The following is a 47,362-nucleotide window of genomic DNA, read 5'->3' as shown; positions in this document are numbered from 1 at the left end:
ACCTCCCTAATGCTCCAACTAAGGAGCAGCTAAAGGAGGCGTATGAGGAGTGCTATAAAGAAAATCAGATAGATAAAAATTTCTATAAACACTACGAATATAATAAAAAAAGATTAGATGAAATTACAATAAGTCAAGGCGAAACTCCTACAAAAGTAAATCCCGTATTTTTTAACTTTAGGAAAAAACTAAGAATTAATCATTATGAAAAACATTGTCCAGACGAAAATTCTACTTTTACAATTAGAGAATTTATCAGCTGGGCAAATGATAATAAAAAAATGGGCTCTATATCAAGTTTTACAAATAGTTTTGAAAACGACCCGACCAAGGTGATTTACGTAGATAGTAACCGAAGTAAATCTAGCCCTGGCTCGAATTTGAAGTAAATAATCTCGGCGCAAAGACGAAGCTAAAATATAAATTTGACCGAATAAAATTTGAGCTCGCGGCGGCGCAAATTTAAAATTTAAGCAGGCGAAATTTGACGAGAACGGACGTAAATTTGCCCGTCAAATTTCAAATTTGACCAAATCTTGCTAGCTTCTAAAAATGCGCCGCTTAGAGTGGTTAAAATTTAGCGCTATGCGGTGGTTAGGCTCTAAACTACAGCATTTGAAGCGACTGCGAAAACCGCCCGAGATAAAAAGGCAAATTTAAAAAGCGGTGCGCTAGAGTAAATTTGCGCTTACCGCTCGTCTCGCGCCAAAAGCTTTGCCGTGCGTCCGTTTTTTCGCACTTCTTTGAAAAATATCCGCAGCGCCTTTTGCTCCTTTGCGCCGATTTCGTAGCTGATAAATTTGAGATACCATTTGATATCGTCCGCGCTGATGCCCCTAGTTTGGGCGTATTTGGCGAGGATATAGTTTGGGATTTTGACATTTGCTCGCAAAAACTCGCGCGCCAATCGCTCATACGCGCCGCGCCCCTTCACGCAGGAAAATCGCCCGAAAACAAACGGCAAGCCCGTCCGCTCGCGCCACGCCCGCCCCATATCGTAAAACGCATCCTCGCCCTCCCGCAGATACGCCTTTAGCGCGCGGTCGCCGATGAGCACCTCGCCCTCAAGCCCCAGCACTGCTGCTAGCGCGTTTGAGCTAGCAGACGCGGGGTCGAGACGCGCGGCAGTGCCCTTTCGCACGAGCACGCTTTTGACGTCGCCTTTTGCGATGATGCCCAGGCTCACCTTTTTATAGCGTTTTTTGCCGCTTTCGATGCTTGAAATCACGGCTGCGTCGATCCTACGGCAGCACAGATCGCGGTTTAGTTTGCTTGGCACGCCCTTTTTAAATTCGATGATTTTTTTGTCCTGAGAGCTTAGGCGCGAGCGCTTTAAAAATACGTGAAAAGGAAGCAAATTTAGATAATCAATCTTGCCAAAAATCATAAAAACTCCGAATTTATAAGGATTTGCGCCGTTTTAAAACGAGCCAAATTTAAAGCCGAATCCTAATGCGTAAAATTTCTAAAACCAAAATCGTCGCTCGCGGCAAAAGATACGGTCGCGAGCTTTGGTGCGATACCGCAAATTTAACCGATTCGCGCCGCAAAATACGCCCGAACTAAAGTTAAACGAAAATGGCGCAGGTCTAGGCCGCCCAGCAAAAGCTCGCCCCAATAGGCAACGATGAAAAACCGCCAAAACGCGCCGAACCGCTCGCTAAAACCAAAGCGGGCACTTTGCGCGGTTAAATTTGAAAAAGCGGCGACTCCGCACGGGAAATCGCCGCTAGCGGTGCAAATTTGGGCTCAAGGCCGAGCTATTTTGCATCGTTAAATTTGATATTCGTGCTCTTCAAGCTCGTCGTTCAAGAGCTTCGTAAATCTCGCTGCATGCGCCTCTATCGCGCTATCAGGAACGCCCGGCTCCACGCCGCAGCTAGCAAAGATGCGCCCGTAAACGAGCTCGCAAAAGTCCGCGCAGCACTGAAGCGGCAGCAAAATCTCGTTTAGGGTAAATTTGATCGCGCCGTGCTTGGAGTATTCGCCTAGCCCGCCGCCCGCGCTCACGGCGATTTGTAGCTGTTTGCCCGCGATCTTCGCGCCCTCGCCGTAGGCAAAGCCGCGGCTGAGCACGTAGTCGATGTAGGCCTTTAGCATGGAGGGCACGTTAAAGCCCATCATCGGGAACAAAAACACGATGCGATCGGCGCGCAAAAACGCCTCTTGCTCTGCTTCGACGTCGATTTTTAGGGCGTCGGTGCCATATAGCCCCTCTAGGTGGCGAACCTCGGCGCCTGCGCTTTTAGCGGCGTTTACCAGCGCCTTGTTTAGGCGAGAGGCGGCGAAATTTGGGTGAGATAAAACTACTAGCGTTTTCATTTTGGCTCCTTTTTTGATAAATTTTAGAGCATTTGCGCTTTTGGGACGTTAAATTTAAGCTGATTAAATTTGCTGATTTTTAAACTCTCCTCAAACCGCAAAAGTCTTATTTTTGAGAAATTATATCATCAAAAGCCTAAAAACGGGTTAAGGCGAGCGGCTAAATTTTAACTAGTAAGACACTAGATGGTACGGCCGTAAATTCTCGCTCAAATTTATCTGCAAAATCCCCAATCATCTAAGCCGTCAAATTTGCCCTCACTTAAAAATATCAAGGTTCAAATTTAATTCGTCTATGATAGATAAAAGCTCTGAAATTTCCTTTTTTATCTGCTTTACCTCATAAAGGCTAGGCGGTAGCGAAAAGAGAGTTGTTTCAAATCTATTTTCCGCTCCGTTTAAAAATAGGTAAAATTTGTCGTCCATAAATGCCGCGCTCACCCCCATATCTCCCGCAAATTTTTCCTTTAGCTCGTACAAACGTCTCATAAACGTAGGCGTCAAAAGATATCTCGCCCCTACTTTGTCATCCGTAAAAACTCTAAATTCATCGTTAAAAAGAGTATCGTCCATCTGCTCTTTTTCGCCTAAAAATTTAGTATTTAGCGTACGGCTCGCCACTATCGTTTGACCGTTAAATTTCTTGTAAAACTCACAGACCAAGACCGAGCCGCTAAAAGGTTGTGTGTATTTCATTGCTTCCCACATAAAACTATCACTCAGAAAGTGAAAGCCTATCGTAGCTTATGGTATCCATGACTTCGTGAGATTAAATTTGATATCGTTTGGAGATAAATTTATGCCGTAAAGGTGCGGGTCTTGGCGAGTAAGCAACTAAATTTAAAAAATCGGTCAAATTTGACTAAAAATAAAAGGATTTAAGCCGAATCAAATCGGCTTAAATTTGCGCTCAAATTTGAGTTTATCGTAGATATTTGACGTTGGCTTTGGCGCGGAGTTTGTTGAAATATTCGCCGATGACGCGGTCTTGCTCGAGTTTATAAAGCGCGTTCATCGCCTCGTCTCTGACCTCGTCAAATTCAGGCATCGTTTGTCCCTTTTTAGACGCTACGTAAAACATCTCAAAGCCCTCTGGAGTCTGAAAAATCTGCGTGAAAGTGCCATCCGGGGTCTGCTGAAATATCGTTCGTAGTTGAGGCGGGATCTGCTCGCTTTTTAGATCCAGGACGTCCATGTGCACGCTGTGGTTGGTATTCATCGGGGAGCTGTGTCTAGCTGCTTCTAAAAGCTGCATCGTAGGCGCCACGTATCTAGTCACGCTCACGTCGGTAAAGTGCGCGAAAAGGTCGCGATTTTGCTCGAAATACGCTCTCGCTGCGTTTTCCGAGATGTTGATTTTAGCGTCGGCAAATATGCTTTGATATAGCTTTTCTTGTTTTATACTTTTTGCGACGTCGTCTTTAAACTGCGCGTAGTCGCCGCCCTTTGATAGCACGGCCGAGCGCAGATCTGAGGCGCTCATACCGCTCTCGCTTGCTATCTTTTGCAGCCTTTGATTTAGCTCGTAGTCGCTAGCTTCGATTTTTAGGTTTTTGATCTGTGCGGTTTCGAGTCTATCGCGGATCAGTAAATTTAGCGCGTTTGCTTCGCTTGTTTGTAGCTGCGCGGCGGCTTTGCGCACTTCGTTTACGGTGATGGGTTCGTTTTCGATGATGACGGCGATGCCGTTTGAGATCTGGCTCGCGTTAGCCATACAAAAACCGAGAAAAAACGCGGCGAATGAGATCTTTTTTAACATATAAAACCTTTGTTTAAGTCTAAAGTAAATATAATTTGAGCATTATAACATTTTAAATTTAAGCGCAAGCTATAAAGGTAAAATTTAATGCAAAATTCACAAATAGTAACTAGATTTGCCCCCTCTCCGACCGGATATCTACACATCGGCGGGCTTAGGACGGCGCTTTATAACTACTTATACGCTAGAGCAAACGGCGGCAAATTTCTGCTGCGTATCGAAGATACCGACCTAAAACGCAACTCCGAAGAAGCCACGCAAGCGATAAAAGAGGCCTTTGCATGGTGCGGGCTGGATCACGACGGCGAGGTGACCTATCAGTCTCGTAGATTTGACGTATATAAAGAGTACGTACAAAAGCTGCTAGCCGAGGGCAAAGCCTACAAATGCTACATGAGCAAAGACGAGCTAGACGCTCTGCGCGCCGAGCAAGAAGCGCGAAAAGAGAGGCCCAAATACGACAATCGCTACCGCGAATTTACCGGTACTCCGCCCGCGGGAGTCGAGCCCGTCATCCGTATCAAAGCGCCTCTAAGCGGCGAGATCGTGATCGACGACGGTATCAAAGGTGAGGTCAAATTTAGAGTCGAGGATATCCTGGATGATTTTATCATCGCACGCTCTGACGGCACTCCGACCTATAACTTTACAGTTGTGATCGACGACGCGCTAATGGGCGTAACCGACGTCATCCGCGGCGACGATCATCTATCAAATACCCCAAAACAAATCGTACTTTACGATGCGCTTGGTTTTAAGGCGCCGAAATTTTATCACGTCGCGATGATAAACGGCGAAGACGGTAGCAAACTAAGCAAACGCCACGGCGCGACCGACGTGATGGAGTATAAGCGCATGGGTTATCTACCTGAGGCTCTTTTAAATTTCCTCGTTCGCCTAGGCTGGAGCCACGGAAACGACGAAATTTTCGGCATGGACGATATGCTAAAGTACTTCGATCCGCACGATATAAACAAGAGCTCAAGCACCTATAACGCAAGCAAGCTAGAGTGGCTAAACGCCCACTACATCAAGACTTTGCCGTACGAGAGGCTGGCAAGCGAGATGCTTGAATTTGAGATAGATTTTAAAGCGATGCCAAAGGGTGAGGTGCTGTTAAATTCATTGCGAGAACGCTCAAAAACGCTAGTTGAAATGAGCCAGAGCGCAAGAACGATCATAAACGCTCCAAGCGCATACGACGAGAAAGCCTATGCTAAATTTATCACGCCCGAAAGCAAGGAAAATTTGGCTAAATTTGCCGAAATTTTGGACGGAAATTTAGACGCCAAGGGCTACGAAGAGACGACGGGTAAATTTTTAGAAGCAAACGGCTTAAAGCTAAAAGACTTAGCTCAGGCGCTGCGCGTCGCGCTAACGGGAAATAGCGTAAGCCCAGGGATATTTGAGGTGCTCGAGGTTTTAGGCGCGGACGAGACGAAAAAACGAATAAAAAATATTTTAAAGGAGAATAAATGACACACGTAACTAACGAAGAGGCGCTCGCGTATCACGAGGGCGGCAAGATAGAGATAAAAGTAAAAACCCCATGCGTGACGGCTAGAGACCTATCTATGGCGTACACGCCGGGCGTTGCGGTACCTTGTAAAGAGATCGAGGCCGACAACGAGCTAGCCTACAAATACACCAACAAAGCAAATTTAGTAGCCGTCATCACCGACGGTACGGCTGTGCTAGGCCTAGGCGACATCGGCGCGGTAGCCGGCAAACCCGTGATGGAAGGCAAGGCGGTTTTGTTTAAAAAATTTGCAAACGTAGACGCCTTTGACATCGAGCTAGATGAGCATAATCCTGATAAGATCGTAGAGATCTGCAAGGCTCTAGCTCCGACTTTCGGCGGTATAAATTTAGAAGATATCCGCGCTCCAAAGTGCTTTGAGATCGAGCGCAAACTACAAGAAGCAGTCGATATCCCGGTCATGCACGACGATCAGCACGGCACGGCGATGATAACAAGCGCTGGCATAATAAACGCGATGGAGATTTCGGGCAAAGATATCTCAAAAATCAAAATCGTAGTTAGCGGAGCGGGCGCAGCGGGCATCGCATGCGCGAAGATGTATAAAGCGCTTGGCGCAAAACACATCGTGATGGTAGATAGCAAAGGCGTGATCCACAAAGGCCGCACCGATCTAACTCCGGAAAAGGTCGAATTCGCCCTTGAAACCGCAGATAGGACGCTAGCGGACGCGATGAAGGGCGCGGATATGTTCCTAGGCCTTAGCAAACCCGGCGTCGTAACCAAAGAAATGGTCGCGTCGATGAACGACGAGCCGATTATTTTCGCGCTTGCTAACCCGACTCCGGAAATCTTCCCTGAAGACGTCGCTAGCGTGCGAAACGACGTGATGATGGGAACCGGCCGTAGCGACTATCCAAACCAGGTAAATAACGTTCTTGGCTTTCCGTTTATATTCCGCGGCGCGTTAGACGTCAGAGCTAAAAAAATCACCGAAAATATGAAAATGGCTGCGGCGCGCGCGCTTGCAAATTTGGCTAAAGAGCCCGTGCCTGCGGAGGTTTGCGAGGCATTTGGCGTAAAAGAGCTAAAATTCGGCAAAGACTACATCATACCAAAACCGTTTGACAAACGCGTCCTAACGGCGGTAGCTCCTGCCGTAGCGCAAGCTGCGGTCGACGACGGTGTAGCTAGAGTGAAGGATTTTGACGTAAAAGCCTATACCGAAAAGCTCGCAAAGGGTCTGTAAATGAAAAACGTCAGGCTCATCTCTCACCCGCTCATCGAGCACAAACTAGCGATTTTAAGGGATAAAAACACCGAGCCGTTTCAGTTTAGGATGCTCGTGGACGAGATCAGCCATCTGATGATATTTGAGGCGACTAGGGATCTGGCGCTGCGCGACGTGAGCGTGCAGACTCCTGTCGCCCAGGCCCAGGCCAAAAAGCTCGCGACAAAGGTGATGATTTGCCCGATTTTGCGAGCAGCTCTGGGTATGCTTGATAGCGTATTTACGATCATTCCAGATGCTAGCGTTGGCTTTTTGGGCTTTCAGCGAAACGAAAAGACCGCAGAGGCGGAGTTTTTCTACGCCAAGCTGCCTCGCGACGCCAAAAACCGCCTAGCCATCATCATCGATCCGATGTTTGCTACCGGCGGTACGGCTATCGACGCGGTTAAATTTCTGCGCGAAAACGGCATAAAGCAGATCAAATTTATCTCTATCATCGCCGCTCCAGAAGGGCTAAAGCGCTTTAGCGAGATTTACCCGGACGTAGAGGTCTATACGGCTGCGATCGACGAGCGACTAAACGAGAAAAACTACATCGTGCCGGGCCTTGGCGACGCTGGCGATAGGGTGTTTAATACGCTTTAAATTTGACGAACTCGGACGAGCAAATTTAGCTTAATTGTGCCGTAAATTTAGCCGAATTTGACTGCGATTTATGCGGTTAGATTCGGCTTTTGTCTAGTCAAATTTAGCGTAAATTTACTCTCGTCTTTACGGCGCGACATTATCAAATTTGGATTTAACTCGTAAAATTTGACGTTAAATTTAACCCCGAAGCGAGCGCTTCAAATTTATTCCAAAAGGTCTTTTTTGAACAAACAACTACTTAGAAACGTTATCTTGCCGCTGGCTGTTTTGCTACTCGCGGCGCTGTTTAAATTTATCATCCCGGATAACTCGGCCGCCCCGAAACAAAATCAACCGCAAAGCGAATTTAGAGGAAGCGGCACAGGCAAAAACGTAGTCGCCGTACCGAGCGTAAACGTCGTAAAAGACGGCACTTACACCTCAAAAGACGAGGTTGCTGCGTATATTTATAAATTTGGCGGATTGCCGCGAAACTTTATCACCAAAAAAGATGCGCTCGCGCTCGGATGGGACGCTAAAAGCGGCAATCTATGGCAAGTCACGGATAAAAAAAGTATCGGCGGCGACCGCTTTTCAAACAGAGAAAAAAGGTTACCCGAAGCTAGCGGGCGCAAGTGGTTTGAGTGCGATATCGGATACCGCGGAGGGCGACGCGGAGCCGAGCGTATCGTGTTTTCTAGCGACGGGCTGATCTACTACACGCCCGATCATTATGAGAACTTTTATCTACTTTATGAGCGGAGACAGCAGTGAAAACTATAACTCTAAACGGAGCGAAAATGCGCGAGAAAACGGCGGCCTTTGAGTATCTAGCGCGAAAATTCGGCCTTGATCCCGATGTAAAAAACCTTGACGCGCTTTACGACGCTCTGGGCGAGATAAACGAACCAACGCAGATAAATCTAAAAAATCGCGCCGCTCTTAGCGCACTTGGCGACTATGCAGACGATCTAATCGCCGTTTTTACCGATCTAGCGGAGGAAAACGAGCGCGTAAAATTTGAGATTTTGTCTTGATTTGGTTGTTACTCGTGATATGCGGTAAAATTTAAATTTTTACCGATACCGGATGTGTGACAAATTTACTCGCATTTTTATATAAATAGTCGATAAAATTTGATTCCAAACTCGTTTTTGTCCCTTAAGCAAAATCATCAGAAATGAAGCCGAATTTTATTGTCCAAAATTCGGCTTCAAATCCAAAAATTAAAGCTAAATTTTTGATAACTAATGCGACCTTAAAAGCCATATCTGACACCACCACACACATTACCTGATCCGTTTGATGAGGAGATATTTTACCGTGAAGGGCTGCGTGCATCTTATGCTTGGATGCTCTGCTGAGCCGACCCGCAGCCAATACCAAACCATTATGCGGTGCGATAAAAATAGCCAAAGAGAGAAAACCATCGCCTAATGCTGATAAAATCATCTAGCACCGAGCTTCGTCGCACCTTGCGTGCGCAGAAATACTGCGTGCATACAAAAAGCTCTTTAGGCAAGCGCGTGACGCTACACGGTTTAACAGTTAAGAAATCTGTATTTCAGCTGGCTATATTGGCATAGCAGGCGCGCAAATGACCATGATGCAAAAAGCGTGACAAAGTGCAGAGAAAGTCAAAAAGCGAGGCTAAATTTAAAAATGCGCCTTGATTTAGACAAAAAGTCGCTAATTTTTATAGACCAAAATAGAAAGCCAGCACTGTTTTCGTCGAGCAACAAGCAAAGTGCAAGGGCTTTTTGGGAGCGAAATTTACACTTGGTAACCCAAGCCCGCATAGCATCGTAGCGTAGCGAATTTTAAAATATATATCCGACGAATTCGATTTTAACTTTACGTTATTTTTAACTACGAAAAACTTATCCGCATTACTCGCCTAAAATCCAAAATACATTTCAAAAATCAATCATTTATGTAAATTTGAATATCGCAAGCAAAGACGCAAGATTTGCGGTTTAAATGCGCAAATTTAAAAGATGCTACCGCAATCACAGCAAACAAATGTAGTAATTTTAGCAGAAGCAAACAAAACTTACGGACAAGTTTTAAAATAACGCAAAAGACAAATGTCGCGGCTACCGATAAAATCACTCGTCAAAAAGCTTTGAGTAAAATTTTATCGCCATAGTAATAAATTTAAAGTTAGATCGCCTTGCTTGCAGCCGATTAAAAGCCGCGAGCAAGGCAAACCGCGCCGCAAATTTAGCGGCGGGATAGGTAGTTAGTATCGTAGTTGTTGTCGATAAAGTCTTGATTCTCCATCATCGCGATGTGAAAATCGCGCGTGGTCTTGATGCCGCCGATGATGAGCTGCTCGAGCGTCACCTTCATCTTGTGGATGGCTCTATTTCTATCGGTGTCCCAGACGATGAGTTTGCCGATCATACTGTCGTAGTACGGCGGGATCGAGTAGTCCTGATAGATGTGGCTATCCATGCGCACGTTTCGGCCGCCGGGGCAGACGTATTTTGTTATCTTGCCTGGACTTGGCGTAAACGTATTTGGATCCTCGGCCGTGATGCGGCACTCGATGGCGTGGCCTTTTAGCGTGATGCTCTCTTGCGGCGGTAGCGCCTCGCCCTGGGCTACTTTTATCATTAGCTCGATGATGTCTAGGCCGCTCACCATCTCGCTCACGCAGTGCTCGACTTGCAGGCGCGTGTTCATCTCGATGAAGTAAAAATCCAAATTTTTATCGACTAAAAACTCAAACGTTCCCGCACCCTCGTAACCGATAGCTTTTGCCGCTTTTATCGCGGTTTCGTGTAGCCTCTCTCGCGTCGCTTCGTCTAGTAGTATTGCAGGGCTTTCTTCGATCAGTTTTTGGTGGCGACGCTGCATAGAGCAGTCGCGCTCGCCGATATGCAGGACGTTGCCGTGGCTGTCGCCGATGATCTGAACCTCGATGTGGCGCGGGTTTAGGATGTATTTTTCCATGTACATCGTTCCGTCGCCAAACGCGCTCATCGCCTCGCTCTCGGCCGACCAAAACGCCTTTTCGATATCCTCTTCGCGCTCGACCACGCGCATGCCGCGTCCGCCGCCGCCGGCTGCTGCTTTTAGGATGACCGGATAGCCGATTTTTTTAGCTAGCTCTTTGGCCGCTTTGGTGTCGGCTACCGCGCCGTCAGAGCCAGGGATCACGGGAACGCCCGCGCGCTGCATCACTTGCTTTGCTTTGCTTTTATCGCTCATCAGCGCCATCGCGGCCACGCTAGGACCGATAAATTTTAGCTTGTGGTGCGAGCAAATTTCGACGAAATTTTGATTTTCGCTTAAAAATCCGTAGCCCGGAAATATCGCGTCGGCTTCGCTGATCTCGGCTGCGCTGATTATGGCCGGGATATTTAGGTAGCTGTCGCTTGAGCGCTCCTTGCCGATACAGATCGCCACATCGGCGTATTTGACGTAGAGCGCGTCTTTATCGGCCGTGGAGTAGACTACGACTGCTTCTTTGCCCATTTCCTTTATCGTTCGCAAGGTTCGCAGCGCGATTTCGCCGCGATTTGCGATTAAAATTCTTTTTATTTCCATCAAATTTTCTCCACGCCAAATAGCGGCAAGCCAAACTCGACCGGCTGACCGTCTGATACGAGCAGTTCGCTGATCTGGCAGTCAAATTCAGCCTCGATCTCGTTCATTATCTTCATCGCTTCTATGATGCCCACGACGTCGCCTTTTCTCACGCGTTGACCTACTTTGACAAACGGCGCCGCGCCAGGGCTTGGAGCAGCGTAGAAAGTACCGACCATAGGCGATTTTATGCTGTCTTTTGGAGAATTAGCAGGAGCTTTGACCTCCGAGCTTACCACGACGTTTACCGGAGTCGGAGTCGGGACGGGAGCCTGGATGACGGGCTTTGGCAGCTCGCAGCAGTCGGCGAATTTTTCAAGCTCGACCTCAAAATCCCCGCTTTTTATCTTTATGCGGTTCATATCCATGTCGTTAAAAAACTCGATCAGCTCTTTTATGTCTTCTTTTTTCATAGAAATTTCTCCTAAATAGTTAAAGTTCAAAACTTCTTATTGTAGCAAAAAAATAATGAATTTATACTCGCAAAGCCGTATTTTGTTTTTACGCTCGGGCTAAATTCGGAGCCTTCGTCGCTTTATGCGTTTAAAATAGCAAATTTATTTTTTAGCTCGCTCGAGAAAATTTATAAACCCGAAAAGCACCAAGCTAAGCACGACCAAAATAACGCTCAAAATGAGCGCGTGGCCGTTTTCGCCGTCGTAAACCGCGTTATAAATCGCTAGCGAAACGGTGTCGGTTTTGCCCACGATATTTCCACCTAACATCAGCGTGATGCCAACCTCGCCAAGGCCGCGAGCCAGAGCCAAAACCAGCGCCGAAACGACGCTTTTAAAGACGTTTGGGATGAGGATAAAAACGGCAATCTCAAAGCGATTTTTGCCTAGACTCTGACCCGCTTCGATTAGACTTTTGGGCAGGCTTTCAAGCGCGCTTTGAACGGGCTTTACAAATAGCGGCAAGCCCGCCAAAAACGAAGCTATAACAAGCGCCGAAAAGCTAAAAACGATCTGTAAATTTAACGCCTTGCCGATCACGCCGTTTCGCCCCAAGACGTAAAGTAGCAAAAATCCCGTAGCAATCGGCGGAAAAATGAGCGGAAACATCACGGCCGCTTCCAAAACGGCCTTAAATTTGCCGCGGTAAAACGCCAAAAAATAAGCCGCACCAAGCCCCAAAAATAGAAGTAGCACAAAGGTTACGGCAAGCGTTTTGGCGCTTAAAAGCAGCGGGTGAACGAGCCAGGCAAATTCCTGCAAATCTTTCCTTTTTTCGTTAAATTTTGCTTTTCGTTAGAGTTAAATTTAGCGAGCAAATTTTACGTCAAATTTGAAGGTAATTCGGCTGAGCCAAAAGCCGGCGATTTAAATTATCTTAGCCCAAATTTAGCGAAAATTTCCTTTGAGCGAGAAGTTTTTATCTCGTCTATAAATTTAGCGCACACCTCGCTACCTTCGCACGCCGGAAGTTTGGCCGCCGAGATGAAAACCGGGCTATAAAGCGCCTCGTCGATATATATCACGCTACCAAACTCGCCCTCTCTAGCCACAGCCTCGGTTGAGTTGATAAAGCCAGCGTCCACTTCGCCGTTCGTGACGTAGGCGACTACTTGCGGTACGCCCGCGACCGGTAGCATCTTAGGCGCTAGATCGGCCTCAAGCCCCGAGTTTTTCAAAAACTCGGTAGTTCTAACGCCGTAGATCGCTTTTTTGGCATCGGGCATCGCGATTTTGGCGAGATTTTTTAGCTCGCTGACGTCTTTTATCTGCTTGCCTTTTGGCGTGACTAGCACCAAAGCGCCCTTGCCGATGCGCTCATAGCCCTTTATATCTAGATCCGTTTTCTTTAAAAACGCCTCGTCGCCCACGATCGCAGCCATCTTGCCCTCTTTTGCTTGGATGGTTATCTGGCCCAAATTTGCAAACGCGCCCTCGATCTGAACGCCCTCTTTTTTGAGATTTTCTATCACTTCAGTGACGGGTTTTTTGTATCCGCCGCCAGCTCCTACGAGCAAATTTTCGCCGCCAAAGGCAACCGCGGCCGCGATAGAAATAAGTAGTAATTTTTTCATAAAATTCTCCTTTGAAATAAAATTTATCAATTTTATGAAATATATCATTATACATTGATAAATTTTGCTGTTTTCGGAGATTTTTTTAAAGAAGTATAGATAAGGATATTTTATATCGGCTCTAGTCCGTTTTTGGTTAGGCGGTACATTACGCTTGCTACGTCGCTTATAAATTCCTTGTCGTGAGAGACGATTATCTGCGTGACGTCGAGGGATTTTAAGATAGCGGCTATCCTTCTTTGCATGTCAGCATCAAGCGCGGTCGTAGGCTCGTCAAGTAGTAAAATTTTAGGCTCGGCCACCAGTATCCCAGCTAGCGCGACGAGCTTTTTCTCGCCTCCGGAGAGGTTAAAAACGATCTCGTCTTTTAGATGCCAAATTTCAAGCTCACGTAAAATTTTCTCGGCTTTTGCGCAAGAGCCGTCTTTGTCCTTGCCGCGGCTAAGTAGCGAAAACATCACGTCGTCAAGTACGCTAGGACAGATAAAACAATCATTGCTCTCTTGAAAAAGATAGCCCACGTCGCGGCGAAACGGCTTGTACTCGTCTAAATTTGAAATTTTATAGTGAAAAAGCTCGATATGCCCGCCACAAGGCGCTTTAAGCCCAGCCATTATCTCGAGCAACGTGCTTTTACCGCAGCCGTTTGGGCCTATGAGCGCGATTTTGTCCTTGTGCGTCGCGTTTAAATTTAGATTTTCAAAAAGCGTTCTTTCGCCTATTTTTGCGCAGACGTTTTTTAGGCTTATCGTGCAGCTCATATCGTGACTCCTAAACTAAAAATATAACAACACGCCGTTAAAGCGATTATAGCGGCGTCTTTTGCGCCTATTTTGAGGCTTTTATCTCCGTAAAGTTTGCCGTCAAATCCCCTGCAAACAAAGGTTTTTTCAAGAACGCTCGCCTTATAAAACGCCTCCAAAAAAAGCATAGCGACTAAATTTGCGTAAATTTTATAGGTAAAAAGCGAAGCTTTAGGCTCAAATCCCCGAACTTTTAAAGTCTTTTTTAGCCTTGTAAATATCGTTTTAAGATCGGCCGTAAATTTGGCGCTAAAATAAAAAATCGCCGTCAGCTTGTCACCTAAATTTAGCGACGAAACGGCAAGCGCGATGCTAAAATAATCGCTTCTATAAAAAGCCAGCCGCCCAAAAAGTATGATCAAATTTGACCTTACGAATATCAGCTTTGCAAGCGCGTATTCTCCGTAAAGAACGAGGCTTAAGACGACTAAGATTACAAAAATATTTAGTTTTAAAACGGATTTTAAAATTTCAAAAAGATTTTTAAAATTTAAAATAGCCAAAAAAAGCACGGGCGCGATGAAAACCACGTCCGTGCTGCTTGAAAGCGAGACTCTGAAGCTAAAAAAAGTAAAGCAAACGAGCAAAACGGATAGGTTCATTTGCCTCTTTTTACCAGATAAATTCCGCCGAAAAATAGCCCGATTCCGGCAAACGCAAGGATAAATTTAAGCGCGTAAGCCCCAAAATCCTCCTCGCTTTCGTCAAATTTGGCCTTTGAGGCATCGCTTGACGCGTTACTTTCGGCGCTTTTTAGCTCGGCTTTGTTTGCGGTAAATTTGATCCTTTTTTCGTGCGCTAGTCCGCCGTCGATCAGGATTTCAAATTCATCTGCGGGGATTTTAGCTCTGGCAAAACCGTTTTCATCAGTTTGCGCGCCTCCTATCTGGGTGCCGTCTTTTATAAAAGCTACGGGGCAGTTTTTACAAGGGGAATTCCCGTAAAAATAGCTTTTTATCTCGATAAATTCGCCCTCTTGCTTTGCAAAGCCTTTTAGAGAGTGCGCGTTTAGGAAGCTTGCTAAAAGCATGATCAAAAATATTTTTAGCAAATCAAAAGATCCTTTTTAACCCTGTAAATAAAAGAAAGCGCAAAAAGCGAGATGATCCCCTCAAGCGCCATAAGGGCTAAATTTGAAGTAAAAACAAGCGCGGCCACGGGCGCAAACTCTTTACCGTTTAAAACTAGAACCGAGGATAGCAAAACCGATGAGCAAAGTATAGGCAAAAACCCGATCAAAAACCAAAAAAACGATCTATATCGCTTAAAAGAAAGCTTTAAAAGATATGGGCTAAGAAGCGCCGGAGAAGCGATGATCAGCAAATTTACGCCAAGCGCGCTAAGTCCGCCGTAACCAAAAAGCAAGGCCTGAAAAAATAGCGCGATAAAAATAGCCAAAACGGCATTTGCACCCAAAAACGCCCCCACAAGGCCACTTAGCACGAGATGTATCGACGTGACGCCGATAGGCATATGGATAAAAGACGCCATAAAAAACATCGCGCTGACGGCCGCTACCTTGGGTATCTCGCTCGTTTTTAGCTTGTAAATCAAGCTTGAGACCAAAACGACGCAAAGGGCCGAGCAAGGTACGATGATTTCGGGTTTTAAAACGCCTTCGCTAATGTGCATTATTTATACTCTTTGGTTTGCACCCAGATAACGGCTCCAAGCTCCACGGGATACTCTTTGCCCTCGTGTTTTATCTTTTGGTCGTCGTCTATCAGCGCGGCAAATCCCCACCAGCCCTCAAGCGGCATCGCAAAGCTAAATTCGCCCTGCTCGTTAGTATTTACGACCTGTGTTACGTGGGCGTCGGACGGAGCTTTTAGCCCTTTGGTATTATAGTACTCTACCTCGACGGTTACGTTTTTAGCGGGTTTTCCTTTATAATAAACCACGCCTGAGAACAAATTTCCCTTATAAAGTCCGTACGGTCGCGTTAGCGGCACTATCTCGGCTTTTAGTCCGGCCGGTTTGTCCCAGCCCTCGCCGTAGCCGTAGGCATCGACGACGGTTTTTGTTATATGCCTTATAAATTTATCCTCCGCAGGCTCGAAATACGGCTTTGGATCCATATAAAACTGATAAATGCCGGGCTCCTTTACGTCGTAGCTAGCCGTAAAGTAGCTAAATTTATCCTCTTTTAGCTCTTTTAGGCCTTTTATCGCCTCTTTTTTGCCGTTTACGAAAACGCCCGCCTCGTTTGGAAGGACCAGGTTCATCATATCGCCCTCAAAAGGATGGGTAAATTTATAGGTGATCTGCAAATTTGCCTCTTTCTCGTCGTCCACGGTCGAATTTGACGGTACGACCATACCAAAATGCGCATAAGCGCTAACGCCCAAAAGCATAAGCGCCAAAGACTTGATTTTCATTTTTGCTCCTTTTGAAGGTATTTGTTAAACGAAATTGTACCCCCGCAATGCTTATTATTTATTAAATTTTTTAGATAAATCATATTTAGAGTATAAGAAAAAAATTTTGGTATTATTTATATCCGCATAAAATAATAAACCGAGTTTTTAAATTTATTCGGCAGAATTTAATGCTGATATAAGCGCCGGTAGGTTTCGATGAAAACCGCGTTCCTGTAGGCAAAACGTAGCAAAGTAGTATTTAGATATGATACCGTCGCGGCTAAAATCCGCTTAGTTTACCTCGAGCTAAAATAATTAATAACAATCTAAGCCCAAAAAAGACAAAATACAATTTAAATATTTTATATATAAAGGAGTAGAGATGAAAAGAGTTTTTATTTTACTCGTCATTTTGTTTTCCATTGGATTTTCCAAAAATATTTTTGAGCTAGGGCAAGAAGCCTATGGCAAGGGCGACTACCAAAAAGCGGCCAAATTATGGCAGAAAGCTTGCGACGAGGGAGATGCCGGTGGTTGTAGCGGTTTAGGAGCTTTATATGAATATGGTAAAGGAGTAAGACAAGATTATCAAAAAGCAGTGCAGTTTTATCAAAAAGCTTGCGATGGCGGAGTTGACGTGAGTTGTTTCAGTTTAGGATTTTTATATCAAAACGGTAAAGGCGTAAGGCAGAATTTCTCCACCGCGAAAGAGTACTACGGTAAAGCTTGTGATTTAGGACTTCAGCCAGGGTGCAATAATTATAGAATACTAAATGAAATAGGCTACTAGCATTACCCACCCGGCTGATCCACGTGCCGACGAACGCAACGTTAATTGTGGCTTCCTCGGTAACGTATTATGCCCAATCTGGCTGCGCTTGTAGCTTTTCAAGGTGCAGCTACTAGCGCGGCGAAGCAAGACGATAAGAGGTCTTATAAGTAGAGACTCAATCCAATTAATTTTCTAAGCCGCATTTTAGAGACAAATTTCTATCTCCAAAATGCGGCAAATTTACAAAGTCAAATTTAAACCCGTAGCGAGCTAAGTAAATTTAGCTCGCTCTAGGCAAATTTAAGCTTTTAATCCAAAAGATTAAAACGCCCAACTAAATTTGGCGTTTACGCCGTTTGATTTTACATTGCTGCCGTATGCTCCAACGTAGCTGAGGCCGACTCTAAAATTTCTGGTAAATGCAGCCTCGATACCAAGCTCGGTAGTGGCTAGATCTTTTAGCTTTTCACCCTCTAGTTTAGTTGCACCAAGGCCTGTAACGTTCATATGAGCACTCGGAGTTTTATCGCCTAGGAAGCGGTTGTAGGCTATATCGGCTTTTGCCACTAGGCCTACGCCGTCCATGGTAAATGCGATACTAGGTTTTATGCCCACGCTTGCGACTTGCAAATCTCTATCCTCGTTTCTGATCTGTACCAAAGAATTTGCTACGTCGTCGTTTTTAAAGCGGATATAGGTTAGCCCTGCATAAGGCTCAAGACTAAAGCCGTTTTCATAGCTTAGCCCCGTATAGGCGATCTGAGCAAATGCGCTGATAGCGGACGCATCGGCATCTTTATACTCGTAAGCCAAAGGAGCGTATGAGCTAACGACTCTTTTTTCTTGATCAAATTTCGAGTAGATAGCGCCTAGGCTGATTTTGATAGGATCAAGTCCTATATCTCCGTAGATACCCGCATGCGCGTCTTTGCTTTTGACCGCTTTGCTATCGCCTAGCTTGTGATTTGTTTTGCCAAGGCCTACGAATACGCCTGCTTTTGAGCTATCGCCTACTAGAAAATCGACGCCTACTAAATTCGTAAATGCGTTCGTGCCCAGTCTGCCGCCGACGTTATTGTCAGAAGTCACCCTGCTTGCGCTGCTAAGCAACCAAAGCTCGACTCCCGTGTCGATATCGGCTCTTTTGGCTCCGTTTTTGTTTTTAACAGAATTTGCTAACATAAACGAGTCTACGGCGGAGTTGTTTTGCGATTTGAAGTCTAGATCGTTTGAAAACGCGCCGAAGTATGCCGCCGCTACGCTATGAGTGGCTCCTAGTATAGACGAATAAATAGCGCTGCTAGGATTTGCCTCGACTAATCTCGCAAATGACTTCTCGGCGCTAGTAGAGGCTACCTCCTCCATACTTTTGCCTTTTTGCAAAGAAAGAGCCAAATTTGAGCCGCTAACAGTTTCTTTAGCGGTTTTAAAGAACGCATAGCTATCCTCGACGTTAGCTAAATTTACGCCCGCGAAGTTTCCGCTGGCATTTATGGTTTTCTTTAGAGTCGGATTTGCGGCCAAATTTGCAAGCTCGGCGTTTGATAGCATAGCCGCTTTCAATAAAGAGCCCTCTTTAAAGGTTAAATTTAGATTATGAGCGCCGTCGCTAACTACAAATGCGCCGCCTGCATTTATAACGGCGTTAACTTGCGTAGCGTCGCTTGCCTTGGTCGTGCTCACGAAACCGCCCGCGCTTGGAGTTTGGTAAGTAAGAGCGTTCAAAACCTCAAACTCGCCGCCTTTGTGGACGTTTATACTTCTTGAAGTTGAGATTGATTGATTTAAGGCCGAAATTTTACCGCCGTATATATTTACAGCTCCGGTAAAGCTATTATCTCCAGTAAGAGTCAAAGCGCCGTCTCCTCTTTTAGTTAGCGAGCCTTCATAGCCTTCCGCCGCTCTTGCGGCTCTAGCCTGCTCTCTTGCAGCTTCAAAGGTCATCTCGGCTTTTTCTTCCGCACTCAAATTTGACTTGGCGTTAAGAGCCGCTTTTCTAGCCGCCCAAGCCGCAGCATCGCTATCGTCCTCGGTTTTTCTAAATTTGATGGCGACGTCTGAAATGTTATTTGTCCAGATATCGTTTTGATTCATCGTAACGTCGAAGTTTCCTAAGAACTGCCCAGGACCAAACATCGCTTTACCAAGGTCAAGTATGCCCCAGCCCCAGACGTTACTAGGTACGCCCTCGCCGTCGCTACCCCAACGCTCTAGCATGCCGCCTGCACCGTGACCGGCTCTTAGCGTCCTTTGTCTAGCCGTAGTTAGCATCGTTTCTCTAATCTGAGGCATGCTCATGTATGGATAGCGCTGCATTATGACGCCCAAAGCCCCGCTAACGTGCGGAGCGGCCATAGAAGTACCGCCAGATGATTTATATATAGCCTTGCCGTATGTCGCATTGTCTGTAAGCTCGACGTATGCGGAATAGATCTCTTCGGCCGGCGCAGCGATCGTCCACCACTTCGAGTGGCCGGCAAGGTTAAATTCTTGAATGTCCGAAGACGCCTTATATCCTCTTATATATTCGCTAGAATCATTAGGATAGCCGTCCGCACCCGTTTGGCCGGTAACGTTAACCCAATAATCCTCGGCATCCGGCCTAAAATAAGGCAATGCCGCACGCGTGAAAGACTCAGCCATCAAGCTTCTGTTTCCGGCCGTAAATACCTGGATAATCCCTCTTTTTACCGCTACTTCGTAAGCCGCGTCCAAGAAGCTTTTTTCGCCGCTAGTTACGAACTGATAATAAGCCTTTTTGGCCTCGTTCATATCTTTTAAATTTATATGGTCTTTTGCTGCGGTAGTTTGATTAGCCACCGTTACGTCATAAAATTCCACGTCGTATTCAGGCACGGCTCGCCAGCCATAAGTAGGCTTATATCCCAGTGCGCCCGCAAAGGATGAATTTACGCGCCTATTAGAACCCCAGCTATTGTTTATCACCTTTGCGCCCGCGTCAGCTAAAGCGGTGTAGCCCTTTAGAAAGTAGTTGTAGTCTTGGTTTGGTCCATACGTCATGTTGTCGTTGCCGCCGGTATTTGCGGAGTATAGTTGTGCGCCAAACGCCACGCCGTGCATGCCGCTACCGTCTCTACTAGCCGCCATCGTACCGCCCACGTGGGTGCCGTGAGCGTCGTTTACGCCCCTTACCCAACTACCGTCGTCGTTAAAAGCTTCACCCTTTTTAAACACGCCGTTGTCGTTTTTATTAAAATTTCGCTTGCCGTCTTTTACTGGTTGATTTTTATCTATCGGGCCGTTTCCTAGCGCGGCATCGGGGTATCTCATGCCGTTTTTAGCATAGTTGCCGATAGTTTTTACGATGTGAATCCTACCGTCTTGAAACTCCGGGTGGCTCAAAAGTACGCCAGAGTCCATGACGCCGATCTTCGTTCCGCTACCGTTAAAGCCTAGCGCGTAAGCCGTGGAGGCGTTCATAGAGACTAGCCCCCAATCTTTTTTATACTCCGCACTCTCCCAGCTAGAAGTATTTCCGGATACTCCGGCTTCGGTGTAAGCATAAGCTCCGCTTGCGGCTAGTAGCAGGCAGGTGAGCGCCGAAAGAGGCAAATTTGAGCCCTTGTTACTGCGTAAATTTGCAAATTTACGCGACGTGTTTGAATGCATTGTTTTCCTTTCGTTTAAGAGAATTTAAAATGTGTTATTATACTTTGCTTTAATTTAAAAATTAATTATAAAAAATAAGAAAATTTGCTGATAACGTATTCAAATTTGATAAATTTTGGTGTAAAACGGCACTCAAATTTTACGTAAATTTAAATTATGTTATAATCGCTTAAATTTAAAATAAAGGTAAAAAATGGGGCTAAAATCTGACGCCTGGATACGCAAAATGTCGCACGAAAAGGCGATGATAGTGCCGTTTGCCGAGGAGCAAGTCGGACGCGGCGTGGTTAGCTACGGAGTGTCCAGCTACGGCTACGATATCCGCGTGGGCGACGAGTTTAAAATCTTTACGAATATCGGCGGCACCGTCGTTGATCCAAAAAATTTCGACGAGAAAAACGTGGTAGATTTTAAAGGCGACGTGTGCATCGTCCCGCCAAATTCATTCGCTCTAGCGCGCACAATCGAGTATTTTAACATGCCAGATAACGTGCTAGCCATCTGCCTGGGCAAAAGCACCTACGCTCGTTGCGGTATCATCGTAAACGTCACGCCTTTTGAACCAGGATTTAAAGGGCACATCACGATAGAAATTTCAAACACGACGCCGCTGCCGGCTAAAATTTACGCGAACGAAGGCATCGCGCAGGTGCTATTTATCGAGGGCGACGAGCCGTGCGAAGTGACGTATGCGGACAAAAAGGGCAAATATCAGGCGCAGGAGGGTATTACTCTGCCTAGGATTTTGAAGTAGTTTAGGGGCTTGTCTTTTTTGCTTATGCTTCGTTGTATTTAAATTTTTAAGCCAGACAACCTTTTTGCGGTTAGCCTACGCTTAAAAATTTAAATTCGCCTCGCCTCCTCGTAGCAAAGTCTCATTACGAGCGCAAAGCGTGAAGTAAAAGCGAAAAATACTGCGCCCGCATTAAATTTATGGATAAAATTTTGAATCAAATTTAAGGCACGGTTTTTGCTCCGGCTGAATAAAATTTAAATAAACGGCGAATCGTTTTCGTCAGACGAGACAAATCTAAAAATTTGCGAAGGAGCGTATATGAAATGCGCGATCGAACGAATTTAGTTTGCGACGTACGGCAAAAACGAGCCGCGAAAGGCAAAAATAAATGTTTAACGGAAAATCCATCCTCATCACCGGCGGCACCGGGTCATTCGGCAAGAAATACACCGAAATTTTACTCTCCAAATTTAAGCCAAAAAGGCTAGTCATCTACTCTCGCGACGAGCTAAAACAGTACGAGATGGCGCAGGTTTTTAAAGACCCGGCGATGCGATTTTTTATCGGCGACGTGCGCGACGAAAAGCGCCTGATGACCGCGATGAACGGCATAGACTACGTCATCCACGCAGCAGCCATGAAGCACGTACCAATCGCAGAATACAACCCGATGGAGTGCATAAAAACCAACATCAACGGCGCGCAAAACGTCATCGACGCGGCGCTAGAGTGCGGCGTGAGCAAGGTCATCGCGCTCTCGACCGATAAGGCGTGCAACCCGGTAAATTTATACGGCGCGACCAAGCTTGCCAGCGATAAACTTTTCGTCGCAGCAAACAACATCGCAGGCAGCAAAAAAACGCGCTTTAGCGTCGTTAGATACGGCAACGTCGTGGGCTCGCGCGGCTCGGTAGTGCCGCTGTTTAAAAGACTGATCGCAGAAGGCGCGAAGGAGCTACCTATCACGCATGCTGATATGACGCGGTTTTGGATTACGCTAGAACAGGGCGTAAATTTCGTACTTAAAAACTTTGAGCGCATGAAGGGCGGCGAAATTTTCATCCCAAAAATCCCATCGATGACGATGATAGAGCTTGCTCGCTCCATGGCGCCGCAACTTGGCGTAAAAATAATCGGCATCCGTCCGGGCGAAAAGATGCACGAGGTCATGGTCGGCAAGGACGACGCGCACCTAACCTACGAGTTTGAGGACCACTACGTGATCAGCCCGTCGATCAAATTTACGAGCAAGGACGACGACTTTAGCATAAACGCGCTGGGCGAAAAAGGGCATCTCGTGGAAGAAAATTTCGAGTACAGCTCGGATAAAAATAAAATTTGGCTAGATAAAGACGGACTTTTAGAGATGATCGAGGCAAGTAAATAAATTTGGCGAAATTTACAAAATTTGAGCCGAAATCTAAAATTTTAGAAAAACAAGGCGAAGTATTTTTGCGTTTAGACGAGGTGGAAATGAGCCGAGCGAGGGCGCATACATATAGTATGTAACCGAGCTTCGGCGAAATTTCTAACGAAGTATAAACCAAAAAGACAAGCCGCAATAAAGATAAGCCGAAAAAGGATAAAAATGATACCCTACAGCAGACAACAAATCACCGACTCCGACATCGCCGTCGTCGTGAGCGCACTAAAAGACGATATCCTAACGGGCGGCGACAAGGTCGGCGAATTTGAGCAGGCGATCGCAAAATACGTCGGCGTAAAGCACGTCGTAGCGATGAACTCGGCGACGAGTGCACTTCACGTCGCATATCTGGCGCTAGGCGTGAGAGAAGGAGGCGAGGTCGTAACGACGCCCATCACGTTTGCGGCAACGGCAAACGCGGCGTTAATGGCTGGAGCCGAGGTTAAATTTGCGCCCGTTAAATTTGACGGAAATATCGATGAAAACGCGCTTGCAAGCCTAATCACGCCCAAAACCAAAGTCATAACGGCAGTTGATTTCGGCGGCAATCCCGTAAATTTAGAAGCCATCTTAAAACTAGCCAAACAGCGCGGCATAAAGGTGCTAGACGACGCGTCGCACGCGCTGGGCAGCTCGCAAAACGGCGTAAAAGTCGGCGCAAAAGCGGACGTTAGCATTTTTAGCTTTCACCCGGTTAAGCCGCTAACGACGTTTGAGGGCGGCGCGCTAGCGACAAACGACGACGAGATCGCGCGCCTAGCACGCCTCTACCGCTCGCACGGCATAGCTAAAAAACGCCTCTGGGATAGCGACCAGAGCGTGCTTGGCTACAACTACCGCCTACCCGACGTCGCCTGCGCACTAGGGCTAAATCAGCTAAAAAGGCTAGACGAAACCATCGCGGCGCGCGAGAAAATCGCCAAATTTTACGACGAAAAATTTGAGAAAAACCCGTATTTTAGCACCGTTAAGCTACCTAGCGACGTCGTTAGCTCGCGCCACCTATACCCTATCTTGCTCTTTCGCCAGTTTTGGTGCGCCAAAGAGGACATCTTCGCCGCCCTTCACGAGCGCGGTATCGGCGTACAGGTGCACTATAAGCCGACTTATAAATTTAGCTTTTACCGCGAGCGCTACGGCGATATCTCGGTGCCTAGCGCCGAGGATTTTTACGCGGCAGAGCTTAGCATCCCGTGCCATCAGTGCATGAGTTTAGAGGACGCAAATTTCGTCGCGGACGCGCTTTTTGAGGTATTAAAGAGCTTTGACGCGCCGCAAGGCTGCAGGGTTTAGGCGGTAAATTTGATGATATATAACCAAAACCGCGCCCTTTGCGTCATTCCCGCTCGAGGCGGTAGCAAGCGCATACCGCGCAAAAACGTTAAAGATTTTTTAGGCAAGCCGCTGATAGCCTACAGCATCGAAGCGGCACTAAATTCGGGCGTTTTTGAGCGAGTGATCGTTAGCACCGACGACGCCGATATAGCAGACGTCGCCGTCAAATTCGGCGCTCAAGTTCCGTTTATGAGGGACGCCGCGCTGAGCGACGACTACGCCACGAGTAGCGACGCCGTAGCGGACGCGGCGGCGAGGCTGGGCGGATACCCCCACGTTTGCTGCCTTTACGCGACCGCACCGCTCATCACGGGTGAAATTTTACGCGAGGCTTACGGCAAATTTGAGGAGGCGGAGTGCGAGTTTTTATTTTCCGCGACCGAGTTTTGCTTCCCCATCCAGCGCGCGATCAGGCTTGGCGAGGACGGCACCGTAAATATGTTTTACCCGCAGTTTGCGTTAACTCGTTCGCAGGATTTAGAGCGAGCCTATCACGATGCGGGCGCGTTTTATTTCGGCAAGCGCGAGGCGTGGCTGGAGAAAAAACCGATCTTTGCGCCGCATTCCAGGGCGTTTTTGCTGCCGCGAAATTTAGTCTGTGACATCGACACACCCGAGGATTTTGAGTTTGCGCAGAAGCTCTACCGGATAAATTATTACTGAGGAAAAATGCAAAAAGATTACCTAAAGGCCAAAATATCGGTAGCTAGAACGCTCATGCAGATCTTTGCGGTTGCTGGTATCTTGCACATATTTTATCTGGCGGCCAGCTACCGCAGCTTAAACGAGATTCAGATCCTGTTTTTCGCCGCGGCCGGCGCCGTTTACCTCATCGCTGCCGTATGTTTGACGCTTAGGATTTTAAATTTAGCGGAAAAACTCGATGAATTTTGACAAAATCTCAAATCTAAAAACTCTCATCCGCGCAGATAGCGGCTCGAAAATCGGGCACGGACACGTTAGACGCGACCTTATCTTGGCGCAAAATTTTAAAGACGTTAGCTTTGCCTGCATCGACCTGCCGGGTAGTCTCATAGGCGAGATACCCCACCCAGTTTTTACGCTAAAAAGCGCGGATGTAAATGAGCTGGTAAATTTGATAAAAGAGCATAAATTTGAGCTTCTGGTGATCGATAATTACGGCATTAGCGCGGCGGATGAAAAGCTAATCAAAGAGCAAACGAACGTCAAAATTTTAAGCTTTGACGACAACTATAAAGAGCATTTTTGCGACTACTTGCTAAACGTAAATATCTACGCCCAGCCCCAAAAATACGCAAATCTCGTGCCCACAAACTGCGAACTGATACTTTCGCCGCTAGTTAGGAGCGAGTTTTATGGCGAAGCAAAAATCAAACGCGAGAAAAAATTTAATTACCTCATCGCGCTAGGCGGCACTGACGCACTAAATTTGACCGCCAAAATCGCCTCAAATTTGCTCACGAAAAACAAAAAAGTAGCCGTCGTTACGACGAGCGCAAACGTAAATTTAGCAAATTTGCAAATTTTAGCGGATAGCGAGCCAAATTTTAGCCTTTTTATAAATTCAAACGAGGTCGCGCGACTTATGAACGAGAGCGAAATTTTAGTGATTTCGGCTAGCTCGCTTGTAAACGAAGCGCTGGTTTTAGGCGCCAAATTTAAAGCCGTGCGCGTCGCGGACAATCAAAACGAGATGGCGCAGTGGCTAGCGGCAAACGGATGCGAGATCTACGAGGCGGACGAGATATGCTTGAGCTTATAAATTTCACCGATCTAACGGACGAGCAAATTTTGATGATTTTGCGTTGGCGAAACGACGAGCGAGTCGCGAAATACATGAAAAACAAAAGCGTGAGCGAGCAAGAGCACAGAAAATTTATCGCAAATTTGAAAAACGACGAAACGAAAAGATATTTTTTAGTAAAAGAGGATAGCGACTACATCGGCGTGATCGATTTCGTGGGTATCGCGGCGGACTCGTGCGAATTTGGCATTTACGCAAATCCTGAGCTAAAAGGCAAAGGCAAAGTCTTAATGCAAACAATCGTAGAATACGCCGCCAAAACGCTTAAGGTCGGCGAGCTAAAATCATGCGCCTACAACGAAAACGAAAAAGCCATCGCGCTATACCGCAAATTCGGCTTTGAAATTTACGAGCGCGACGAGCAAATGAGCTATATGTCGTTATCTTTACGCAAACTTGATATAATGGCTAAAAGTTAGGAAAATTTATGAAAATAGCAAATTTCGACACGGACGAAAAGGTCTTTATCATCGCCGAACTCTCGGCAAATCACTCCGGCAGCCTACAAACGGCGCTTGATACGATCAAAGCCGCTAAACGCGCAGGTGCAGACGCCATAAAACTGCAAACATACACGCCAGATAGCCTCACGCTAGATTCGCGCGGCGAGGACTTTATGATAAAAGGCGGGCTGTGGGACGGGGCAAATTTATACGAGCTCTACCGGCAAGCTCTGACGCCTCGCGAGTGGCACGAGCAGCTTTTTGAGGTGGCGCGGGATGAGGGACTAGTCTGCTTTTCAAGCCCATTTTGCAGAGACGACGCGGACTTTTTAGAGAAATTTAACCCGCCCGCTTACAAGATAGCGAGCTTTGAGGTCACGGACTATGATTTCGTGCGGTACGTCGCACTCAAGGGCAAACCGGTCATCATCTCCACAGGCATAGCAACCGAGCAGGAAATCGCCGACGTCGTGCAAATTTGCAAAGATGCGGGAAACGAGCAGATCGCGCTTTTAAAATGCACGTCTAGCTACCCTGCTCCGCTTGATGGGATGAACCTGCGCACGATCGCCGATATGAAACGAAAATTTGGCGTCGAGGTCGGCTTTTCAGACCACACGCTAGGTATCGTAGCGCCAGTTGTCGCCGTGAGTCTTGGCGCTCGTATCGTAGAAAAGCACTTTATCCTAGATAAAAGCGTTCGCAGCGTCGATGAGGCCTTTAGCCTGGACGAGCGGGAATTTAGCGAAATGGTAAAAGCCGTGCGAGATACCGAAGCGCTGCTTGGCAAAGTAAACTACGAACTAGACGATAAGGCCGTGCAAAATCGCCGCTTTTCGCGCTCGCTTTACGCCTGCGCGGACATCAAAGAGGGCGAAATCTTTAGCGAAAAAAACGTAAAAAGCGTACGCCCGGGATATGGCTTGCACCCTAAATTTTTACCCGAATTACTAGGCAAAAAAGCAAAAAGAGATATAAAATTTGGCGAGAGAATCACAAAGGAGGATATATAATGGCTAAGAAAAAAGAGGACGAGTACCTAAAACTAAATAGCTTACAAAAAAAAGGCGCTCGCGAAAATCAAACAAGCGGCAAAGGCGATAAAAATATCGATGAAACCGTCACAAATATTGCAAATCCTATTTTCAAAAAAAATCTTCAAGCGCTTTTTCAACAGGACGAAATTTTAGCCGCGCGCCTTTGGGGAATGAAAGAGACCGAAAAATATGATGTTTTTATAGGAAAAGATCCGATAGATATAAACATCATCGACAATAAAACCCTAAAATACGTCTACGAAAGCCCGGCTAAAGATGTTCTACGCATCCTAGAGTCGACCGAAAAAGAGTATAAAAGATATCCTATTATGTACTTTTACGGTCTTGGCAACGGTATTTTTTATAAAGCCTTGCTAAAAAACGAAACGCATCAAAAAGTTATCGTCGTAGAGCCTGAGATAGAGATTATTTATATAGCATTAAATTTAATCGACTTATCGGATGAACTGATTAGCGAAAGGCTGGTTTTATTTTTCTCGGAATTTGCGACATACTCGCAGTTTTATTTTGCGGTTTCTAGCCAACTTTTCTCTTCATACGCAAAAACTTATAACCTGCATATTCACACGCCGTTTTATGAAAATTTCCATGAAGATATCGTAAGGATAAACAAAGACTTCACCAAGGCTATATCTCAAATGGTCGTCGCTCACGGCAATAGCATAGACGATACTCTAATAGGCATAAAACACCACATAGAGCACATCCCCGAGATGGTTACAAACTATTGCTATACGGATCTGATCAAAAAAAGACACGGGCTCATGGATACCGCCATCATCGTATCTACCGGACCGAGCCTAGATAAACAACTAGAAACTCTTAAAAAATTTACGCCGTATTTTACCGTTATCAGCCTTGACGCGTCGTATCCTATTTTATTAAAGCACGGTATAAAGCCGGACTACGTAACCTCAATCGAGCGCGTAGAGGCTACGTCCAGCTTTTTTAAAAACAAAAACAAAAAAATAGACGAAGATATTTATTTTATAGTAGCGTCGCTAACGCATAAACAAACGGTAGATAATATTTTACCGCGCCGCCTAACTCTTACGATGAGGCCGCAACAAAGCGAAATGGCGTTTAATATGCCAAAATACGGCTATCTCGGCATCGGACACTCTACGGCAAACCAGGCTTATCAGTTAGCTTACGCTCTCGGGCATAAAAATATTATTTTAATAGGCCAAGATTTAGCCTTTGCTCCGGACGGCAAATCTCACGCCAGCGGGCATGCATTTGCTCAGGCTGATGAATACCTATACGTAGAAGCTTACGGCGGAGAAGGCGAAGTAAGAACGACCTATATATGGGACAAATTTAAAAATCAGTTTGAAAAAGATATAGAGCAGGCTAAAAACGAGCAAATCACGACATATAACTGCACGGAAGGCGGCGCCAGAATACAAGGAAGCACCGAAAGACCGTTTTTGGAAACCGCAGAAGAGCTTAGCAAAGATAAAAAGATCAAAAAGCTACCACACATAGAAAAAACCGGCGAAAAAACGGCAAACAAAGACTTGCTCAAAGCCTACAAATTTATCGTAAAAAAAGTACAAACTCAAAATAAAGTAAAACAAAGAATAGAAAAAACATTCCTAGAGCTAGTTCCCAAGATCGATAAGATAATGAAGATCAAAGATGAAGGCAAAGTAGACGAAAGCCTATTTGATCCGCTAGTAAAAATTATCGACAAAATAGATAAGCTAAAAAATTACATTAGCGGACAAAATCTAAAAAAATATATAGAAAACGTCTTGCAAATCGCCGTATATCATCAAGAACTAGAGCTAGCCAAAATTTCGGTCGCACCCAGCGATACTAAAATGGAAAAAGTAAACAAGCTGCTCGAGTGGGCCGAGATGCACAAATACTGGATGTTTTCGGCTGCAGGCGGCATAAATGCAGATATGGAAGTAACCAAAAAAGCGTCCGAAAATTTAGTCAAAGAGCTAAAGAAGCGAGGACTAATAGAAACAAGCGAAATCGGAGAGGTGAAAGAGGAGTTTAAGCTAAGCATTTAAATTTCGATTTTTCTTTATTTTTAGCCTTTATTTGGTAAAATCACGCAAATTTAGCTAATCGGACGAAAGATTGTTTTCAAATATTTATACGTATAGGTTTTTTATCGTAAATTCGGTCAAAAACGAATTTATAACAAAATTTGCAAAAAGCAAGCTGGGCGTAGCGTGGGCGATACTGCATCCGCTAGCCCAGGTGCTCATCTACGCGACCATACTCTCCTCCGTGCTCTCAGCCAAGCTGCCAGGCATTGATAGCAAATACGCCTACGCGATCTACCTAATGAGCGGGATGCTTTGCTGGATGCTTTTTAGCGAGATTTTTTCGCGCTGCATCGGCATTTTTACCGATAACGCCAACATAATCAAAAAAATGTCCTTCCCTAAAATCGTCCTTCCGGCTACCGTGGTTTTAAGCTCGGCGATAAACAATCTCATTTTATTCGTATCTATTGCGGTGGTATTTGCGTTTTTGGGGCATTTTGTGGGTGCAAATTTGATCTTTTTGCCGATCTTTTCCATAGTTACGATGATGCTAGCCGTAGGGTTCGGGCTGTTTTTTGGCGTGATAAACGTCTTTATGCGCGACGTAGGCCAGATCATCGCCATCGTCTTGCAGTTTTTATTTTGGCTAACGCCAATCGTTTATATGACGGGCATTTTGCCGTCAAATTTGCAAGAGCTTATCTACATAAATCCGCTTGTTGGCGTAGTTAGCGGCTATCACGATATTTTGATTTACGACAAGATGCCCGATTTTTCGCTTTTGATTTATCCGGCCTTTATCGGCGCGGCAAGCCTTGGGGCTGCGTTTTTCGTTTATAAACGAGCCGAAGAAGAGATGGCGGACGTTTTATGATTTTATCGGTTCAAAATATCTGCAAAACTTACTTGGATTACGAGAGCAACTTTAAGCGATTTGCCTCGTGGTTTAGTAAAAATAAAGAAGAAAAAAACATAAAAACAGTGCTAAAAGACGTAAGCTTTGACGTGGGAGCCGGCGAGGTAGTCGGGCTAATCGGACAAAACGGAGCGGGCAAAAGCACTCTTTTAAAAATCATCTCGCACACGCTAAAGCCATCAAGCGGCCGAGTAGTTAGCGGGGCTAAAATTTCGTCTATTTTGGAGCTGGGCATGGGCTTTCACGGCGATCTAACCGGTAGGCAAAACGCCTATCAGTCCTGCTCTCTCATGGGCTACTCAAAAGAGCAAATCGACGAAATAATAGCCTATATCGAAGACTTTGCCGAGATAGGCGAGTATTTTGATTATCCGGTGCGAATTTACAGCAGCGGCATGCAGATGCGCCTTGCTTTTTCGGTCGTCACGGCAAATCGCCCAGATATACTCATCATCGACGAGGCGCTATCGGTAGGCGATGTGTATTTCCAGCATAAAAGCTTTGATAAGATAAAAGAATTTAAAAGCCTAGGCACGACGCTCATTATCGTTTCGCACGATAGCGGCGCGATAAAATCCATCTGCGACCGAGTAATCTTGCTGGAAAAAGGGCAAATTTTAAAAGACGGCGAGCCTGAAGCCGTGCTTGATTATTACAACGCCCTAATCTCAAAAAAACAAGACGTACAAATCTCGCAAATAGCCCTAGAAAACGGTAAAACAGCAACCATATCCGGCAACAAAAAAGCCTGTATAAAAAACATTGAAATTTTAGACGCCGCAGGCAAAAAGATACAAAATTTAGAAGTCGGCAGAAAAATCAAGCTAAAAGTAACGGTGCTGGCAAACGAAAATTTGCCCTCGCTGGTACTGGGCTATCAGATCAAAAATCGCTTCTCGCAGGTCGTCTACGGCACAAACACTTACCACCTAAAGCAAGCTTTAAAAAATCTCAAAAAAGGCGAGGAGTACGACTTTAGTTTTGAATTTGACGCAAATTTGGGCGTCGGGTCGTTTTCTGTAACGATAGCGCTACACGATAGTGACAACCATCTGCAAAATAACTACGAATGGCGCGACAACGCAATCATTTTTAACGTCGTAAATTTTAGCAAGCCCGATTTTGTCGGCCTTGCGTATCTTGAACCGAGTTTGGAAATAAAGAGAATAAATGGATAAATTTTATAAAAGTTTCGAAGATAAATTTAGAGGCCAGAGGAGCGAGATCAAAAAACGCCTGCTTGCTTACGAGCCGTTTTTGCAAATCTTAAAGCAAAACGATGAAAAGCTGGCGGCGGTCGATCTAGGCTGCGGCAGAGGCGAGTGGCTTGAAATTTTAAAGCAAAACGGCTTTGCCGCGCGCGGTTGCGACGTTAGCGACGAGATGATAAAAGAGTGCGAGAAAAACGATCTTGAAGCCAAAAAACAAGGAGCGATAGAGTTTTTAAGCGAGCTAGAAGACGCAAGCCTTGCGCTCGTTAGCGCATTTCAGCTTGTGGAGCACTTGGAGTTTAACGAGCTTTGCGAGCTAATAAAACAAGCGCGCCGAGTTCTCAAAGACGGCGGCATCTTGATACTTGAAACGCCAAATCCCGAAAACTTACGCGTTGCTACGCTAAATTTCTATCTAGACATTACGCACGTTAAGCCTATCCCACCGATGTTACTTGAGTATCTGTGCGAATTTGAAGGCTTTAGCGATACTTTTATGATGAGACTAAACTCAAATTTGAGCTTTAGCGAGGATTTGCAAAATCAAAACGTCACATTAAGAGACGTTTTAAGCAGCGTCGGGCTTGATTACGCGGTTTTGGGGCTTAAAAACGGCGACGAAAAAACCCGCGAGGCGTTTTTGAGCGCGACCAAAAGTGGCTTTAGCTTTGAAGAGCTAGCCGATAGGTTCGACGTGTCGACATTTGAAAATAAAACTCAGATGCTCGAGCTAAAAAACGACGTTTGGAAGGAGTCTTTGGAGACAAAAGAGGCTCTTTGGAAAAGCTCGCTCGAGCTGATGGAAAGCAAAAGTCAAATCTCAAATTTGCAAAACGAAAATGCGCGCCTACACGAAGATTTAGAAAATCTACTCGGTAAATATCTCGCGCTAAATCACAAAGTCTACGTCCTAGAAAACGAAGCTCCCGTTATCAAAAACGATATCGAGCAGCTTAAAATTTTCGTCGCTAAATTTAAAAGAGTCGCAAAGCCGCTTATTTGGGTCTATAAATTTTTGAGATTTTGTAAAAATTTAGCTAAAGAAAATCTCAAAAAAGCGCTTAAATTTGGTATAAATTTGACGGAAAAGGTGGCAAATAACAATCCGAAATTTAAGAAAAATCTCAAGATATTTTTAAATAAATTTCCGGCTCTTAGGGCAAGAATCTTTAGCCTAAAAGGCCAGGTTAGAGACGATATCTACGTCTCGCAAGAGGGCGTTTTTGAACCGAACGTTTTTGTTTTAAGGCACTCAAAAGAGTACGAGCGAAATTTGGAGCTAAAAAATCTCAAATTTAACGAAAACTTTAGCGAGCTAACCGTCATTGGCAGCATCAGCGGACACTATAGTTTGGCCGCGATAAACAGAAACATCGTATTTAGGCTGCTCGGTAAGGTAAAAAACGTCTTTGTAATCTGCTATCACGAGAACTATTTCGATAAAATCGAAGACATCGCGATAACCAAAGACGAGTATGAAACACTAAGAAGCATAGTGCCCGATAAAAACGCGCACCCAAAAGGAAGCGACGACAAAGTCGCGATCTATCACCACTACCCGCTGATAGAAGACATGCGCGAGGGATACGGCTTTGAGATTGCGGTGTTTTTCTGGGAAGAGTCGCGTATCCCGCCGCGAACGATAGAAATTTTAAACTCCAAGTATAAAGGCATTTTAGTTTCGACATTTTTTATCAAAAAAATCCTAATAGATAACGGCTGCTATACGCCGGTAAAAGTAGCCGATATACCGCTAAAAACGCCGCCTGCGCCAAGCGTTTCGCAAGAAAATAGCGAACAAAAGCGCGAGATAAAGCTCTTTCACATCTCCTCGTGCCTACCTAGAAAGGGTGCCGACGTGCTACTGCGAGCCTTTAACGAAGCCTGCAAAAAAGCCAAATTTGAGTTAAGCCTAACTATAAAAAGCTTCCCTAACCCGCACAATAGCGTAACTGAGCAAATCGAGCTTTTAGTCGATAAAAAGTACCGCGATAAAATCCGCGTCATACTAAACGAAGATCTAACCGCGCTTGACGTGGCAAACCTTTATGAGCAGTGCGATATCGTCGTGCTGCCGACGCGCGGCGAGGGGCTAAATATGCCGGCAATCGAAGGCGTACACTACGAAAAGCCCGTTATCTCCACCGACTATAGCGGCCAGTGCGAGTTTTTGGACGGTAGTTGCGAGTTTATCGGATATAAATTCGCGCCCGCGGTTACGCATTTTAATCTAAATTATTCGTTTTGGGCGGAGCCTAGCGTAAATGATCTGTGCGAAAAGATTATCAAAGTATCAGAGCAAATTTTACAAAACCGCGCTCCTAGTATAAAACCGCTAAAACACAAAGTCGATGAAATGATGTTCGGCGAGAAAAATGCGCTAAATTTTATCTCGAGCATCTCGCATCTAAAATCCTTTAAAAACAAGCCCGTAGAGCTAAAAATCGCCTACTTTTCGACGTATAACGCTGTTTGCGGCATAGCCGAATACTCAAAATACTTAACGGACGAGCTTGCGCGAGCGGGCGCAAATTTAGAAATTTACACTTGGAGCGAGCAAAAGCGCGCAGGGACGTCAAATTTAAGCAAAGAAAACAACGATATAAAAGTCTATGAAATAGAGCAAGAAAAGCTACTATCGGGGCTTGAGACGGATGCGAATATCATCTGGCTGCAACACCATTTTACATTTTTCGAGATAGATGAAAAGCTAAAATCAGACGTCGCCGCGCTAAAATCGCAGGGAAAAATTTGCTTCATCACGCTTCACGCCACGAAGCAAATCCTAAACTACCCACGCCAAACTCAGCAAAACTGGCACGATACGCTTTACGAATTTGACCGAGTTTTCGTCCACAGCATCGACGATCTAAATACGCTTAGGCTGCTTGGACTTATCGATAATGTCACGCTAGTACCGCACGGAACGCAAAATTTAGCGCCCGAGCAAAACAAACATAAGGAAACGGACGGCAAATTTATGGTAGGATTTTTAGGACTGCTATTTGCGCATAAAAACCTACCTGTGCTACTAGAAGCTTTTGCGAAATTCAGTCAAAATATAGACGCAAAACTAGTCATAATCAGTCCGGTCGCAAGCGCGGACGGCGAGGCAGAGCTACAAAGATGCCGCAAGATTTGCGAAAAGCTAAATTTGAGTGAAAAAATAGAGTGGCATACGAGCTTTTTACCGATAGAAACTGTAAACGAAAAACTAAGTTGTTGCGATGCGATCGTATTGCCGTACGGACAGACCGACGAGGGTAGTAGCGCAGCAGCCAGAGTCTCTCTAAGTCTTTGTAAAAACGTTATAGTTACGCCGTCAAGAATCTTTAGCGAGATGCAAAATATCACGATAGCGGCGGACGGTTTTAGCGACGAGGATATCCTAGAACAACTCGAAAAAGTAAAAAATAATGAAATAGATGGTAAAATTTATGATAAGCGCATAAAATGGCTAGAAGAAAACAGCTGGCAAAACATCGCCGCTCTTTATTTAAGAATCTTTAAAGCCATAAATACTGATCATAATTTTATGCGACATTTAAAAAACGGAGAAGAATAATGAAAAAAGCTATAATCACGGGCGTCGGAGGCCAAGACGGCGCGTATCTGGCTAGATATCTGATCGATCTGGGATATGAGATCTACGGCGGTTACAGACGAGCGGTGAGCCCGAATTTTTGGAGATTAAACGAGCTAGGTCTTTTAAACGAGCCGAATTTTCATCTAGTCGAGTTTGAGCTAACTGACCCGTTTAATATCCTAAGCGTCGTCAATGAAATAAGACCCGAGGAAATCTACAACCTAGCCGCCCAAAGTTTCGTAGGCGTTAGTTTTAAAGAGCCTTTTCACACAGCAAACGCTACTGGCATCGGCGCGCTAAATATACTAGAAGCAATCAAAACGGTAGATAAAAGTATCAAATTTTACCAAGCTAGCACATCAGAGATGTTCGGCAAAGTCCAAGCCGTCCCGCAAAGCGAAACGACGCCGTTTTATCCGCGTTCGCCTTACGGAGTGGCAAAGCTTTATGCACACTTTATCACGGTAAACTATCAAGAAAGCTACGATATTTTCGCCTCAAGCGGCATTTTATTTAACCACGAAAGTCCGCTAAGAGGACTTGAGTTCGTCACGAGAAAAATCACGAATACAGCCGCAAAAATCGCCCTAAAAAAGGCTAAAACTTTGGAACTAGGCAACCTAGACGCAAAGCGTGACTGGGGCTACGCTAAAGAATACGTCGAAGGCATGCACGCGATGCTACAAGCGCCAACTTCGGATACCTTCGTGCTCGCTACCGGCGTAACGACCACTGTCAGGGATTTTGTAAAGCTTAGCTTTGAAGCGCTAGATATCGGAATAAAATTTGAGGGCGAAGGCATAAACGAAGTCGGGCTAAACGATAAGGGCGACGTAATCGTAAAGATAAATCCGGCATTTTTTAGACCCGCGGAGGTCGATCTACTAATAGGCGACGCCTCAAAAGCCAAGCAAAAGCTCGGTTGGAGCGCAAAGACTGATCTAAAGGGACTTTGCGATATGATGATAAAAGCCGATCTAAGACGCATCGAGGCGGGATTTGAGTTCTAAGCGAGTTTTTATCACGGGGATTGAGGGCTTTACGGGTCGCTATCTGGAGCGATACCTTTGTGCGCTCGGTTACGAGGTCTCAGGCGGCGCCCTGAGCCCTAGCGCGCCTAATCATACGCGCCTTGATCTGCTTGATAAAGACAGCATAAAAGCTGCTTTTAGCGTCAAATTTGACTACATCATCCACCTGGCAGCGGTGTCTTTTGCTATGGCCGATCCCGCCGAGATAAAAAACGCAAACGAAATCGGTACGCTAAATTTGCTAGAGGCTCTAGGTTCCGTTAAATTTGAAAAGGCGATCTTTGCAAGCTCAGCTAGTGTCTACGGCGGAGGAGATATGCCCATGTGCGAAAACTCTCCGCTAAATCCGCAAAGCATATATGCCGAAAGTAAAATTTTTATGGAGGAGCAGATAGCTAAAAGCGGACTGCCTTTTATCATCGCGCGCCCATTTAACTACACAGGTACTGGACAAAGCGAAAATTTCCTCATACCAAAAATAGTGCGACATTTTAAAGATAGAGCTCATACAATAAAACTTGGAAATTTGACGCCAAAGCGCGAATATAACGACATAAACGACGTCGTGAGAATATACGAGCAACTACTAAAACTCGAAGCTAACGATGAAATTTTTAACATTGGCTCTGGTAAGGCTTATAGTATTGAGCAAATTTTACAAATTTTACGCTGCCTAAGCGGACACGATATAGCTGTGCAAAGCGATCCCCGATTTATCAGAGCAAACGATCCCGCCCTACTCGTCTGCGATACGGCAAAGCTGCTAAGCTACGACATAGCTCCTTGCGACGGAGATATAGAGAAACTACTATATTCTATGCTTTAGATCTTAATATACTTTGGTGCCATTTACCAAAATCTGACATTACAATTATTCTATCTATTTTTATATAAAAACCTTGAGCGACTTGATTTTAGACATTAAGATATCAAAGTTGGCTCATAGACGGCCAAAATTGCCAATTTTGACTACTTTTTTATGCCAGTTTTAGCTTGGAGATCTAGACTAAAGTCATAAACTTGATACTAAATAGAAAAATGCAAAATCGCAAACATTATATATCGCTAAAAATTGATTTTTATATAAAATTAAATTTGCAAAAAAGAGGTTCGGCAGGTAAAAACCTGCCGAAAAGAAGGAGAAATCAGAATGCGTTAATAGTAACTTCACCAGCATTAACTGTTGTGTTGAGGTTGGCAATATTTACGCCCGATAGTTTGACGATAGTGTCGCCTGCGCCAAAGTCAGTATCACCTGCAGCAGCGTTGTATACCAAATACGTATCATTTAGATATGAATAAGCATATATCTTACCGGCTTGGTTATTGGTGCCATCAAAGAATCCGCCAAGTTTAGCCGCAAGAGCAAAGTTATCTTGTGCGTTTCCGTTGGCATTTAGAGTTACTTTTTCTATAGCAGTGGTACCGCCGGCAAATTTGATCTTATCACCTACATTGATCTTATCTATTGTCACAAGTCTAGTGTGAGACTCGTTGGCACTATCAAAACCTGCGCCTATAACCGAAGTACTAACATCGAATGTATCATTGCCCGAACCGCTTTTGATGGTTATATTTTGACCTTTTGGATCTGCGTCGGCATGACCTGGGGTTAGGAAAGTTCCTGTCTTAATGGTATTCTCGCCTTCGCCTGCATCGATTGAAATTTTTGCAGCTTTTTGATCGCCCGCTAGAGTAATAGTATCGTCTCCATCGGTAGCTTTTATGTCCTCTATAACTTTACTTGCAGTATTTGTTATAGTACCTTTCTCTACATTTTTTAAGCCGCTAAAGTCAATTTTTGTTAGCTTTTCAGCATTGGTATCGTCAAACGTGTACTCGTCGGTAGCGTCTGTACCCATATCGCCCGAGATAGTAGCTGTTTTTAGATCATTACCGTCAACTCTTTCAGAACCATTAACAAGCGAGAATTTTGCAGCAGCAGTTACAACCAACTTATCAGCCTGAGCAGACGTAGTAATATTTGCAACAAAATCTTTTGAATTGATATCTTGCTTCATAGTGATTTTAACATCTGTTGAAAGTGGAGTTTGAGTAGAGCCCTTATAGACTACAGTATCTGCCACGATACTGGCAAACTTATTTGCACCTATAGTTTTACTTAGGTCTACCGTTACGCTATCAGCACTTACAGGTCCTGTATTGCCAAGATCAACGATACCCTTTGTGTTTCCAGCATCAATGTTTATGCTCGTGCTTTCTTTTACTTTTATCTTGCCATCTATAACGGCAGCACTTTTTAGGTCTAGAGTACCGACTTTAACGTCTTTTAATACGTCTTTTAGCGTAATATTTACGTTTTTGACGTAGTTGCCGTTTATATCTCCTATCCCGACCGCGCTAGTCTCATTTTGACCCTTAATATTAGTTAAGCTGATATTTACGTTCTCTGCTTTTATATTCGCGATAGATACTTTGCCTGTTACGTCTTTGGCTGTAAAGTTTACGTCATTTTTAACGTCTATGCCGTTACCACTACTTATTTCGACATTAAACCTAGAATCACTAATATCAAATGTAGCGCCACTATTCTTAGACTTGATTTCATCTGCTACTTTGACGTTACCGATCTTATTAGCTACGAAAGTTATCTCGCCGCCTACGTCAAATTTATTTACTTCGATATCGTTTGTGACATTTTTAAAGTTAAAATTTGCACCGGCATTTGTCGTCTTTTTCGTAGCTACGTCCCCTACCTTTAAAGCCGTTACGTGGCTTGAGCCTTGATAAACGGTAACAAGATCATTTACATTTAGTTTTACGCCGTTTTCAGAATCTATCGAGCCAAGATTGTGAAGCTCGACTAGGCTTGCTACAGGCATATTAGCCAGGCCTTTTACGTTTATCTCAGATATATATTTGAGGCCATTATTTAAAACATCAAGAGCACCCAATGTAGCTATATTTAGAGTTTTCACTCTTGCGTCTTCATGGATATCAAAAGTAAATTTCTTAGGATTGTTATTGGTTAAATTTATAGTCTTCAACTCATGAATATTTCTTAGAGAAAGGCCTGAATTTTCAACCATATTTACATTCACGTTGATTGTAGTAGCCTTTGGCGCCTCAATAACGCTAGCTGCGTTATCAGTAAGGTTACCATTTACAGTTTTAACCGATTTATCCAAATTTACAGTAAGGTTTTTGGACTCAGAAACTCTTACTTTGCCGATTATATCTTGTGGCGTAGTCACATTATCTATCGCATAGTTAATGGTGTCAACAAATTTGTCGTTTATATGCAATATGCCGTGACCGTTTCCTGCGCTAGCAGCTTTTGAGTCTACTTTATCCGTTAAATTTATAGTCTTTATACTAGAGCTTGTAACAACTAACGTTTGATCAAGCTGGCCTACTTTTAGACTCTTAACGTCAGTTTGTCCAGTCAAGTCTAGAGCGCTCACGCTATCATTTTTATCAAAGATTTCGATATTATCAACGCCTTTTAGTTTCATTTGTTTTAATGCATCTACTTTTTCTATCTGAAGAGTATCATTGCCGGCACCCATATCTATAGAAACAGAGTTAGACTCAAGTTTTCCTATCTTTATCGTGTCATTGCCGTTGCCGCTTTTGATGCTAGTGTAGTAAGCAGACTCGGTTAAATCAGCCGTCAAATTTCCAATAAGCGCCGATGCATCAAGGCTATTGACAAAGTCTTTAAATGGAGCATCTGGGTTTTTATCTTTGGTGGATATAGTTAAATCCGCCTCGCCTTTTACCGTGATAAACTTATTTTCCACCTCTTTTATATAACTAGCGTTTTCTCTAGTCGTAATATTTAAAGTCTCGATACCGTTAAATTTGACCTTAAGAGAGTTTTTGTGGCTGTCGGCTTCCGTATCTGGAGTAACCCTGCCCACATTGTTTAGGATTAAATTTTGCGCGTCATTATTGCCTTTTACTAGATCAGTGTTATAGGCAATACCAACTTCGGTTGAATCTTTTTGATCTATTACCGTTAGATCAACTATATTAGATAGATTTGTTACTCTAACGCCGTTTGCACCATGAGTAGACACAGACTGTAAGCCCTCTACCTTATCTGCATTAAATACTCTTTGGCTATTTGAAGTATTGACTAAATTTAATCCCTCAATATTTTTAGCATATCCGGTTGTAAAGCCAGTAAAACTATCGTCGATTTTAACATTCAACATATCATTACCGGCCCCGCCGTCTATCTTGTCTTCAACGCCAAGGGTATTTTTATCAGCAAATGAGCTAACGACCGCGCTATATATATCCACGCCTGCACTTCCGGTCAGTGTTTCAGTCGTGTTGTTTAGCGTATGCACGGTGGCATTTGCCAAGGCATCGATTTTAGCCTTCTGTTCATCCAAATTTGTAGCCGTGGTCGTTCTAATAATTTCTTGGAATATTCCATAATCATAGTTGCCTGAACTATCGGTTTGAATGTTTGGTATTTTTTCAGCCATGTAAGCAGATATAGCAGTCTTGTTTTCAAAAATCTTAGCCGCCACAGGATCTGCCGCTTTTGCGATGTCGGAAGTTGCAACTTCAAATAATTTAACTAGAGTTTCACCTCTACTGTGACCTAGCTGAAGGTGCAAAACCCACGAATCAATACCGTTTGGGTCTTGAGTATAGTCTTTGCCCAGGATGTTTTTATATATTGTTTCGATGTAGCCTCTATCGCTATCTATCGTATTTCCATAGTATGCCAAAGCCGCAGGGGACTCTAGCATTAGCTGGGCTAGCTGAGCTTGGGTTTTGTTGGCTCCCGCCGCCACCCATGCGTTAAATCCCGCGCCTTCAGGGGCACGATTAAATAACGCTACGTAAAGCTGTGCAACTTGTGCTTGTGTTACTGCCATTAAGGACTCCTTTTTAGTGTGTTTCTTGAGTTTTTGGGTATCTTTACAGAATACTATTGCTAATTATAGCATAAAAATACCGGAAAAGAGAAAATGGATGGATAAATTTAGAAATTCAAATGAAGAAAAAAGAATAAAAAATTTTATAAGAGTTAACCTGCAGTTAAATTTAACTGCAGGTTATACTGCATTAAAGCCGGTTTAGATCGTAAATGTTCCGCTATCCAAGAACGGATTTAGGTCTTCGATATTTTGGCCCGCTAGTTTTACTAGATTGTCGCTAGCCGTAAGAGCTGAACTTCCACCATCAGCATCTTTTACTAAGTATGTATCATTTTTATAAGTAAATGCCCATACCTTATTAGCTACAGTAGCGGCAGCATCAGTCAACACTTTATTTACAGCATCTTTTAGTGTAGCTTCAGCATTTAGATCCGCGGCTGTATATTTAGCCCACTCGCTTACAGTACCTAGCTCTATCTTGTCGCCTTTTTCGATATTGACTAGAGATACGTATTTGCTAGCATTTGCATCAGTTACTGCTGCATCTAACTTAAATGTATCTACGCCTCTACCGCCGTCTATAGTGACTACGTTAGGTTTTTCCGTAGTGCCTGCAACTGTTATCGCACCGACAGTGATCTCGTCTTTACCATCTGTTGCTACTAAGCTTAGAGATTGCTTGTTTACGGTCATTATGGTCGTTAAATCGATAATGCCGTGCTCAACGCCTTTTAGTCCGCTTAAATTTACCGTTTTTAGATTATTTGAAGCGACCAGATCAAGAGTATATTTATCTTCGCCGTCGCCTAGAGTTCCGGTTACCGTAAATGTTTTAGCATCTGCGGTTGATTTGAATACAAATTCATCTTGTCCTACGGAACCGGTTACGTCTATCTTCGAGTCTACGTTTATCTTATCTTTTGAAGCCGCTTCTAGGGTTACAGCTGCGCTGGCTGTTATAGCAGAGCTTTTATAAACGATCTCACCGCCCTTGATATTTCCTATGGTGTTAGCTTGTAGAGATTTGCTTAGATCTACCGTTACCTTTGAGTCTGCGCCGGTGTCGATATTGCCTATGTTTACTATGCCTTCTGTTACACCAGAGTTAATGTTTACCGCACTCTTATGAACGTCGTAGAAATTTGGGGACTCTTTTATAGTTATAGCACCTACATTTAACTCTTTTGCTAGTTTATCGGCTGTTACTGTATATGTAGTGCCTTCGTTTTGGTCGCCATTGCCAAAAGTACCTACGGTCACGGAATCTTTTACATTAGTAAATTTAAGCGTAGCGGTAGAGTCTATCTGGGTTCCGCTGATGTTGCCGATATCAATCTTATCGCCCAAATTTTTAAAGTCGCCGTTTAGCGAATTTAGATTTGAGATGTCGCCTATAGTTACGGCGTCTTTGATACCGTCTAGCGATAGATTAGCCTCATGAGCTTTACCGTTGGTAGGGGTTGCCATTAGATCAATATCTGCTACTTTAAAAGTTTTTTCTACATTTTTTGCCACGATTTTTATTTCGCTAGCCTCTATATTGGTAGTGCCCACAGCTACGTCATCTTTCATATTCAAGAAATTTAGCAATATTGCGGATTTTTCCTTTGAATTTGTGATATTTCCTAAAGCAAATGCCTTTTTGATATTTCTATAGTCGCCGTCAAGAGAGCTTAGGTTTACGATGTTTCCTATATCTACTCCTCCTTCGACGTCAAATATAGCCATTCTCACGTTATCGGTACTCTCTGTAGCGATAGTATCGGCATCCATATTGCCTATAGTTAGGTCTTTTGCTAAAGTTTTTGCGATTATTACCGTATTACCTGACTTTATATTGCCAATAGTTGCATCGTCTCTAATATCTTCTAAATTTACGTTAAATCTAGCGTTTATTTGGGTATTTGTTGTTACGTTACCTACCTTTAGAACGCCAAGCTGTTTGGCTGTCAAATTTATGCCGTGAAGCGAGCTGTTGTGACCCAAGTTGCCCAAAATAACATCAGAGTCAGTTGTATCGTCAGATTTGATAATACCTTGAAGACTGATTTCGGAGATATTTCTCAAATGAGCCTCGTCGTTTGTGTTCAAATCTTTGATGTTAAAGCTAGAAGCAGTTTTTACGTTTAATGTGGCTAGTTTATCAAGTGCTTGGAGCGTATTGTTTACTCGTAGTTCAAAATCCTTACCCTCATTTACATAGTTAATAGTCTCGAGAGATGCTGTATCGATTAGTCTAAAGCTATCGACGCTATACTTGGTCTCGTCTGCTGATTTTTCTATGTTCATATTTAAAATCTTTAAACTCGTAGCCTCCAAAGACTGCTCACCACCGCCCAAGTCGCTCACATTTGAGTATTTGTCTATGTTCATAGTAAGCTTTGTAGCGCTATTGGCAACTATTTGCTTTGTAGTCGCAAAATTTGGCACACGGTAAGTGCTCAAGTCTCGATCGGTGAAATTTATGGTATCTAAAGTAGCCGTAGTTACGTTCACTCTTGTATTCTCTACATAATCAGTATCGATGTTTAAAGTAGTGATAGCTGAATTTGTAACATTTATAGTATTATTATTCTCTACGACCGTTACAGACTTCACGTCTTGGGCATTAGCTAGGTCTATAGTACCGCTGTTATCCTTTACAAATGTTACGTTTTCTACGTTGCTTGAGTTTAATCTTCTAGTTCCAGACAGGTCCTCAAACTCTATGCTATCATCGTTAGCGCCACCGTCTATGACTAGATCAGGATTCGCTCCTGCTATACCGTTAAATTTAAATAGATCCTTACCGCTACCGCCTTTTACGCTTTTTAGCTGAGTAGAAGTTTTTAGTCCGGCCGTCAAATTTCCGGTAAAGCCTGAAGCATCTAAGCTCTCCACGTCTGCACCGGTGTTAATGTCTAAATTTACATTTCCTTTCACGGTTATGTTTTTATTATTTACATCTTTGATATAGCTCTCTTGGGTTCTTGTGGTGATGTTTAGATTTTCAATACCGTCAAATTTAACGCCTACGTGATTTTTATAGTAATTGTAAGCAGGGTTTGAAACTAGATCGTCCGTTTTATTACCTACGTTTTCTAGTACTAGCTCTTGAGAGTCATTTGAGCCGGCAACGGTACTTGGGTTGTACACTATCGCTATCTCGCCTCTTTTGATATCGTTGGCAGACAAGGTTACGATTTTTGCTTCATTTGTTAGTCTTGAAGCATAGTCGCCTATCATAACCACATTTTGAACATCTTCCATGTTGTTCATATTGAAATATCTAACAGCATTTGAAGTGTTTGTAATTTCAAGATTTTCGATATTTTTAACACTACCGGTAGTTAGGCCTGTAAAGTTCGTATCAAGTGATACTTTCAACGTATCGTTACCGCCTTGACCGTCAAGCTTGTCTGCTGCCTGGAAAGTATTTTTACCCATAAAGCCGCTTACAACGGTTTCAAAAATATTGTCGCTATTATTGCCTTTGATATCGTCTACGTTTGTAGTAAAATTTACTTTTACGGCGTCATCAACTAGTCTTTTTTGATGAGCTAGGTTGTTGGCGTTTGTTTCGCTGATGATTTGCTTGAATAGAGTATAGTTATAGTTGCCTTCTTCGTCTTTATCTACGTTGCCTATTCTTTGAGAAACGTATTCAGATATAGCTATCTTGTTTTCAAATACTTTAGCAGCTACAGGGTCTGCGGCTCTTGCTATATCAGACTGCGCTACTTCAAATAATTTAACTAGCGTTTCGCCTCTGGTGTGGCCTAGTTGTAGGTGAAGAACCCATGAGTCGATACCGTTTGGATCCTGAGTATAGTCTTTGCCTAAGATGTTTTTATAAATCATCTCTACAAAATCTCTATCATTGTCGATAGCGCCGTTAAAATACGTTTTTACTGCAGGGGCTTGAAGCATAGTGTCGGCAACTTGCGCCATAGTTTTGTTGACGCCGTCGGCCATCCAGTTTCTAAGGCCTTCTCCTTCTGCCGCACGATTAAATAACGCTACGTAAAGCTGTGCAACTTGTGCTTGTGTTACTGCCATTAAGGACTCCTTTTTAGTGTGTTTCTTGAGTTTTTGGGTATCTTTACAGAATACTATTGCTAATTATAGCATAAAAAAATTAAAAGGAATAAAATTTGTTTAAGTATTTTAAAAAAGTTTTAGAGAGAAGCGACTTCGATTTATAAAATAATAGATCAAAGATATCAAATTTTGAATAAAAATTCGGCGATATTAAAACCGCCGAATTTTTGCTTTTTAAAAATTAGTATTTGTTACGGTTAGCATGCCCGAATCCAAGGATGCATCAAACCTATCAAAATGCGACAATCCTGCAAGTTTAACAAGATTATCGTTAGCATTTAATGCACTACTATTACCATCGCTATCGTTTACCAAATAGGTGTCGTTTTTATATACGAAAGCCCAAACTTTATTTGCAACATTAGCATTGCTATGGGTCAACACTTTATTTGCAGCAGCCGATAGGCTAACTTCACTATCTAGATCTGTAGCGGTATATTTTTCAAAAGCAGCAGTTGCTCCTAGCTTAATCTTATCACCCCTGTTGATATCGGTGATAGTTGTGTATTTGCTAGCAGTAGCATCAGTTTTTACAGCAGACAAGTCAAACGTATCGTTGCCGGCTCCACCGCTGATTTCAAATTTCTTATTAGCAGTTAGGGCTGCAGTACCGTCAAATACAAAATCGTCATCGCCAGCACCTAGGCTTACTTTGATATCCTTGGTTTGAGCAGCGTAAAACACCACCTTATCGTTGCCTGCACCGCCCTCTACAGTTTTTAAGCCAGTAGAATATATATTCATTTGGGTTGCAGTAGTTGCGCCTTTGATTGCAGTTAGATCCGTGCTTGCTACTGATGTAGTTAGCTCAACTTTTCCGCTACCGTTTGTGTAGCCACTTAGATCAATAGATTTTAATGCAGTTAAATTAGACGCGTCTACTCGCAAATCTGAATTTTGACCAGCGCTTTTCAAGCTAGAAGGGTTGGTTATACTACCTTTTATAGTCATGGTCTCTATGACAGAGTTACCACCAACTACTGCATTTATAGTTCCTTTAACGTTAGTTAAATTTGCTACAAAGTCTTTTGCTGTCGTATCCACAGGTGTTTGAAGAGTAATTGCAAATTGGCTTACGTCATCGCCTGCGTATCCATTTATAGTTAGATTGTTTTGGACATTTACAGTTGTGACACCAGTTATTGGCGCAGTTACGTTTGAAACTTCCATAGTTACGTTTTTGCCGCTTACGGTGCCAAATGATGCCGTTTCTAGGTATGTATTTGTTCCAGTATTGATCATTACGTCGCCATCGGTTGCAGTTGCACTTTGTACGCTCAATGATTTTAGGTTATTTGCGTTTAAATTTACGCTCACGCCTCTTATGGCCCCAAACGTTGCCGTAGCGTCATTGTCGTTAGTGGTAACATCAATATTTACTTTACCGAAATTTTTAACGCCGGTAGAGTTATCGTCAGCAGTTACTGCGCCTACACTTAATGTTTCCTGACCGGCAAATTTCAAAGTAACGTCTTTATTTAATGAGGATACACTACCCACTTGAACACTAGCATCTTGTATGTTTGTATTGGTTGTAATATTTACATCGCCTCTAGTAGCAGCCGTAGCTCCGTTTGCGGATACGTTACCTATAGTTACGGATTTTTGGTTAGATACAGTCACATTGATATCTTTTGCATTGGCAGTCAAATTTCCATATGTTAAAACAGCATCTGTTATACCATAAGCTGCATTTGCATTTACCGTCAGACCTTTTGTTGTTCCGATTACACCCTGGATATTAGTGGTACTTTGTGCAACCGTGGCCGTAGTTTTAATAGTGGCCGAGCCGGCAACTTGTATATCATTAGTAGTTTCACCAAGCTTCAAGCTCTTGTATCCGCTAGCGGTTACATTCAAGTCTTTGTTTGCCTTCAAAAGGTTTCTCACAAATACTTCACCGTCCGTTACGCTACTATCTGAGGTATGATTGATGGTTACGTTTCTACCTATAGTATAAGCATTGCTATTGGCGCCATAGGTAGCTCTAGAGCCCTCCTGCGTAAAGTATGTTGTTAAATTTACATCACCTGCGGCGTTAATAGAAGTTACATCCAATGTTTTTTGCCCATTAGCATTTATGGTTACATTATTAACCTGATATGTGTTAGTTGGGGTATTATTATCAAGAAGGCCTATAAAGCCGTACGTTACCGTAGAGTCCTCTTTATCCGTAGTAGATATTAGGCTTACGTCTCTAGTGGTATATATTTTATCGTTTGCGGCTACGCTTAAATTCTTTAATCCTTCGGCTTTTAAAGAAATATCTTGAACGCCTT

General features: G+C 44.0%; 38 protein-coding genes and 1 pseudogene. 21 read left to right on the top strand and 18 right to left on the bottom strand.

Going from position 1 to position 47,362, the window contains the following annotated elements:
* Nucleotides 1–389: pseudogene (locus tag Q0394_RS07490) on the top strand (hypothetical protein); the annotation flags it as partial.
* 299 nt (nt 390–688) lie between these two features.
* Here Q0394_RS07490 and Q0394_RS07485 read toward each other — a convergent pair.
* From Q0394_RS07485 to Q0394_RS07470, 4 genes are all read right to left on the bottom strand, one after another.
* The gene (locus tag Q0394_RS07485; RefSeq protein ID WP_298946494.1) at nt 689–1,387 is read right to left on the bottom strand and encodes an MqnA/MqnD/SBP family protein; all 699 of its coding nucleotides are present in this window, start codon (nt 1,385–1,387) and stop codon (nt 689–691) included.
* A 386-nt stretch (nt 1,388–1,773) separates the two neighbouring features.
* Nucleotides 1,774–2,322, bottom strand: a complete 549-nt coding sequence (locus Q0394_RS07480; RefSeq protein WP_298790319.1) for an NAD(P)H-dependent oxidoreductase — start codon at nt 2,320–2,322, stop codon at nt 1,774–1,776.
* 258 nt (nt 2,323–2,580) lie between these two features.
* The gene (locus Q0394_RS07475; protein WP_002948928.1) at nt 2,581–3,018 is read right to left on the bottom strand and encodes a DUF3137 domain-containing protein; all 438 of its coding nucleotides are present in this window, start codon (nt 3,016–3,018) and stop codon (nt 2,581–2,583) included.
* 226 nt (nt 3,019–3,244) lie between these two features.
* Nucleotides 3,245–4,081, bottom strand: coding sequence for a peptidylprolyl isomerase (locus tag Q0394_RS07470; protein WP_298946492.1), 837 nt, complete (start codon nt 4,079–4,081; stop codon nt 3,245–3,247).
* 87 nt (nt 4,082–4,168) lie between these two features.
* On the opposite strand from Q0394_RS07470, the gene gltX reads away from it, so the two are divergent.
* The 5 genes from gltX (at nt 4,169) to Q0394_RS07445 (ending at nt 8,456) form a co-directional block, all read left to right on the top strand.
* Complete coding sequence (gltX, locus tag Q0394_RS07465; RefSeq protein WP_298946490.1) at nt 4,169–5,560, top strand: glutamate--tRNA ligase; 1,392 nt, start codon at nt 4,169–4,171, stop codon at nt 5,558–5,560.
* Entirely contained in the window at nt 5,557–6,810 is a 1,254-nt protein-coding gene (locus tag Q0394_RS07460; protein ID WP_298946488.1) for a malic enzyme-like NAD(P)-binding protein, read from the top strand. The genes gltX and Q0394_RS07460 overlap by 4 nt, the downstream gene beginning before the upstream one ends.
* Complete coding sequence (upp, locus tag Q0394_RS07455; protein WP_298946486.1) at nt 6,811–7,437, top strand: uracil phosphoribosyltransferase; 627 nt, start codon at nt 6,811–6,813, stop codon at nt 7,435–7,437.
* Between the two features lie 225 nt (nt 7,438–7,662).
* Nucleotides 7,663–8,193: a ribonuclease domain-containing protein gene (locus Q0394_RS07450; protein ID WP_298946485.1), complete on the top strand. Its 531-nt coding sequence runs from the start codon at nt 7,663–7,665 to the stop codon at nt 8,191–8,193.
* The gene (locus tag Q0394_RS07445) at nt 8,190–8,456 is read left to right on the top strand and encodes a barstar family protein (protein WP_298946483.1); all 267 of its coding nucleotides are present in this window, start codon (nt 8,190–8,192) and stop codon (nt 8,454–8,456) included. The genes Q0394_RS07450 and Q0394_RS07445 overlap by 4 nt, the downstream gene beginning before the upstream one ends.
* 124 nt (nt 8,457–8,580) lie before the next feature.
* Here Q0394_RS07445 and Q0394_RS07440 read toward each other — a convergent pair whose 3' ends face one another.
* From Q0394_RS07440 to Q0394_RS07395, 10 genes are all read right to left on the bottom strand, one after another.
* Nucleotides 8,581–8,871: a hypothetical protein gene (locus Q0394_RS07440; RefSeq protein ID WP_298946481.1), complete on the bottom strand. Its 291-nt coding sequence runs from the start codon at nt 8,869–8,871 to the stop codon at nt 8,581–8,583.
* 771 nt (nt 8,872–9,642) lie between these two features.
* Entirely contained in the window at nt 9,643–10,974 is a 1,332-nt protein-coding gene (locus Q0394_RS07435; protein WP_298946480.1) for an acetyl-CoA carboxylase biotin carboxylase subunit, read from the bottom strand.
* Entirely contained in the window at nt 10,974–11,426 is a 453-nt protein-coding gene (gene accB, locus Q0394_RS07430) for an acetyl-CoA carboxylase biotin carboxyl carrier protein (RefSeq protein WP_298946479.1), read from the bottom strand. The genes Q0394_RS07435 and accB overlap by 1 nt, the downstream gene beginning before the upstream one ends.
* Before the next feature lie 144 nt (nt 11,427–11,570).
* Nucleotides 11,571–12,230: an ABC transporter permease subunit gene (locus Q0394_RS07425; protein ID WP_298946478.1), complete on the bottom strand. Its 660-nt coding sequence runs from the start codon at nt 12,228–12,230 to the stop codon at nt 11,571–11,573.
* Nucleotides 12,231–12,340: 110 nt separating this feature from the next.
* Nucleotides 12,341–13,042, bottom strand: a complete 702-nt coding sequence (gene modA, locus Q0394_RS07420; RefSeq protein ID WP_298946477.1) for a molybdate ABC transporter substrate-binding protein — start codon at nt 13,040–13,042, stop codon at nt 12,341–12,343.
* Between the two features lie 110 nt (nt 13,043–13,152).
* Nucleotides 13,153–13,803, bottom strand: a complete 651-nt coding sequence (locus Q0394_RS07415) for an ABC transporter ATP-binding protein (protein WP_298946476.1) — start codon at nt 13,801–13,803, stop codon at nt 13,153–13,155.
* A complete protein-coding gene (locus tag Q0394_RS07410) occupies nt 13,800–14,447 on the bottom strand; it encodes a CbiQ family ECF transporter T component (protein WP_298946474.1) in 648 nt (215 codons plus the stop codon). Before Q0394_RS07410 ends, Q0394_RS07415 begins: the two co-directional genes overlap by 4 nt.
* Nucleotides 14,444–14,896 carry a hypothetical protein gene (locus Q0394_RS07405; protein WP_298946472.1) on the bottom strand — a complete coding sequence of 151 codons (453 nt, stop codon included), beginning with the start codon at nt 14,894–14,896 and terminating at the stop codon, nt 14,444–14,446. The genes Q0394_RS07410 and Q0394_RS07405 overlap by 4 nt, the downstream gene beginning before the upstream one ends.
* A complete protein-coding gene (gene cbiM / locus Q0394_RS07400) occupies nt 14,890–15,477 on the bottom strand; it encodes a cobalt transporter CbiM (protein WP_298946471.1) in 588 nt (195 codons plus the stop codon). Before cbiM ends, Q0394_RS07405 begins: the two co-directional genes overlap by 7 nt.
* Nucleotides 15,477–16,223 (bottom strand): DUF4198 domain-containing protein, encoded by a 747-nt coding sequence (locus tag Q0394_RS07395; protein ID WP_298086136.1) that lies wholly within the window; start codon nt 16,221–16,223, stop codon nt 15,477–15,479. The genes cbiM and Q0394_RS07395 overlap by 1 nt, the downstream gene beginning before the upstream one ends.
* A 364-nt stretch (nt 16,224–16,587) precedes the next feature.
* Between Q0394_RS07395 and Q0394_RS07390 the strand changes: the two genes are divergently transcribed.
* A complete protein-coding gene (locus Q0394_RS07390) occupies nt 16,588–16,995 on the top strand; it encodes a tetratricopeptide repeat protein (protein ID WP_298946470.1) in 408 nt (135 codons plus the stop codon).
* A gap of 303 nt (nt 16,996–17,298) precedes the next feature.
* Here Q0394_RS07390 and Q0394_RS07385 read toward each other — a convergent pair whose 3' ends face one another.
* Nucleotides 17,299–20,607 carry a S8 family serine peptidase gene (locus Q0394_RS07385; RefSeq protein ID WP_298946469.1) on the bottom strand — a complete coding sequence of 1,103 codons (3,309 nt, stop codon included), beginning with the start codon at nt 20,605–20,607 and terminating at the stop codon, nt 17,299–17,301.
* Nucleotides 20,608–20,800: 193 nt separating this feature from the next.
* Between Q0394_RS07385 and dcd the strand changes: the two genes are divergently transcribed.
* The 14 genes from dcd (at nt 20,801) to Q0394_RS07315 (ending at nt 36,967) form a co-directional block, all read left to right on the top strand.
* The gene (gene dcd / locus Q0394_RS07380) at nt 20,801–21,361 is read left to right on the top strand and encodes a dCTP deaminase (RefSeq protein WP_002948812.1); all 561 of its coding nucleotides are present in this window, start codon (nt 20,801–20,803) and stop codon (nt 21,359–21,361) included.
* A gap of 370 nt (nt 21,362–21,731) precedes the next feature.
* On the top strand, nt 21,732–22,730 hold the full coding sequence (pseB, locus tag Q0394_RS07375; RefSeq protein WP_298946468.1) for a UDP-N-acetylglucosamine 4,6-dehydratase (inverting): 999 nt from the start codon (nt 21,732–21,734) through the stop codon (nt 22,728–22,730).
* 201 nt (nt 22,731–22,931) lie between these two features.
* Complete coding sequence (pseC, locus tag Q0394_RS07370; protein ID WP_298946467.1) at nt 22,932–24,062, top strand: UDP-4-amino-4,6-dideoxy-N-acetyl-beta-L-altrosamine transaminase; 1,131 nt, start codon at nt 22,932–22,934, stop codon at nt 24,060–24,062.
* A gap of 12 nt (nt 24,063–24,074) precedes the next feature.
* Nucleotides 24,075–24,767: a pseudaminic acid cytidylyltransferase gene (gene pseF / locus Q0394_RS07365; RefSeq protein ID WP_298946466.1), complete on the top strand. Its 693-nt coding sequence runs from the start codon at nt 24,075–24,077 to the stop codon at nt 24,765–24,767.
* A gap of 6 nt (nt 24,768–24,773) precedes the next feature.
* The gene (locus Q0394_RS07360; RefSeq protein WP_298946465.1) at nt 24,774–24,998 is read left to right on the top strand and encodes a hypothetical protein; all 225 of its coding nucleotides are present in this window, start codon (nt 24,774–24,776) and stop codon (nt 24,996–24,998) included.
* Entirely contained in the window at nt 24,988–25,848 is an 861-nt protein-coding gene (gene pseG / locus Q0394_RS07355; protein WP_298946464.1) for a UDP-2,4-diacetamido-2,4,6-trideoxy-beta-L-altropyranose hydrolase, read from the top strand. Before Q0394_RS07360 ends, pseG begins: the two co-directional genes overlap by 11 nt.
* On the top strand, nt 25,833–26,309 hold the full coding sequence (gene pseH, locus Q0394_RS07350; protein ID WP_366115830.1) for a UDP-4-amino-4,6-dideoxy-N-acetyl-beta-L-altrosamine N-acetyltransferase: 477 nt from the start codon (nt 25,833–25,835) through the stop codon (nt 26,307–26,309). Before pseG ends, pseH begins: the two co-directional genes overlap by 16 nt.
* A gap of 8 nt (nt 26,310–26,317) precedes the next feature.
* Nucleotides 26,318–27,346: a pseudaminic acid synthase gene (pseI, locus tag Q0394_RS07345; RefSeq protein ID WP_298946462.1), complete on the top strand. Its 1,029-nt coding sequence runs from the start codon at nt 26,318–26,320 to the stop codon at nt 27,344–27,346.
* Nucleotides 27,346–29,415, top strand: coding sequence for a 6-hydroxymethylpterin diphosphokinase MptE-like protein (locus Q0394_RS07340; protein WP_298946461.1), 2,070 nt, complete (start codon nt 27,346–27,348; stop codon nt 29,413–29,415). Before pseI ends, Q0394_RS07340 begins: the two co-directional genes overlap by 1 nt.
* 70 nt (nt 29,416–29,485) lie before the next feature.
* Nucleotides 29,486–30,271: an ABC transporter permease gene (locus Q0394_RS07335; RefSeq protein WP_298946460.1), complete on the top strand. Its 786-nt coding sequence runs from the start codon at nt 29,486–29,488 to the stop codon at nt 30,269–30,271.
* On the top strand, nt 30,268–31,491 hold the full coding sequence (locus tag Q0394_RS07330) for an ABC transporter ATP-binding protein (protein ID WP_298946459.1): 1,224 nt from the start codon (nt 30,268–30,270) through the stop codon (nt 31,489–31,491). The genes Q0394_RS07335 and Q0394_RS07330 overlap by 4 nt, the downstream gene beginning before the upstream one ends.
* Complete coding sequence (locus tag Q0394_RS07325; RefSeq protein WP_298946457.1) at nt 31,484–35,089, top strand: glycosyltransferase; 3,606 nt, start codon at nt 31,484–31,486, stop codon at nt 35,087–35,089. Before Q0394_RS07330 ends, Q0394_RS07325 begins: the two co-directional genes overlap by 8 nt.
* Nucleotides 35,089–36,120, top strand: a complete 1,032-nt coding sequence (gene gmd / locus Q0394_RS07320) for a GDP-mannose 4,6-dehydratase (RefSeq protein ID WP_298946456.1) — start codon at nt 35,089–35,091, stop codon at nt 36,118–36,120. The genes Q0394_RS07325 and gmd overlap by 1 nt, the downstream gene beginning before the upstream one ends.
* Nucleotides 36,110–36,967, top strand: a complete 858-nt coding sequence (locus Q0394_RS07315; protein ID WP_298946455.1) for an NAD-dependent epimerase/dehydratase family protein — start codon at nt 36,110–36,112, stop codon at nt 36,965–36,967. The genes gmd and Q0394_RS07315 overlap by 11 nt, the downstream gene beginning before the upstream one ends.
* Before the next feature lie 319 nt (nt 36,968–37,286).
* On the opposite strand, the gene Q0394_RS07310 is transcribed toward Q0394_RS07315, so the two are convergent.
* The 3 genes from Q0394_RS07310 to Q0394_RS07300 all read right to left on the bottom strand — a co-directional run.
* Nucleotides 37,287–41,000 carry a surface layer protein SapB11 gene (locus tag Q0394_RS07310; protein WP_298946453.1) on the bottom strand — a complete coding sequence of 1,238 codons (3,714 nt, stop codon included), beginning with the start codon at nt 40,998–41,000 and terminating at the stop codon, nt 37,287–37,289.
* A 201-nt stretch (nt 41,001–41,201) separates the two neighbouring features.
* Nucleotides 41,202–45,041 (bottom strand): hypothetical protein, encoded by a 3,840-nt coding sequence (locus tag Q0394_RS07305; protein WP_298946452.1) that lies wholly within the window; start codon nt 45,039–45,041, stop codon nt 41,202–41,204.
* 216 nt (nt 45,042–45,257) lie between these two features.
* Nucleotides 45,258–47,362, bottom strand: a 2,105-nt coding sequence (locus Q0394_RS07300; protein WP_298946451.1) for a hypothetical protein, incomplete at its 5' end; no start/stop codon positions are given.

The organism is uncultured Campylobacter sp., assembly GCF_938039205.1.
Lineage (GTDB): Bacteria > Campylobacterota > Campylobacteria > Campylobacterales > Campylobacteraceae > Campylobacter_A.
Note: the sequence above shows the minus strand (reverse complement) of the source record. Positions and strands in the feature narration are given on the sequence as shown.

Excerpts from the sequence above, each read along its gene's own strand:
- Q0394_RS07410 (WP_298946474.1), bottom strand. The coding sequence starts at position 14,447 with ATGAACCTATCCGTTTTGCTCGTTTGCTTTACTTTTTTTAGCTTCAGA.
- Q0394_RS07390 (WP_298946470.1), top strand. The coding sequence starts at position 16,588 with ATGAAAAGAGTTTTTATTTTACTCGTCATTTTGTTTTCCATTGGATTT.
- gmd (WP_298946456.1), top strand. The coding sequence starts at position 35,089 with ATGAAAAAAGCTATAATCACGGGCGTCGGAGGCCAAGACGGCGCGTAT.
- Q0394_RS07325 (WP_298946457.1), top strand. The coding sequence starts at position 31,484 with ATGGATAAATTTTATAAAAGTTTCGAAGATAAATTTAGAGGCCAGAGG.
- pseB (WP_298946468.1), top strand. The coding sequence starts at position 21,732 with ATGTTTAACGGAAAATCCATCCTCATCACCGGCGGCACCGGGTCATTC.
- Q0394_RS07475 (WP_002948928.1), bottom strand. The coding sequence starts at position 3,018 with ATGAAATACACACAACCTTTTAGCGGCTCGGTCTTGGTCTGTGAGTTT.
- Q0394_RS07305 (WP_298946452.1), bottom strand. The coding sequence starts at position 45,041 with ATGGCAGTAACACAAGCACAAGTTGCACAGCTTTACGTAGCGTTATTT.
- Q0394_RS07485 (WP_298946494.1), bottom strand. The coding sequence starts at position 1,387 with ATGATTTTTGGCAAGATTGATTATCTAAATTTGCTTCCTTTTCACGTA.
- Q0394_RS07440 (WP_298946481.1), bottom strand. The coding sequence starts at position 8,871 with ATGATTTTATCAGCATTAGGCGATGGTTTTCTCTCTTTGGCTATTTTT.
- pseH (WP_366115830.1), top strand. The coding sequence starts at position 25,833 with ATGCTTGAGCTTATAAATTTCACCGATCTAACGGACGAGCAAATTTTG.
- Q0394_RS07460 (WP_298946488.1), top strand. The coding sequence starts at position 5,557 with ATGACACACGTAACTAACGAAGAGGCGCTCGCGTATCACGAGGGCGGC.
- pseC (WP_298946467.1), top strand. The coding sequence starts at position 22,932 with ATGATACCCTACAGCAGACAACAAATCACCGACTCCGACATCGCCGTC.
- Q0394_RS07470 (WP_298946492.1), bottom strand. The coding sequence starts at position 4,081 with ATGTTAAAAAAGATCTCATTCGCCGCGTTTTTTCTCGGTTTTTGTATG.
- Q0394_RS07480 (WP_298790319.1), bottom strand. The coding sequence starts at position 2,322 with ATGAAAACGCTAGTAGTTTTATCTCACCCAAATTTCGCCGCCTCTCGC.
- accB (WP_298946479.1), bottom strand. The coding sequence starts at position 11,426 with ATGAAAAAAGAAGACATAAAAGAGCTGATCGAGTTTTTTAACGACATG.
- Q0394_RS07435 (WP_298946480.1), bottom strand. The coding sequence starts at position 10,974 with ATGGAAATAAAAAGAATTTTAATCGCAAATCGCGGCGAAATCGCGCTG.
- pseF (WP_298946466.1), top strand. The coding sequence starts at position 24,075 with ATGATATATAACCAAAACCGCGCCCTTTGCGTCATTCCCGCTCGAGGC.
- Q0394_RS07340 (WP_298946461.1), top strand. The coding sequence starts at position 27,346 with ATGGCTAAGAAAAAAGAGGACGAGTACCTAAAACTAAATAGCTTACAA.
- Q0394_RS07360 (WP_298946465.1), top strand. The coding sequence starts at position 24,774 with ATGCAAAAAGATTACCTAAAGGCCAAAATATCGGTAGCTAGAACGCTC.
- pseG (WP_298946464.1), top strand. The coding sequence starts at position 24,988 with ATGAATTTTGACAAAATCTCAAATCTAAAAACTCTCATCCGCGCAGAT.
- Q0394_RS07395 (WP_298086136.1), bottom strand. The coding sequence starts at position 16,223 with ATGAAAATCAAGTCTTTGGCGCTTATGCTTTTGGGCGTTAGCGCTTAT.
- gltX (WP_298946490.1), top strand. The coding sequence starts at position 4,169 with ATGCAAAATTCACAAATAGTAACTAGATTTGCCCCCTCTCCGACCGGA.
- Q0394_RS07330 (WP_298946459.1), top strand. The coding sequence starts at position 30,268 with ATGATTTTATCGGTTCAAAATATCTGCAAAACTTACTTGGATTACGAG.
- Q0394_RS07310 (WP_298946453.1), bottom strand. The coding sequence starts at position 41,000 with ATGGCAGTAACACAAGCACAAGTTGCACAGCTTTACGTAGCGTTATTT.
- Q0394_RS07385 (WP_298946469.1), bottom strand. The coding sequence starts at position 20,607 with ATGCATTCAAACACGTCGCGTAAATTTGCAAATTTACGCAGTAACAAG.
- cbiM (WP_298946471.1), bottom strand. The coding sequence starts at position 15,477 with ATGCACATTAGCGAAGGCGTTTTAAAACCCGAAATCATCGTACCTTGC.
- dcd (WP_002948812.1), top strand. The coding sequence starts at position 20,801 with ATGGGGCTAAAATCTGACGCCTGGATACGCAAAATGTCGCACGAAAAG.
- upp (WP_298946486.1), top strand. The coding sequence starts at position 6,811 with ATGAAAAACGTCAGGCTCATCTCTCACCCGCTCATCGAGCACAAACTA.
- Q0394_RS07415 (WP_298946476.1), bottom strand. The coding sequence starts at position 13,803 with ATGAGCTGCACGATAAGCCTAAAAAACGTCTGCGCAAAAATAGGCGAA.
- pseI (WP_298946462.1), top strand. The coding sequence starts at position 26,318 with ATGAAAATAGCAAATTTCGACACGGACGAAAAGGTCTTTATCATCGCC.
- modA (WP_298946477.1), bottom strand. The coding sequence starts at position 13,042 with ATGAAAAAATTACTACTTATTTCTATCGCGGCCGCGGTTGCCTTTGGC.